Origin of the sequence: Leclercia sp. UBA7405, assembly GCF_037152215.1 — a bacterium.
In the GTDB taxonomy this organism is placed as follows: Bacteria; Pseudomonadota; Gammaproteobacteria; order Enterobacterales; family Enterobacteriaceae; genus Enterobacter; species Enterobacter pneumoniae.
Map to the genome: position 1 here is coordinate 1 of NZ_JBBCMR010000003.1, position 57671 is coordinate 57671.

The 57671-nt window shown below is 56.0% G+C and carries 52 protein-coding genes and 4 tRNA genes (1 of these 56 running past the window's edge); 18 read left to right on the forward strand and 38 right to left on the reverse strand.

Features of this window, described 5'->3' with window-relative positions; all coding sequences use genetic code 11:
- Window positions 1-33 precede the first annotated feature (33 nt).
- From WFN75_RS15270 to mltB, 13 genes are all read right to left on the reverse strand, one after another.
- Window positions 34-110, reverse strand: a tRNA-Arg gene (locus WFN75_RS15270).
- Between the two features lie 64 nt (window positions 111-174).
- Window positions 175-251, reverse strand: a tRNA-Arg gene (locus tag WFN75_RS15275).
- Between the two features lie 197 nt (window positions 252-448).
- A tRNA-Arg gene (locus WFN75_RS15280) sits at window positions 449-525 on the reverse strand.
- A 4-nt stretch (window positions 526-529) separates the two neighbouring features.
- Window positions 530-622, reverse strand: a tRNA-Ser gene (locus WFN75_RS15285).
- A gap of 342 nt (window positions 623-964) precedes the next feature.
- Complete coding sequence (gene csrA, locus WFN75_RS15290) at window positions 965-1150, reverse strand: carbon storage regulator CsrA (protein ID WP_000906486.1); 186 nt, start codon at window positions 1148-1150, stop codon at window positions 965-967.
- Window positions 1151-1391: 241 nt separating this feature from the next.
- Window positions 1392-4019, reverse strand: a complete 2628-nt coding sequence (alaS, locus tag WFN75_RS15295) for an alanine--tRNA ligase (protein WP_336996445.1) — start codon at window positions 4017-4019, stop codon at window positions 1392-1394.
- Window positions 4020-4150: 131 nt separating this feature from the next.
- Complete coding sequence (recX, locus tag WFN75_RS15300; protein WP_336996446.1) at window positions 4151-4651, reverse strand: recombination regulator RecX; 501 nt, start codon at window positions 4649-4651, stop codon at window positions 4151-4153.
- Window positions 4652-4718: 67 nt separating this feature from the next.
- On the reverse strand, window positions 4719-5777 hold the full coding sequence (gene recA / locus WFN75_RS15305) for a recombinase RecA (RefSeq protein WP_040074288.1): 1059 nt from the start codon (window positions 5775-5777) through the stop codon (window positions 4719-4721).
- A gap of 89 nt (window positions 5778-5866) precedes the next feature.
- The gene (gene pncC / locus WFN75_RS15310) at window positions 5867-6364 is read right to left on the reverse strand and encodes a nicotinamide-nucleotide amidase (RefSeq protein ID WP_046886163.1); all 498 of its coding nucleotides are present in this window, start codon (window positions 6362-6364) and stop codon (window positions 5867-5869) included.
- A 128-nt stretch (window positions 6365-6492) separates the two neighbouring features.
- Window positions 6493-7371 (reverse strand): metal ABC transporter substrate-binding protein, encoded by an 879-nt coding sequence (locus WFN75_RS15315; RefSeq protein WP_263617504.1) that lies wholly within the window; start codon window positions 7369-7371, stop codon window positions 6493-6495.
- Window positions 7372-7385: 14 nt separating this feature from the next.
- Entirely contained in the window at window positions 7386-8246 is an 861-nt protein-coding gene (locus tag WFN75_RS15320) for a metal ABC transporter permease (protein ID WP_040074286.1), read from the reverse strand.
- Window positions 8243-8896 (reverse strand): metal ABC transporter ATP-binding protein, encoded by a 654-nt coding sequence (locus WFN75_RS15325; RefSeq protein WP_336996447.1) that lies wholly within the window; start codon window positions 8894-8896, stop codon window positions 8243-8245. The genes WFN75_RS15320 and WFN75_RS15325 overlap by 4 nt, the downstream gene beginning before the upstream one ends.
- 233 nt (window positions 8897-9129) lie before the next feature.
- Window positions 9130-10230 (reverse strand): lytic murein transglycosylase B, encoded by a 1101-nt coding sequence (gene mltB, locus WFN75_RS15330; RefSeq protein WP_046886138.1) that lies wholly within the window; start codon window positions 10228-10230, stop codon window positions 9130-9132.
- 192 nt (window positions 10231-10422) lie between these two features.
- Here mltB and gutQ point away from each other — a divergent pair, with 192 nt between their 5' ends.
- Complete coding sequence (gene gutQ / locus WFN75_RS15335) at window positions 10423-11388, forward strand: arabinose-5-phosphate isomerase GutQ (RefSeq protein WP_040074283.1); 966 nt, start codon at window positions 10423-10425, stop codon at window positions 11386-11388.
- Here the strand turns inward: gutQ and norR are convergent.
- Window positions 11385-12899, reverse strand: a complete 1515-nt coding sequence (gene norR / locus WFN75_RS15340) for a nitric oxide reductase transcriptional regulator NorR (RefSeq protein ID WP_040074282.1) — start codon at window positions 12897-12899, stop codon at window positions 11385-11387. The genes gutQ and norR overlap by 4 nt on opposite strands.
- A gap of 190 nt (window positions 12900-13089) precedes the next feature.
- Between norR and norV the strand changes: the two genes are divergently transcribed.
- The 4 genes from norV to WFN75_RS15360 all read left to right on the forward strand — a co-directional run bounded on the left by norV (window position 13090) and on the right by WFN75_RS15360 (window position 17766).
- A complete protein-coding gene (norV, locus tag WFN75_RS15345) occupies window positions 13090-14535 on the forward strand; it encodes an anaerobic nitric oxide reductase flavorubredoxin (protein ID WP_336996448.1) in 1446 nt (481 codons plus the stop codon).
- Complete coding sequence (gene norW / locus WFN75_RS15350; RefSeq protein WP_040074280.1) at window positions 14532-15665, forward strand: NADH:flavorubredoxin reductase NorW; 1134 nt, start codon at window positions 14532-14534, stop codon at window positions 15663-15665. The genes norV and norW overlap by 4 nt, the downstream gene beginning before the upstream one ends.
- A gap of 163 nt (window positions 15666-15828) precedes the next feature.
- Entirely contained in the window at window positions 15829-15987 is a 159-nt protein-coding gene (locus WFN75_RS15355) for a hypothetical protein (protein WP_336996449.1), read from the forward strand.
- Between the two features lie 129 nt (window positions 15988-16116).
- Window positions 16117-17766, forward strand: coding sequence for an SgrR family transcriptional regulator (locus WFN75_RS15360; protein WP_336996450.1), 1650 nt, complete (start codon window positions 16117-16119; stop codon window positions 17764-17766).
- Here WFN75_RS15360 and WFN75_RS15365 read toward each other — a convergent pair.
- Complete coding sequence (locus tag WFN75_RS15365) at window positions 17763-18776, reverse strand: LacI family DNA-binding transcriptional regulator (protein ID WP_040074278.1); 1014 nt, start codon at window positions 18774-18776, stop codon at window positions 17763-17765. The genes WFN75_RS15360 and WFN75_RS15365 overlap by 4 nt on opposite strands.
- A 242-nt stretch (window positions 18777-19018) precedes the next feature.
- Between WFN75_RS15365 and ascF the strand changes: the two genes are divergently transcribed.
- The 6 genes from ascF to WFN75_RS15395 all read left to right on the forward strand — a co-directional run bounded on the left by ascF (window position 19019) and on the right by WFN75_RS15395 (window position 26153).
- Window positions 19019-20470, forward strand: a complete 1452-nt coding sequence (ascF, locus tag WFN75_RS15370) for a PTS cellobiose/arbutin/salicin transporter subunit IIBC (protein ID WP_263617698.1) — start codon at window positions 19019-19021, stop codon at window positions 20468-20470.
- Between the two features lie 19 nt (window positions 20471-20489).
- Window positions 20490-21914 carry a 6-phospho-beta-glucosidase gene (locus tag WFN75_RS15375; protein WP_040078404.1) on the forward strand — a complete coding sequence of 475 codons (1425 nt, stop codon included), beginning with the start codon at window positions 20490-20492 and terminating at the stop codon, window positions 21912-21914.
- A 207-nt stretch (window positions 21915-22121) separates the two neighbouring features.
- A complete protein-coding gene (locus tag WFN75_RS15380; protein ID WP_040074276.1) occupies window positions 22122-23120 on the forward strand; it encodes an ABC transporter substrate-binding protein in 999 nt (332 codons plus the stop codon).
- Window positions 23120-24157 (forward strand): FecCD family ABC transporter permease, encoded by a 1038-nt coding sequence (locus WFN75_RS15385; RefSeq protein WP_327061485.1) that lies wholly within the window; start codon window positions 23120-23122, stop codon window positions 24155-24157. The genes WFN75_RS15380 and WFN75_RS15385 overlap by 1 nt, the downstream gene beginning before the upstream one ends.
- Window positions 24157-24918, forward strand: coding sequence for an ABC transporter ATP-binding protein (locus tag WFN75_RS15390; RefSeq protein WP_263617475.1), 762 nt, complete (start codon window positions 24157-24159; stop codon window positions 24916-24918). The genes WFN75_RS15385 and WFN75_RS15390 overlap by 1 nt, the downstream gene beginning before the upstream one ends.
- 14 nt (window positions 24919-24932) lie before the next feature.
- Window positions 24933-26153 (forward strand): MDR family MFS transporter, encoded by a 1221-nt coding sequence (locus tag WFN75_RS15395; protein ID WP_233800749.1) that lies wholly within the window; start codon window positions 24933-24935, stop codon window positions 26151-26153.
- Window positions 26154-26156: 3 nt separating this feature from the next.
- Here WFN75_RS15395 and WFN75_RS15400 read toward each other — a convergent pair whose 3' ends face one another.
- Window positions 26157-26501: a nitrous oxide-stimulated promoter family protein gene (locus tag WFN75_RS15400; protein ID WP_040074271.1), complete on the reverse strand. Its 345-nt coding sequence runs from the start codon at window positions 26499-26501 to the stop codon at window positions 26157-26159.
- A gap of 187 nt (window positions 26502-26688) precedes the next feature.
- On the opposite strand from WFN75_RS15400, the gene WFN75_RS15405 reads away from it, so the two are divergent.
- On the forward strand, window positions 26689-26919 hold the full coding sequence (locus WFN75_RS15405) for a type I toxin-antitoxin system SymE family toxin (protein ID WP_263617474.1): 231 nt from the start codon (window positions 26689-26691) through the stop codon (window positions 26917-26919).
- A gap of 113 nt (window positions 26920-27032) precedes the next feature.
- Complete coding sequence (mutS, locus tag WFN75_RS15410) at window positions 27033-29594, forward strand: DNA mismatch repair protein MutS (protein WP_212476379.1); 2562 nt, start codon at window positions 27033-27035, stop codon at window positions 29592-29594.
- A 495-nt stretch (window positions 29595-30089) separates the two neighbouring features.
- Here mutS and WFN75_RS15415 read toward each other — a convergent pair whose 3' ends face one another.
- Window positions 30090-30983, reverse strand: a complete 894-nt coding sequence (locus WFN75_RS15415) for a LysR family transcriptional regulator (RefSeq protein ID WP_207292315.1) — start codon at window positions 30981-30983, stop codon at window positions 30090-30092.
- Window positions 30984-31088: 105 nt separating this feature from the next.
- On the opposite strand from WFN75_RS15415, the gene WFN75_RS15420 reads away from it, so the two are divergent.
- Together WFN75_RS15420 and WFN75_RS15425 are read left to right on the forward strand one after the other, a co-directional pair.
- Window positions 31089-32300, forward strand: coding sequence for an MFS transporter (locus tag WFN75_RS15420; protein WP_336996451.1), 1212 nt, complete (start codon window positions 31089-31091; stop codon window positions 32298-32300).
- Window positions 32297-32674, forward strand: a complete 378-nt coding sequence (locus tag WFN75_RS15425) for a DUF4440 domain-containing protein (protein ID WP_212476386.1) — start codon at window positions 32297-32299, stop codon at window positions 32672-32674. The genes WFN75_RS15420 and WFN75_RS15425 overlap by 4 nt, the downstream gene beginning before the upstream one ends.
- Window positions 32675-32726: 52 nt before the next feature.
- On the opposite strand, the gene rpoS is transcribed toward WFN75_RS15425, so the two are convergent.
- From rpoS to cysG, 13 genes are all read right to left on the reverse strand, one after another.
- Window positions 32727-33719: an RNA polymerase sigma factor RpoS gene (gene rpoS, locus WFN75_RS15430; protein WP_039029959.1), complete on the reverse strand. Its 993-nt coding sequence runs from the start codon at window positions 33717-33719 to the stop codon at window positions 32727-32729.
- Between the two features lie 60 nt (window positions 33720-33779).
- Window positions 33780-34904, reverse strand: coding sequence for a murein hydrolase activator NlpD (gene nlpD / locus WFN75_RS15435; RefSeq protein ID WP_040074263.1), 1125 nt, complete (start codon window positions 34902-34904; stop codon window positions 33780-33782).
- A gap of 116 nt (window positions 34905-35020) precedes the next feature.
- Window positions 35021-35647: a protein-L-isoaspartate(D-aspartate) O-methyltransferase gene (locus tag WFN75_RS15440; RefSeq protein ID WP_040074262.1), complete on the reverse strand. Its 627-nt coding sequence runs from the start codon at window positions 35645-35647 to the stop codon at window positions 35021-35023.
- Entirely contained in the window at window positions 35641-36402 is a 762-nt protein-coding gene (gene surE / locus WFN75_RS15445) for a 5'/3'-nucleotidase SurE (protein ID WP_336996452.1), read from the reverse strand. Before surE ends, WFN75_RS15440 begins: the two co-directional genes overlap by 7 nt.
- Window positions 36383-37432, reverse strand: a complete 1050-nt coding sequence (gene truD, locus WFN75_RS15450; protein WP_040074260.1) for a tRNA pseudouridine(13) synthase TruD — start codon at window positions 37430-37432, stop codon at window positions 36383-36385. The genes surE and truD overlap by 20 nt, the downstream gene beginning before the upstream one ends.
- Window positions 37429-37908: a 2-C-methyl-D-erythritol 2,4-cyclodiphosphate synthase gene (gene ispF, locus WFN75_RS15455; protein ID WP_207292320.1), complete on the reverse strand. Its 480-nt coding sequence runs from the start codon at window positions 37906-37908 to the stop codon at window positions 37429-37431. Before ispF ends, truD begins: the two co-directional genes overlap by 4 nt.
- Window positions 37908-38618 carry a 2-C-methyl-D-erythritol 4-phosphate cytidylyltransferase gene (gene ispD, locus WFN75_RS15460; protein WP_040074258.1) on the reverse strand — a complete coding sequence of 237 codons (711 nt, stop codon included), beginning with the start codon at window positions 38616-38618 and terminating at the stop codon, window positions 37908-37910. Before ispD ends, ispF begins: the two co-directional genes overlap by 1 nt.
- 18 nt (window positions 38619-38636) lie before the next feature.
- On the reverse strand, window positions 38637-38948 hold the full coding sequence (gene ftsB / locus WFN75_RS15465; protein ID WP_040074257.1) for a cell division protein FtsB: 312 nt from the start codon (window positions 38946-38948) through the stop codon (window positions 38637-38639).
- 167 nt (window positions 38949-39115) lie between these two features.
- Window positions 39116-39439, reverse strand: coding sequence for a DUF3561 family protein (locus tag WFN75_RS15470; RefSeq protein ID WP_046886152.1), 324 nt, complete (start codon window positions 39437-39439; stop codon window positions 39116-39118).
- Window positions 39440-39489: 50 nt separating this feature from the next.
- Window positions 39490-40095 carry an adenylyl-sulfate kinase gene (cysC, locus tag WFN75_RS15475; RefSeq protein WP_212476393.1) on the reverse strand — a complete coding sequence of 202 codons (606 nt, stop codon included), beginning with the start codon at window positions 40093-40095 and terminating at the stop codon, window positions 39490-39492.
- Window positions 40095-41519, reverse strand: a complete 1425-nt coding sequence (gene cysN, locus WFN75_RS15480) for a sulfate adenylyltransferase subunit CysN (protein ID WP_263616801.1) — start codon at window positions 41517-41519, stop codon at window positions 40095-40097. Before cysN ends, cysC begins: the two co-directional genes overlap by 1 nt.
- 9 nt (window positions 41520-41528) lie before the next feature.
- Window positions 41529-42437: a sulfate adenylyltransferase subunit CysD gene (gene cysD / locus WFN75_RS15485; RefSeq protein WP_040074253.1), complete on the reverse strand. Its 909-nt coding sequence runs from the start codon at window positions 42435-42437 to the stop codon at window positions 41529-41531.
- Window positions 42438-42446: 9 nt separating this feature from the next.
- On the reverse strand, window positions 42447-43805 hold the full coding sequence (gene cysG / locus WFN75_RS15490) for a siroheme synthase CysG (RefSeq protein WP_336996606.1): 1359 nt from the start codon (window positions 43803-43805) through the stop codon (window positions 42447-42449).
- 240 nt (window positions 43806-44045) lie between these two features.
- Between cysG and WFN75_RS15495 the strand changes: the two genes are divergently transcribed.
- Window positions 44046-45089, forward strand: a complete 1044-nt coding sequence (locus WFN75_RS15495; RefSeq protein WP_046886155.1) for an aminopeptidase — start codon at window positions 44046-44048, stop codon at window positions 45087-45089.
- Window positions 45090-45186: 97 nt separating this feature from the next.
- Here WFN75_RS15495 and cysH read toward each other — a convergent pair whose 3' ends face one another.
- From cysH to cysJ, 3 genes are read right to left on the reverse strand one after another with little or no spacing between them, the layout of a single operon-like run.
- Entirely contained in the window at window positions 45187-45921 is a 735-nt protein-coding gene (gene cysH / locus WFN75_RS15500) for a phosphoadenosine phosphosulfate reductase (protein ID WP_040074250.1), read from the reverse strand.
- Window positions 45922-45936: 15 nt separating this feature from the next.
- The gene (gene cysI, locus WFN75_RS15505) at window positions 45937-47649 is read right to left on the reverse strand and encodes an assimilatory sulfite reductase (NADPH) hemoprotein subunit (protein ID WP_040074249.1); all 1713 of its coding nucleotides are present in this window, start codon (window positions 47647-47649) and stop codon (window positions 45937-45939) included.
- Window positions 47649-49454, reverse strand: coding sequence for an NADPH-dependent assimilatory sulfite reductase flavoprotein subunit (gene cysJ / locus WFN75_RS15510; RefSeq protein WP_212476401.1), 1806 nt, complete (start codon window positions 49452-49454; stop codon window positions 47649-47651). The genes cysI and cysJ overlap by 1 nt, the downstream gene beginning before the upstream one ends.
- Before the next feature lie 305 nt (window positions 49455-49759).
- On the opposite strand from cysJ, the gene queD reads away from it, so the two are divergent.
- Window positions 49760-50122, forward strand: a complete 363-nt coding sequence (gene queD, locus WFN75_RS15515; protein WP_040074247.1) for a 6-carboxytetrahydropterin synthase QueD — start codon at window positions 49760-49762, stop codon at window positions 50120-50122.
- Between the two features lie 30 nt (window positions 50123-50152).
- Here queD and queE read toward each other — a convergent pair whose 3' ends face one another.
- Window positions 50153-50824 carry a 7-carboxy-7-deazaguanine synthase QueE gene (gene queE, locus WFN75_RS15520; RefSeq protein ID WP_207292323.1) on the reverse strand — a complete coding sequence of 224 codons (672 nt, stop codon included), beginning with the start codon at window positions 50822-50824 and terminating at the stop codon, window positions 50153-50155.
- A gap of 254 nt (window positions 50825-51078) precedes the next feature.
- Between queE and WFN75_RS15525 the strand changes: the two genes are divergently transcribed.
- Window positions 51079-52293, forward strand: coding sequence for a glycosyltransferase (locus tag WFN75_RS15525; protein WP_336996453.1), 1215 nt, complete (start codon window positions 51079-51081; stop codon window positions 52291-52293).
- A gap of 52 nt (window positions 52294-52345) precedes the next feature.
- Here WFN75_RS15525 and eno read toward each other — a convergent pair whose 3' ends face one another.
- The 4 genes from eno to relA form a co-directional block, all read right to left on the reverse strand.
- On the reverse strand, window positions 52346-53641 hold the full coding sequence (gene eno / locus WFN75_RS15530; protein WP_032613680.1) for a phosphopyruvate hydratase: 1296 nt from the start codon (window positions 53639-53641) through the stop codon (window positions 52346-52348).
- Window positions 53642-53723: 82 nt separating this feature from the next.
- Window positions 53724-55361, reverse strand: coding sequence for a glutamine hydrolyzing CTP synthase (pyrG, locus tag WFN75_RS15535; protein WP_040074244.1), 1638 nt, complete (start codon window positions 55359-55361; stop codon window positions 53724-53726).
- Window positions 55362-55584: 223 nt separating this feature from the next.
- The gene (gene mazG, locus WFN75_RS15540; RefSeq protein WP_040074243.1) at window positions 55585-56376 is read right to left on the reverse strand and encodes a nucleoside triphosphate pyrophosphohydrolase; all 792 of its coding nucleotides are present in this window, start codon (window positions 56374-56376) and stop codon (window positions 55585-55587) included.
- Between the two features lie 68 nt (window positions 56377-56444).
- A protein-coding gene (gene relA / locus WFN75_RS15545; RefSeq protein ID WP_325947760.1) for a GTP diphosphokinase crosses the window boundary here: on the reverse strand, window positions 56445-57671 show its 3' portion. The gene runs 1008 nt beyond the window's last position; the window shows 1227 of its 2235 coding nt (coding positions 1009-2235); its start codon lies beyond the right edge, outside the window; it ends in the stop codon at window positions 56445-56447.

Below are 57671 nucleotides of genomic sequence, written 5' to 3' on the forward strand. Positions count from 1 at the left end.
GAAACAACAGTATTGCTGCTATCTCAGAGAAGATGGTGCATCCGGGAGGATTCGAACCTCCGACCGCTCGGTTCGTAGCCGAGTACTCTATCCAGCTGAGCTACGGATGCATCGGGATTGACTGCTGTACTGCCTGGTACCACATACCGTTTTGAAACGACATGAAGTAAAAGATGGTGCATCCGGGAGGATTCGAACCTCCGACCGCTCGGTTCGTAGCCGAGTACTCTATCCAGCTGAGCTACGGATGCATCGGGATTTACTGCTGTACTGCCTGGTACCACACACCGTTTCGAAAACGACGTGAAGTAAAAGATGGTGCATCCGGGAGGATTACTCGGCTGCGCCTCACCCTTCGGGCCGTTGCTGAAGCAACGTTATCCTCCCTGGTGCCTGCGATGTTTTCGCAGACCATGAAACAACAGTATTGCTGCTATCTCAGAGAAGATGGTGCATCCGGGAGGATTCGAACCTCCGACCGCTCGGTTCGTAGCCGAGTACTCTATCCAGCTGAGCTACGGATGCAAAATGGCGGTGAGGCGGGGATTCGAACCCCGGATGCAGCTTTTGACCGCATACTCCCTTAGCAGGGGAGCGCCTTCAGCCTCTCGGCCACCTCACCACACAACGCCTCTTTCGAGTGCTTCGAGTAACTCGTTAAGAGCTTCTCGTCGCTGCGTGGCGCATATATTACTTTCTGAGACTTATAAGTCAAACAATTTTCCATGCACTTTTTCTGTTTGCACAAATCGCAGGCAATTCGCATGTAAAAGAGGCAAAGAGGGTGTTTTATAAACGGATTTTGCGGGCATTTACGCAACGAAGTTCCATCAACCAGGCGAATAAAGATGAAGATAAGCAAAGAGAGACGGTGAAAAACAGCGAAAATGAAATAGAAAGGTAACTTTAAGCAGGAAGAATGGCAGGAGGGTTGCGTCTCGCCTGAAAGCGAGACGCGATAATATCAGTAACTGGACTGCTGGGATTTTTCAGCCTGGATACGCTGGTAGATCTCTTCACGGTGTACAGAGACCTCTTTAGGGGCGTTCACACCAATACGAACCTGGTTACCCTTTACCCCTAAAACTGTCACGGTGACCTCATCCCCAATCATGAGGGTCTCACCAACTCGACGAGTCAGAATCAGCATTCTTTGCTCCTTGAAAGATTAAAAGAGTCGGGTCTCTTGTATCCCGGCATTATCCATCATATAACGCCAAAAAGTAAGCGATGACAAACACGTAAAGTGTAAGCAGTCACGGCATCACATTCTGTTAAACGTAAGTTTAGCCGATATACACAAACTCAACCTGACTTTATCATTATCGATAGCGTAGAGCGAAGTACGCCATAACACATAGGTTATGGCGTCTGTTTACGCTTTTTAGTTATTACAGTTTGGAACTCACCCAGCTCTCAACGCTGGTTAACGCTGCAGGAAGTGCCGCCGCATCCGTACCACCGGCTTGCGCCATGTCTGGACGACCGCCCCCTTTACCGCCCACTTGCTGAGCGACCATACCAATCAGTTCCCCTGCTTTAACACGGTCGGTCACGTCCTTAGACACGCCAGCAATCAGAGAAACCTTACCTTCAGCAACGGTCGCCAGCACAATGACTGCCGAACCGAGTTGGTTCTTCAGGTCATCGACCATGGTACGCAGCATCTTAGGCTCAACACCAGCCAGTTCACTGACCAGCAGTTTAATACCTTTAATTTCAACCGCTTTGCTGGAGAGATTTGCACTCTCCTGTACTGCCGCCTGCTCTTTCAGCTGCTGCAGCTCTTTTTCCAGCTGGCGAGTACGTTCGATAACGCTACGCACTTTCTCGCCCAGATTCTGGCTATCGCCTTTCAGCAGCTGTGCGATATCGTGCAGTTGATCGCTCTCAGCGTGCAGGTAAGCCAGCGCGCCTTCACCGGTGACCGCTTCGATACGACGAACGCCCGCCGCCGTTCCGGATTCGGACAGAATACGGAACAGGCCAATATCGCCCGTGCGAGAAGCATGCGTACCGCCACACAGTTCAGTAGAGAAGTCGCCCATGCTCAGCACACGAACACGCTCGTCATACTTCTCACCAAACAGTGCCATCGCCCCTTTTTGCTTCGCCGCATCGAGATCCATGATCTGAGTTTCGATTGGCAGATTGCGACGGATTTGGGCGTTCACCAGATCTTCCACCGCGCGGATTTCAGACGGTTTCATCGCTTCAAAGTGAGAGAAGTCGAAACGCAGCACTTTATCGTTAACCAGCGAGCCTTTCTGCGCAACGTGCGTCCCTAGTACTTCACGCAGGGCTGCGTGCATCAGGTGAGTTGCGGAGTGGTTCAGACGAATACGCGCACGACGCGCTTCATCAACGACAGCTTGTACGCCCTCGCCCACTTTCAGTGAGCCGGAGGTCAGCGAACCTACATGACCAATCGCCTGGCCATATTTTTGCGTGTCGTTTACGGTGAAGCTAAAGCCGTTACCTTTCAGCACGCCCTTATCGCCCACCTGACCGCCGGACTCGGCATAAAATGCGGTTTTATCCAGTACAACAACGGCATCCTGACCCGCGGTAATGCTCTCTACCGCTTTGCCGTCAACAAACAGCGCCGTCACTTTGCCGTTCAGTTCCAGATGGTCATAACCCTGGAATTCAGACGCGCCATCCACACGGATCATCGCGTTGTAGTCAGCACCGAAACCGCTGGATTCACGCGCACGACGGCGCTGCTCTTCCATTGCAGCTTCAAAGCCCGCTTCGTCTACCTTAATGTTACGCTCACGGCAAACGTCAGCCGTCAGGTCAACCGGGAAGCCGTAGGTGTCATACAGACGGAAGGCCGTTTCGCCATCCAGCGTGTCGCCCTGGAGTTTCGCCAGTTCATCATCCAGCAGCGCCAGCCCACGTTCCAGCGTACGGGCAAACTGCTCTTCTTCGGTTTTCAGAACCTGCTCAACCTGCGCCTGCTGGCGTTTCAGCTCATCGCCTGCTGAGCCCATCACGCTAACCAACGGCCCAACCAGCTTGTAGAAGAAGGTATCTTTCGCGCCCAGCATGTTGCCATGACGAATGGCGCGACGAATGATGCGACGCAACACATAACCACGGTTTTCGTTCGACGGAATGACGCCGTCTGCAATCAGGAACGCACAAGAACGAATATGGTCAGCAATGACGCGCAGAGATTTGTTGCTCAGGTCGGTCGCACCAGTGACCTCTGCAACAGACTTAATCAGCGTGCTGAAGAGGTCAATATCGTAGTTGGAGTTAACGTGCTGCAGAACCGCGGCAATACGCTCCAGACCCATCCCCGTATCGACGGACGGTTTCGGCAGCGGCTCCATGGTACCGTCAGCCTGACGGTTGAACTGCATGAAGACGATATTCCAGATCTCAATGTAGCGATCGCCATCTTCTTCCGGGCTGCCCGGAGGGCCACCCCAGATATGGTCGCCGTGATCGTAGAAGATCTCGGTGCACGGACCGCAAGGGCCGGTATCGCCCATCTGCCAGAAGTTGTCAGACGCATAAGGTGCGCCTTTGTTATCACCGATGCGAATGATACGTTCGCGCGGGATACCGACCTCTTTTTCCCAGATTTCGTATGCTTCGTCGTCGGTCTCGTAAACAGTAACCCACAGACGCTCTTTCGGCAGGTTGAACCAGTTTTCACCGGTCAGCAGTTCCCATGCGTACTGAATTGCATCGTGTTTGAAGTAGTCGCCGAAGCTGAAGTTGCCCAGCATTTCAAAGAAGGTGTGGTGACGTGCAGTGTAACCGACGTTTTCCAGGTCGTTGTGTTTACCGCCCGCACGCACGCAGCGCTGCGAGGTGGTTGCGCGGGAATAATTACGCTTGTCGAGACCAAGGAAAACATCCTTGAACTGGTTCATCCCGGCGTTGGTAAACAGTAATGTTGGATCGTTATTTGGTACCAGGGAGCTGCTGGCAACAACCTGGTGTCCCTTACTATGGAAAAAATCGAGAAACGCCTGACGGATCTCAGCGGTGCTCTTGCTCATAATTATCCTGAAATCAAGCTAACGAAATGTCATAACTAGCCTGGACACACACTGTGTTGGACAGACCAGCTACTGGAAAAAGTGGGAATAAGATAAGTTTTCTTTTAAGGGAAGTAAAATCCCGCATGCGCTCAATCGGCAAAATTACGCCATATATCCTGAATATCTTCCATCAGGTAGCCGCGATAGAGCAAGAAGCGCTGGATTTTTACTTTTTCTGAAAACTCTTTTGGCAACGGCTCACCGTACTTACGTACGGCCTGCTCTCGCGCCTGTTCACACCAGTCGATTTCGCACTCGCGCATTGCCCGTTCCGTGGCTTCACGGTAGATCCCTTTTTGATTCAGCTCCTGGCGTATACGCTGAGGGCCGTAACCTTTGCGGCTGCGGCTGGCAATAAAGCGGGCGATAAAGCGGTTGTCGTCCAGATAGTTGTGTTCATAACACCAGGCAATGACGCGGTCGTAATCTTCTGCGCTGGCATCGATCTCTTCCGGGCCCTTTTTGCCCATCACGGGTGCCATTAATTTGCGGCGCAACTCCTGCTCGCTGTGGTCGCGCACGCCGAGTATGCGTACCGCGCGATCCAGCAAGCGGTTGTAGGCCGGTCGTCGTGGGGTTGATTCGCTCATAGAGAACCTGCTGAATAACAAATGCAAAAAAGGGCCGCAATCGCAGCCCTTTTTTTACACGAAGTGATTAGAAGTCTTCTTTGGTTTCTTCAACGTCGGCATCATCGACCGCGAAGTCCGGTTTAGAATCCTGATTGCTGAGCAGCAGTTCACGGATTTTCTTCTCGATCTCTTTCGCTGCAGCCGGGTTCTCTTTCAGCCAGGAGATAGCATTCGCTTTACCCTGACCAATCTTGTCACCGTTGTAGCTGTACCAGGCGCCAGCCTTCTCGATCAGCTTCTCTTTCACGCCCAGGTCAACCAGTTCACCGAAGAAGTTGATACCTTCGCCGTACATGATCTGGAACTCAGCCTGCTTGAACGGCGCGGCGATTTTGTTCTTCACGACCTTCACGCGGGTTTCGCTACCGACGACGTTATCGCCCTCTTTCACGGCACCGATACGGCGAATATCCAGACGCACAGAGGCGTAGAATTTCAGCGCGTTACCACCGGTGGTGGTCTCTGGGTTACCGAACATCACACCGATTTTCATACGGATCTGGTTGATGAAGATCAGCAGCGTGTTGGACTGCTTCAGGTTACCCGCCAGCTTACGCATCGCCTGGCTCATCATACGTGCCGCAAGGCCCATGTGAGAGTCGCCGATTTCGCCTTCGATTTCCGCTTTTGGCGTCAGTGCCGCAACGGAGTCGACGATGATGACGTCAACTGCGCCAGAGCGCGCCAGCGCGTCACAGATTTCCAGAGCCTGTTCACCGGTGTCCGGCTGAGAACAGAGCAGGTTGTCGATATCAACACCCAGCTTGCGGGCATATACCGGATCCAGCGCGTGCTCAGCATCGATAAACGCACAGGTTTTACCTTCGCGCTGCGCCGCAGCCACAACCTGCAGAGTCAGGGTTGTTTTACCGGAAGATTCTGGACCGTAAATTTCTACGATACGCCCCATCGGCAGGCCACCTGCGCCCAGAGCAATATCCAGAGAAAGCGAACCGGTGGAGATAGTTTCAACATCCATGGAACGGTCTTCACCCAGGCGCATGATGGAGCCTTTACCGAATTGCTTTTCGATCTGGCCCAGTGCTGCCGCCAACGCTTTCTGTTTGTTTTCGTCGATAGCCATTATTACTCCTGTCATGCCGGGAGAAGCAACTGCGCTTCACCGTGGATTTCTGTTTCGTTGCCGCAATTATACTGTATAGTCATACAGTATCAAGTCTTTTGTAGAAATTGTTGCCAGAGTGTTTTTAACGCATATTCGGTGGCCTGACGGCGCACATTTTCCCGGTCGCCGGTGAAGCATTCGCGTCGGGTAATCCCCTCGCCCTGCGCCGTCGCAAAGCCAAACCATACGGTGCCGACCGGCTTAAGATCGCTGCCGCCATCCGGCCCGGCAATGCCGCTAATGGAGATCGCGTAATCGGCGCGGGCGGCACGTAATGCACCTATTGCCATCTCTATAACCACCGGTTCGCTCACTGCGCCATGCTCTTCCAGCGTCGGCTCCCGAACGCCAATCATTTGCGCTTTTGCTTCATTACTATAGGTAACAAATCCGCGTTCAAACCAGGCGGAGCTACCGGCGATATCGGTAATCACCTTCGCCACCCAGCCGCCAGTACAAGATTCTGCCGTGGTGAGCGTTGCGCCGCGCTGTTTCAGCGCTCGCCCTACTTCTTCGCTGAGCTGCATGAGTTCATGGTCAGTCATCATCGTTTAGGCTCCAGATAATCGTGCAGCACAAGATAGCACTTTCAGCAGAGATATGGGGACGAGGGGATGTTTTTACGAGGGGGCTTCAGAAAATGCCGATGCAGAGGCATCGGCAGAATAGCGAATCACTTCATGCTGTTGACGAGAGTATCCACGTTGTGGCGAAACGCTTTAACGTAGGTGTCTGCCACGCCCCCTTTTGCAGAGAGCGCTTCGGGATAGAGCTCGCCGCCAGGCTGTGCGCCGGTCGCCGATGCAATCTGTTTCACGAGCCGCGGATCCAGCTGATTCTCCATAAACCAGGTCTTTACGCCGTCCGCTTTAATTTGCGTGATGATAGCGGCAACCTGGGCAGCACTGGCTTCACTCTCCGATGATAATCCCTGCGGAGCGATAAACGTGACGCCATAGGCGCGGCCAAAATAGCCGAAAGCGTCATGGCTGGTCAGCACTTTTCGCTTCGCCGTTGGGATGGGCTGAAAGCGTGCTTTTGCCCAGCTATCGAGCTCTGTTAACTGCGTAATATAGGATTTCCCCGCCGCCTCCAGCGCGACCTTTTCTTCGGGATCCGCCTTTATCAGCCCATTCAACACATTCCGGGCATACAACGCACCGTTGGCGGCGCTATTCCAGGCATGCGGATCGGTAATGGTCTCTCCGTCCTCAACCAGCGTGTGCGTTGGAACCCCCGCCGACGCCACCACCAGCGTGCCTTTAAAGCCAGACGCCTTCACCAGCCGATCGAGCCAGCCCTCCAGCCCGAGTCCATTCACAACCACCACGTCGGCTTTACTCAGCGCTGCGCTGTCTTTCGGTGACGGTTCGAAAGTATGAGGATCGCCATCCGGCCCCACCAGCGTCGTTACCTTGACGTGGTCGCCCCCGACCTGTTGGGTGATATCCCCCAGAATCGAAAAACTGGCAACGACGTTCAGCGTCTTCGCCTGCACCCCCTGAGCCAGCAGGCTCAGTGCGAGCGCCATCATAACCCCTGTACGTTTCATCATTTCTCCTTGCATTAAAAAAGCGCTCGCAGGCTGTGAGCCAGCCTGCTGCGCGTGCCACATAAAATCGAAAAGAAAAAGAGACCACTGGCGGTAAGTACAATCGCCGGCCCCGCCGGTAGGCTGATCGCCCACGAGAGGCTAAGCCCCAGCCAGGCACAGAAAATGCCGCTTACCCCGGCAAAAAGTAGCAATCCGGGCAGCGTCCTCGCCCAGCAGCGGGCCGCCACCGCGGGCAGCATCATCAACCCCACCGCCATCAGCGTACCGAGCACCTGAAAACCGGCGACCAGATTGAGCACTAACAGCGCCAGAAAGAGACCGTGCAGTAGCGCAGGCAGCCAGCGGGCGTTCACCTGCAGCCAGGCCGTATCGAATGCCTCGCTAACCAGCCCGCGATAGAACAGCGCCAGCGTTAATAAGGTGAAGATGCAGACCCCCGCCACGAACAGCGCCGCATCACGGTCTACCGCCAGGATGGAACCAAATAGCAAGTGCAGGAGATCCACATTTGAACCGCGCAGCGACACCAGCGTCACCCCCAGCGCCAGGGAGCCAAGATAAAACCCGGCGAAACTGGCATCCTCTTTTAACGGCGTGCGTCGGCTCACCAGCCCCGCCACCAGCGCCACGGTTATCCCGGCGATAAACCCGCCGACGCTCATTGCCAGTAACGACATTCCGCTCAACAGATAGCCCACCGCCACGCCCGGCAGAATGGCGTGCGAGAGCGCATCCCCCATCAGGCTCATGCGGCGTAGCAGTAAAAAGACCCCCAGCGCCGTGGTACTGACCGACAACGCAAGGCAGACGACCAGCGCCCGGCGCATAAAGCCATATTCAATAAAGGGCTGAAAAAGGAGATGCCACATCATGCCACCCTCATCCCAACGCCGGTCTCTAAAGACGGGGCGGCATCCAGGCGCAGGACCTGCGAAAAGTGGCGCGTGACGCGCTCGCTGTCATGAAGCACCGCCAGCACGGTTCGCCCCTGCTGCGCCATCTCAAGTATCAGCTCCATCAATATGTGACTGGTCGCTTCATCCACGCCGGTGAAGGGTTCATCCAGCATGACCAGCGGCGCATGCTGTAACATGACGCGCGCAAAGAGCATGCGTTGAAATTGCCCCCCGGAGAGTTCGTCAATCACCGTGCTTGCCAGCGCCGCCAGCCCTACCCGCTCCAGCGCATGATCGATACGCGCACGCGCCTGTCGTCCGGTTCCGGCAAACAGCGAGAGGGTTGGCCAGCATCCCATGCTTACGACATCCTTCACCGTCAGGGGGAATTGCGCCTCCAGTTCGTGTCGCTGGGCAAGCCAACCAATAACAGGCCGCTTTTCCTGCCAGCGGAACGTCCCGCTGACCGGAGGGAGGAATCCTGCCAGCGTTTTCAGGAGCGTCGATTTGCCGCAGCCGTTAGCGCCCGTAATGGCGGTCATACTACCGCGCAGGATCACCTCATCCAGCGGACGCGTGATGGGCTGGCGGTGGTAGCCCACCACGAGGCGTTGTAGTTCGATCATGGCAGCGCTACCGCCCAGCGCACCGCAAAGACGATGGCTAAAACCAGCGTCAGCGCATACAACACGCGCGTTAACGAAGAGAGAGAGAAGAGAGAGTGCGTCATCAGTCACCCGATAGAATTATGTTATAACATAACAATAAAGAGGTGTGCCGTGATTGTAAATACCGGGCGGCTAACGGGAGTGTGGATAAATGTTACAGCCCCCTCTCCTGCCGGGGAGGGGGCGAAAGATTACTGACTGAACGGCGACGCCGCAGGCACGCGCGCCAGCGCAACGGCCTGGCCCAGTTGCCACACTGCCATTGCGTAGTGGGTGCTGTGGTTATAGCGGGTAATGGTGTAGAAGTTTGGCAGACCATACCAGTATTGATAACCGGTACCGATATCCAGACGCAGCAAGCTCGCCTGCTGGTGGTCACCCAGCGATTGCATAGGCATTAAACCGGCGGCGGCCAGCTGGGATACGCTGTACTTGGTTTTAAACCCATTTTCCAGCCCTGGAGCCTGCCCGTTAGCCTGAACGGCGACCGGATCGCCCTTCACCCAACCGTGTTCTTTAAAGTAGTTCGCCACGCTGCCGATGGCATCTTCCGGATCCCACAGATTGATATGGCCGTCTCCGTTGAAATCTACCGCGTACTGCTTATACGAAGAGGGCATAAACTGGCCATAGCCCATCGCCCCTGCGAAAGAGCCTTTCAGATCCAGCGGATCGTCCTGCTCGTCGCGAGCCATCAGCAGGAAGGTTTCCAGTTCAGAAGAGAAATACTCGGCGCGACGCGGATAGTTGAAGGAGAGCGTTGCCAGCGCATCAAGAATGCGCGTTTTCCCCATCACACGGCCCCAGCGGGTCTCCACGCCAATAATGCCGACGATAATTTCCGGCGGCACGCCATACACCTGCCAGGCGCGGTTAAGGGTCTCTTCATGTTGATTCCAGAAGGCAACGCCATTTTGCACATTATCTGGGGTGATAAACTGCTTGCGATAACGCAGCCATGCCCCGTTTGGCCCGGTCGGCACCTGCGCTGTCGGTGCCTGTCGGTCCATCAGGCGCAGCACGTAATCCAGACGTTTCGCCTGCGACAGGATCTCCTGCAACTGCTGTTTATTGAAGCCGTGTTTGCTCACCATTTTATCGATGAACTGTTGAGCCGCCGGGTTGTTGGCGAAGTCGCCACCCATTTGCATCACATTGTGTTGCGGCTCAAGTAAGAAGCCGCCGGAAGGGGCGCCAGCCGTCTGCTGAACTTCCTCTGTTTTTGGTTTGCTGCTGCAGGCAGCCAGCATAATCAGCGCAGGTAACAGCGCTGCATAACGACGCTTAAACATGGCACATCCATTGAACGAATTCGATAAGTGGCAAGTATGGTAAAGCATCCCCGACACCACAAGGAAGCGGTTCTGTGGTCGCCAGCAAAATCTTTCATTTTTATCCATGAATGCCCCAGGGTGAATGCTTTATGATAGGCCGCCCCTTCTGCTGTGGCAGGGGCGCGGGAAGGATCGTAAACGGAGAGAAACATGAGTGATTTTCTGTTAAATGCAGGCCGTCAAACCCTGATGCTGGAGCTACAGGAGGCCAGTCGCCTGCCTGAAAGGCTGGGGGAGGAGTTTGTCTGTGCGGCAAATACGCTTATCCACTGCGAAGGCAAAGTGATTGTCTCGGGTATCGGTAAATCAGGCCATATCGGCAAGAAGATTGCGGCCACCCTCGCCAGCACCGGCACGCCAGCCTTTTTCGTCCACGCAGCAGAGGCGCTGCACGGAGATTTAGGCATGATTGAAAGCCGTGACGTGCTGCTGTTCATCTCTTACTCTGGCTCGGCCAAAGAGCTGGATCTGATCATCCCACGCCTGCAGGAAAAATCGGTCGACCTGCTGGCGATGACCGGCAAAACCCGTTCCCCGCTGGCGCTGGCCGCCAAAGCGGTGCTGGATATCTCAGTCGAGCGCGAAGCCTGCCCAATGCACCTGGCCCCCACCTCCAGCACCGTGAATACGCTGATGATGGGCGATGCGCTGGCCATGGCAGTGATGCAGGCGCGCGGCTTTAATGAGGAAGACTTTGCGCGCTCCCATCCGGCGGGTGCCCTGGGCGCGCGTCTGCTTAATAAAGTGCACCATCTGATGCGCACCGGCGATGCCATCCCGCAGGTGAAACTCACCACCAGCGTGATGGATGCGATGCTTGAACTGAGCCGTACCGGGCTGGGTCTGGTTGCAGTATGTGATGAGCGCGAGCAGGTGAAAGGCGTCTTTACCGACGGCGATCTGCGCCGCTGGCTGGTAGGCGGCGGCACGCTGCAGGCCATCGTCAGCGAGGCAATGACGCCCGGCGGCCAGACGTTGAACGCCGACAGCCGGGCCATTGAGGCCAAAGAGGTACTACTGAAGCGTAAGATCGCCGCCGCCCCGGTGGTGGATGAGCACGGCAAGCTCTGCGGTGCCATCAACCTTCAGGACTTCTATCAGGCCGGAATTATCTAGCCCTTCAGCCCCAGACGTTTTGCCAGCCGGTGCAGGTTGGCCACGTCGGTTTCCAGCGCCCGCGCGCTTGCCGCCCAACTGCGGTTGTTCTGTTCCAGCGCGCGGGTAATCATCTGCCGTTGAAAATCTTCTGTCGCTTCACGAAGGTTTTCTTTCCCCGGTGCCGGGGCATCCGCTGTCACCGCCAGGGGGGTGTCATCCTGCAGGGCAAAATGGCCGGGCTGAATCACCACCTCATCGCCATGGCGCGCAGCCCGCGCCAGCACTACCGCCCGGTGAATGGCATGTTCCAGTTCGCGCACGTTGCCGGGCCAACCGTAACTCAGCAGATGTGAACGGGCGGCAGGGCTTAGCACGACGCGAGCAAGACCCATTTTCAGGCGACACTGCTCGCAGAAAAAGCCCGCCAGCAGCACCACATCTTCGCCACGCTCACGTAACGGCGGCACGGAGAGTGGAAATACGCTCAGGCGATGGAAAAGATCGGCGCGGAAATTACCGGCCAGCACCTCCTCGCGCAGATCGCGGTTGGTGGCCGCCAGAACGCGCACATTGACGCGCAGGCTGCGGTCATCCCCCACCCGCTGGATATCGCCATACTGCAACACGCGCAGCAGCTTGGCCTGCAACGATAACGATAGCTCACCAATTTCATCAAGAAACAGCGTGCCGTTGTCGGCCATTTCAAACTTACCGCTACGGTTGCTGATAGCCCCGGTAAATGCCCCTTTCACATGCCCAAAGAGTTCACTCTCCGCCACGCTTTCTGGCAGTGCGGCGCAATTGAGATAGACCAGCGGGTTGACCGCGCGCGGCGAAGCCTCGTGGATCCCCTTCGCGACCAGCTCTTTGCCAGTACCGGTCTCGCCAAAGATCAATACGTTCAGGTCAGACGCCGCCACGATGTCGATCTCTTTTTTGAGTTGTATCATCCCCGGCGAGAGGCCAATCATCTCGGTATGCGCCACGGGCTCAAATGCCGCCGGGCTACCGGGCAACATATTCTGACTCTCCAGTTGTTCAATCAGCAGCGCATTGTTCAGCGCCCCGGCGGCCAGCGCGGCAATCAACCGCAACTCCTCATCACTGAAGGTATCGAACTGATCCGGCGACATACCGTCGAGGGTGAGCGCCCCTATCAGATTTTGCCCGGCAAACAGCGGCAGGCCGATGCAGGCATGCACCTTAAGGCTCTCCTGCCCCGGGATGAGGCCATCGTAGGGGTCGGGCAGATCGCTGTCTGCGGGAAAGCGCACCACATCCCCGGCACGGGCGATGGTTTCAAGCCGCGGGTGGCCTTCAAGCGAGAAGCGCCGCCCCAAAACATCCTGCGCCAGTCCATCGATAGCCAACGGTATAAACTGCCGCCCTTCATAGCGCAGCAGCGCCGAAGCATCACAGGCCAGTACGTGACGCAGGGTCGAAATTAAGCGTTGAAAACGGTCCTGATGACCGATACCGGTTTGCAACTCGATAGCGATTTTCGCCAGCACGTCTACGGAAAAGCTCATATCTGCCTCGTTGTCATTTTGACAATTCATAATGTCATATTGACAATATTTATGATAGTCATTATGACTACCCACTATGAGTTATTATTTAATAAATTCATTTAAATCAATTAGTTAAAAAACTGGCACGCATCTTGATATAGGCAATACATCTTTCTTAAACATGCCGCATTTAATTATCGAGGTTGCTATGTCTATTCTGGTTAAAAATAACATTCATTGGGTTGGTCAACGTGACTGGGAAGTGCGTGATTTTCACGGAACGGAATACAAAACGCTGCGCGGCAGCAGCTATAACAGCTATCTCATTCGTGAAGGTAAAAACGTCCTGATTGATACCGTCGATCATAAATTCAGCCGCGAGTTCGTGCAGAACCTGCGTAGCGAAATTGATCTGGAGGCTATCGACTACATCATCATTAACCACGCGGAAGAGGACCACGCCGGGGCGCTGACCGAGCTGATGTCCCATATTCCGAACACGCCAATCTACTGCACCACCAATGCCATCGACTCGATTAACGGTCATCACCACCATCCGGAGTGGAATTTCCACACCGTGAAAACCGGCGATACCCTGGATATCGGTAACGGCAAACAGCTGATTTTTGTGGAAACGCCAATGCTGCACTGGCCGGACAGCATGATGACCTACATGACCGGCGACGCGGTACTGTTCAGTAACGACGCCTTCGGCCAGCACTACTGCGATGAACGTCTGTTCAATGACGAAGTGGACCAGACCGAGCTGTTCGAACAGTGCCAGCGCTACTACGCCAACATTCTTACGCCATTCAGCCGTCTGGTGACGCCAAAAATTACCGAGATCCTCGGCTTTAACCTGCCGGTGGATATGATTGCCACTTCCCACGGCGTGGTATGGCGTGAAAATCCCACCCAGATTGTCGAGCTGTACCTGAAATGGGCGGCGGATTACCAGGAAGACCGCATCACTATCTTCTACGACACCATGTCCAACAACACCCGCATGATGGCGGACGCCATTGCCCAGGGGATCAACGAAGTGGATCCGAACGTGGCGGTGAAAATTTTCAACGTGGCTCGCAGCGATAAAAACGAAATCCTGACCAATACCTTCCGCTCCAAAGGCGTGCTGGTGGGCACCTCCACCATGAACAACGTGATGATGCCAAAAATCGCGGGCCTCGTGGAGGAGATGACCGGCCTGCGTTTCCGTAATAAACGCGCCAGCGCCTTTGGCTCCCACGGCTGGAGCGGCGGCGCGGTTGACCGTCTCTCTACCCGCCTGCAGGATGCCGGTTTCGAAATGTCTATGAGCCTGAAAGCCAAATGGCGCCCGGACATCGACGCACTGGAAATCTGCCGCCAGCACGGTCGCGATATCGCCCGTCAGTGGGCGCTCGCTCCGCTGCCGGACGCCACAGCAAAACCGGCCGAACCACAGCCTGCCAGCAGCTGTGCCGCCGCTTCTGCCGATCTCGGCCCGCGCATGCAGTGCAGCGTCTGCCAGTGGATTTATGACCCGGAACTGGGCGAGCCGCTGCAGGATGTTGCGCCGGGCACGCCGTGGAGTGACGTACCAGACAACTTCCTCTGCCCGGAATGTTCCCTTGGTAAAGACGTCTTTGACGAACTGGCATCGGAGGCAAAATGAATAACGGAATCGTGATCATCGGCTCGGGCTTTGCCGCCCGCCAGCTGGTGAAAAATATCCGCAAACAGGATCCCAGCGTTCCGCTGACGGTGATTGCCGCCGACAGCATGGACGAGTACAACAAACCTGATTTAAGCCACGTCATTAGCCAGAATCAGCGTGCCGAAGATCTCACCCGCCAGACGGCGGGGGAGTTCGCGGAACAGTACAACCTGCGCCTGTTCCCCTATACCTGGGTCACCGATATCGACGCCGCTGCGCACGTCGTGAAAGCGAAAGATCATACCTGGCAGTACGACAAACTGGTGCTGGCCACGGGCGCATCCGCTTTTGTGCCGCCGGTTGAAGGCCGCGAGCTGATGATTACGCTGAACAGCCAGCAGGAGTACCAGGCCAGCGAAACGTGGCTTCGCGACGCGCAGCGCGTAATGATTGTCGGCGGTGGTCTGATTGGCACCGAGCTGGCGATGGACTTTTGTCGGGCGGGTAAAGCCGTCACGCTGGTCGATCACGCGGCCAGCATTCTGTCAGCGCTGATACCCGCCGAAGTAAGCAGTCGCTTACAGCACCGTTTAACCGATATGGGCGTACACCTGCTGCTGAAATCTCAGCTGCAAAGCCTGACCCGTACCGAAACCGGCATTCGCGCCACCCTCGATCGCAACCGCAACGTAGACATTGATGTGGTGATTGCCGCGACCGGGCTGCGTCCGGAAACGGCGCTGGCGCACCGCGCGGGAGCGGAGACAAACCGTGGCGTGAAGGTCGACAGTTACCTGCAAACCACGCAGCCCGACATCTATGCGCTGGGCGACTGCGCTGAGATCAACGGCCAGCTTCTGCCCTTCCTGCAGCCGATACAGCTTAGCGCGATGTATCTGGCGAAAAACCTGCTCGGGGGCAGCGCGCCCCTGAAATTACCCGCGATGCTGGTGAAGGTGAAAACGCCTGAACTGCCCCTGCACCTTGCAGGCGAAACCCAGCGTCAGGATCTGAACTGGCAAATCACCATCGAACCACAGGGCATGGTGGCCAAAGGCGCTGACAGCGAGGGACAGCTACGCGCCTTCGTGGTTAGCGAAGATCGCATGAAGGAGGCCTTTGCCCTGCTGAAATCTCTGCCCGCTTAACCCTCTCTGCCACTCTTACTTAACCTTTGGATCTTTTATCCGCAGCCCCGATGTCCCGGGGCTTTTTTCTGTCTAAATGCGGAACAACCGTCAAACCTCACCCTGTTTTATGCCGCCTATCCTGCTTAACCTGAAGCGGTATTCAACGGCGGGAGAGCGTGACATGACAAACCTCAAACAGGATCTGGCTTATCTGGAGCGGTGGTTCAGGAAGGTTCAGCCCGCCGAACCCGTGCCGTGGCGCTGGCTCTATCTTACCCCGTCGCAGCGCATGGAACGGCTACGCGAGCTTATGCTGCCGCTCGGCGAGAAAAAATCCTGACCCGAACCGGGTTGTGACGCTTTCAAAGGCTTTATTGCAAAAAGCGGAACAGGTTGATCAACTCCACCCTATTTCTCCCTGAAAAGCCCTTACACTCTCAACACACCTCATTAGATGCCGATCAAAGCCATGCGCCTGTTACAAAAAATTCGTCAGTATCAGCGGCTCTCTCTGCACTACGGCTCTTCGCCCAGGCAAACGACCCTTGCCGAAGTCGCGGAGGTGGCGGTCTGCAGTGAACGACATGCGCGCACCCTGTTACGCCAGCTGGCGGAAAACGGCTGGCTACGCTGGGAGGCGCAGCCCGGACGCGGCCACCGCGCCACGCTGCACTGCCTGCGCACCACCAGCGAACTGAGCGCTCCGCTGATGCGCGCCTGCCTGGAAAAGGGTGACTACCAAAGCGCCCTGCAGCTGGCCGATGGCGATCCCGCCAGCCTGCATCACATCATTACCCCCTTTCTGGGCGGTAAATGGCTGAAGCACCAGCCGACGCTGCGTATTCCCTGGTACCGTCCCCTCACCTCCCTGCATCCGGCACTGCAACGCCGTCGCGCAGAACAACATATTATCTGTGCGATACATGCAGGCTTAACCCGCAATGAACCCGGTCAACCGCACCCTATAGGCGATCTGGCACACCACTATGCTTCTCTTGATGGGGGACGGCGCTGGCATTTCTATCTGCGTAGCGGCGCGCACTGGCATAACGGCCAGCCCATTACTGACGACGATATCCTGACGGCGATGCGGCAGCTGCTAGCCGACCCGACGCGTAATGTCGGGTTGCAGCATATCGCCTCGCTTACGCGGGTGGCCCCCTGGTGTCTGGAAATCGAGCTCACTCGCGCCGATGCGCTGTTACCACAGCGGCTGGCGCATCCGGTCTGCCGGTTACCCCATCCACGCCAGCCCGAGATCGGCGCGGGCCCCTTTGCCATTGCCCGCCATCATTCACATTATTTGCGGCTGGAACGTCAGCCCTGGTACTTTGGCCATCACCCGCTACTGCATGCGATAGAGTTCTGGCGCACCGGCTCAATGCTGGAGAAACCGGCGTGGATTACCGTAGGCAAGGGCAATACAACCCAGGAAGCGGTGACCTCCACCAGCAGCGGCTTTGCCTGGCTGATGGTCAATAGCGCACTGCCCAAAGCACTTGCCGCCGCCTTACGTCACCAGGCGATAAGCCTTAACCAGCGCTGCTTTGCCTCCCGCAGCGACCTGCAGATCCGCAGCGACATTCTGCCCGGCCTGCACGTGAAAGAACCGCCGGAACCGGCAGCCTGCCCGCTGCCAGCCCGTCTGAAACTGGTGTGTTATCACACGCCCGAACTGCGGGAGCTGGCAGAAAAATGGCGACAACACTTGATGCGGCACGGTTGCCTGTTGCAGATCGAATGGCGAGACCGTGATGGCTGGCATCAGCCGGATGTGCTGGCCGACGCCGACCTGCTATTGGGGGATTATCTGGCGAGGGAAAACGCCGGGTTCGCGCTGGGAGAGTGGTTGATTTACGAGCCCGCCTGGCAGACCGCGTTAGGCGTGGCGCGCTGGCAGAAAAAGAAGCAGCAGCTTATGCAAATGTGCGACAGCGAAGCCCACTTTAACGCTCAACTGACGCCCCTCTTTCAACAGATTTTTGACGAGGGAACCTGTACGCCGCTGTTCCACTATCGCTATCAAATCAACGCCCTGGAAAATGTGCAGGATATGGTCTTAACCGCAGGGGGCTGGCTCGATTTCACCCGCGCCTGGCTTCCCCCGCCTGCAGGCTAGCGATGCGGCCCGGCCACCACCGAGTCACGCAATATCAGCTCGCCGGCAAAGTTTTGCTGTGAGGTGAAATCGCCGCCATCGAGCATAAAGATCAGCCTGCTGATGGTCTCTTTAATCATTTCAGTGACAGGCACCCGGACGCTGGAGAGCGACGGAACAATATAAGGGGCGATGGCAACGTCATCGAAACCAATGACCGAGACCGCGGCCGGGGTGGCGATCCCACTCTCGTGCAGCTGCTTGATGGCACCAATCGCCATATCATCATTACTGGCTACCAGTGCGCTGAAGGTCTCACCGCGAGCCAGCAACGTTGAAACCCCCGCCGCGCCGCTCGCCGGGTTCCATTTCCCCTCTACAATCAACGACTCACGCAGCGGGATCTGATGCTGGGCCAGCGCCGCTTTGTAGCCACTCAGACGTTCGATCCCGGTTGGGGAGTCCAGCGAGCCGGTGATAAAAGCGATATCGCGATGACCCAGCTTGATAAGCTGCGTCACCGCGGCCTCGCTGGAGGCAATGTGATCGGACCAAACGCAATGGCTGCTGTTTTTACGCAGGCGACGGTTAAGCACCATCACCGGCTGGCTGTGATCCTGGATAATGGCATCCATCTCATCGACGCTGAGAAAACGCGGATAAATAATGATCGCGTCGCAGCGCATATCCAGCAGATACTGAATCGCCTCACGCTCCTCTTCCGCGCTGTGTTTGCCATCGGCCAAGATGAGCTGCCGCCCGCGCTCCTCGGTCATTCGCGCGGCATGGAACAACAGCTCGCTGAAGTAGACACCATGATAGAGGGTGTTAGTTACCACCAGCCCCAGGGTTTGCGTGCGTTTGGTCGCGAGGTTTCGCGCCAGTAAATTGGGGCGATAGCCACTCTCGTCAATGGCCTGAAACACGCGGTCTTTTGTCTCCTGGCTTACGTAACCGTTGCCCGAAAGCACCCGGGAAACCGTCGCCTTCGAAACCCCTGCCCGCTTCGCCACTTCCAGCATCGTGGTCATCACTTTTCCCTCTCAATCTAATGAGCGGCAGTGTACTTCACGGCGATTAAATTGTCGCAGCGGGAATATTACACTTGTCACCCTGATTGGTGATCATCATCACGAATATAAAAAATGGGCAAAATGCGATCTTGTTTGATCATGTGAAACTCTTCATGATTTTGTGGAACCGGTTTCCTATCTAAGTCTCATCCCGCTGTTCGATGAAGACGTACCTTACAGTTAAAACAGGATATAACCCGATGGCCAAAAACTATGCTGCGCTGGCGAATGCCGTAGTCAGCGCGCTCGGCGGCAAAGATAACATCACCGCCGTCACCCACTGCATGACGCGTTTGCGCTTCGTTGTGAAAGACGAGAGTGCCATTGATAGCGCAACGCTGAAGACAATCAGCGGTGTTCTGGGTGTGGTACGTAACGATAATCAGTGCCAGGTGATCATCGGCAATACCGTTTCGCAGGCCTACCGCGAGGTGGTGAGCCTGCTGCCGACCGATTTACAGCCGGCTGCGCCGCAGGGCCCGCAAAAATTGACCTTACGCCGCATTGGCGCCGGGATCCTCGACGCGCTGATCGGCACGATGTCACCGCTGATCCCGGCGATCATCGGTGGTTCAATGGTTAAGCTGCTGGCAATGATCCTGGAGATGACCGGCGCGCTACCGAAGGGCGCTCCAACCCTCACCATCCTGACGGTGATTGGTGACGGCGCGTTCTTCTTCCTGCCGCTAATGGTGGCAGCCTCGGCGGCCGTGAAGTTCAAAACCAACATGTCGCTGGCGATAGCCATCGCGGGCGTGCTGGTACACCCGAGCTTTATTGAGCTGATGGCCAAAGCCGCCCAGGGTGAGCATGTCGAGTTCGCCTTTATTCCGGTGACGTCGGTGAAATATACCTATACGGTGATCCCGGCGCTGGTCATGACCTGGTGTCTCTCGTACATCGAACGGTGGGTAGATCGCATTACCCCGGCGGTAACGAAAAACTTCCTGAAACCGATGCTGATCGTGCTGATTGCCGCCCCGCTCGCCATTGTGCTGATTGGGCCGCTGGGGATCTGGATCGGTACCGCCATCTCTGCGCTGGTGTACACCATCCATGACTATCTGGGCTGGCTGTCCGTGGCCATCATGGGTACGCTGTGGCCTCTGTTGGTTATGACCGGTATGCACCGCGTCTTTACGCCAACTATCATTCAAACCATTGCCGAAACCGGGAAAGAGGGGATGGTAATGCCGTCTGAAATTGGCGCCAACCTGTCGCTGGGCGGATCGTCGCTGGCGGTGGCCTGGAAGACCAAAAACCCGGAATTGCGCCAGACGGCGCTGGCGGCCGCGGCCTCTGCCATCATGGCCGGTATTTCTGAGCCGGCGCTCTATGGCGTGGCGGTGCGACTGAAACGTCCGCTAATCGCCAGTCTGATAAGCGGCTTTATCTGTGGCGCCGTGGCCGGTATCGCAGGTCTTGCCAGCCACTCCATGGCCGCTCCGGGGCTGTTTACCAGCGTTCAGTTCTTTGATCCGGCCAACCCAATGACTATCGTCTGGGTCTTTGGCGTGATGGCGCTGGCCGTCGTACTCTCCTTTGTGCTGACGTTGCTCCTCGGCTTTGAGGATATTCCGGTAGAAGACGAAGCCGAAAAAGCACGCGCCCTGCAGACTGCGCCGGTGCAGGCAACAGAAGCACGAGCATAATGTGAATAGCGAGGTAAAAATGTCAGTTTTTCCAAAAGGATTTTTATGGGGCGGCGCACTGGCCGCCAACCAGAGTGAAGGGGCTTACCGTGAAGGCGGAAAGGGGCTGACCACCGTTGACATGATCCCCCACGGCGCCAACCGACTGGCGGTGAAAGTCGGCAAGGAAAAACGCTTCGCGCTACGTGAGGATGAATTTTACCCAAGCCACAACGCGATCGATTTTTACCATCGCTATAAAGAAGATATCGCTCTGATGGCGGAGATGGGCTTTACGGTGTTCCGCACCTCGATTGCCTGGAGCCGCCTTTATCCTAATGGCGATGAACCTTTACCCAATCAGGAAGGGATTGCCTTCTACCGTGCGGTATTTGAAGAGTGCAAAAAGCACAACATCGAGCCGCTGGTTACCCTGTGTCATTTTGATGTACCGATGCACCTGGTGACGGAATATGGCTCCTGGCGTAACCGTAAAATGGTCGAGTTCTTCGCCCGCTACGCCCGAACCTGTTTCGAAGAGTTTAACGGTCTGGTGAAATACTGGCTCACCTTCAATGAAATTAACATCATGCTGCACAGCCCGTTCTCCGGCGCAGGACTGGTGTTTGAAGAGGGCGAAAACGAAGATCAGGTGAAGTACCAGGCTGCCCACCACGAGCTGGTGGCGAGCGCGCTGGCAACCAAAATTGCGCATGAGGTAAACCCGGAAAACCAGGTTGGCTGCATGCTGGCAGGCGGTAACTTCTACCCCTACTCGTGCAAGCCAGAAGACGTGTGGATGGCGCTGGAAAAGGATCGTGAAAATCTCTTTTTCATCGACGTACAGGCGCGCGGCAGCTACCCGGCCTACTCCGCCCGCGTGTTCCGCGAAAAGGGGGTGGTCATTGTTAAAGACCCCGGTGACGACGAACTGCTGAAAAACACCGTGGATTTCGTCTCGTTCAGCTATTACGCGTCACGTTGTGCTTCCGCTGACATGAATGCCAATAACACCAGCGCGGCCAATATCGTTAAATCTCTGCGAAATCCGCACATCGAAGTCAGCGAATGGGGCTGGGGCATCGACCCGCTGGGTCTGCGTATTACCATGAACATGATGTATGACCGCTACCAGAAGCCACTTTTCCTGGTGGAAAACGGCCTCGGTGCGAAGGATGAAGTTGACGCCAACGGCGAGATTAACGATGACTATCGCATCAGCTATCTGCGCGAGCATATCCGCGCGATGGGCGATGCCATTGAAGACGGCATTCCGCTGATGGGCTACACCAGCTGGGGCTGTATCGATCTGGTGGCGGCCTCTACCGGTGAGATGAGCAAACGCTACGGCTTTATCTATGTCGATCGTGACGACGCCGGCAACGGCACGCTCGATCGTAAACGCAAGAAATCGTTCTGGTGGTATAAAAAAGTCATCGCCAGCAACGGTGCCGATTTAGACTAACCTCCCCGACCGGGCGACCTGTGCGCCCGGCTGTTTCGCCTCGCCCCCTTCCGCCCTTACAATACCCAATGATTTCATAGCGTTATTGTCATTCATTGACACCAAATATATTACATTGTATAAAGCTTCGCCATAATAATGAGTTTCATTTACATCTTGCTCACCACCAGGGCAGCGCAACATAAAATTAATGAAGGATAGCGTTCCATGAAAAACATCATCAGCGCAGTAGGATTGTTCCTCGCCACTGCGGGCTCCGCCTTTGCGACCACTTATCCGCTGACGATTGAGAACTGCGGCTATAAAGAGACGTTTACAAAAGCACCGGAACGCGTCGTCGCCCTGGGCCAGAATACCGTTGAAATTTTGCTGTTGTTGGGATTAGAGGATCACGTCGTAGCCAGCGCTTTCTGGCCAACCAAAGTCCTGCCGGAACTGGCGGCGAAAAACGAAAAAATCAAAACGCTGACGGTCGAAATCCCGGGTCTCGAATCTATCCTCGCCCAGAATCCGGACTTCGTACCGGCACAGCTTCCGCTGCTGCTGGGGCCAGAGAGTAAAGTTGCCAAACGTGAAGACCTGCAGACAGTAGGCGTTAACAGCTATATGTCACCCGGCATGTGCGCTACCAAAAAAGACATTGGTGATATGTACGGCAGCCGTCAGAAACTCTGGGACATGACCTTCCTTTATAAAGAGATCGAAGACTTCGCAAAAATCTTCAACGTAGAAGATCGGGGCCAGGCGCTGATTGCCGACTTCAAAAAACGCGAAGCCGATCTGCGCACTGAGTTCAGCAAAAATAAAAAAGACCTGTCGTTCGTCTTCTGGTTCTCAAGCTCCTCCCCCTCCTCTGATGCCTATGTCGGCGGTAAAAATAGCGCGTCCGGCTTTATCGCCAATGTGCTGGGTGGCCATAATGCCATCACCTCTGAAACGGAATGGCCGACCGTGGGCTGGGAAAGCATTATTGCTGCCAACCCGGACGTGATTGTTGTTTCTAGCCTTGATCGCAACCGTTGGGCGCTGGATAGCGCGCAAGAGAAGATTAAATTCCTGAAAAGCGATCCGGCCGTCAGCCAGCTCGACGCCGTGAAAAAAGGGCATATTGTCGTTATGGACGGCCAGGCGATGAACCCTACCATCCGTACGATTTACGGTGCTGAGCAGGTGGGTGAGCAGCTCAGAAAGCTGGGGCTGAATTGATGACAGCAGTGGTGCAACAACGTCGACAAGGCCTGCTGCTTACCACCTCGTCCGTGCTGGCTGTTGTGCTTTTATTGCTGGTGATTGCGCTGGGCGTAAGCGTGGGGGAGCTCTCTATCCCCCTGCAAACCGTCTACTACGCGATTGCTAACAAAGCCGGGCTGACCAACGTTCCCCTGAACCGTATCTACGAGAGCGTGATCTGGGATTTCCGTCTTAGCCGCGCTCTGGTGGCGGCGTGCTGCGGTGCCGGGCTGGCTATCTGCGGTGCCGTGCTGCAAAGCTTGCTGAAAAACGCCCTCGCTGAGCCCTACGTGCTTGGCGTCTCTGCCGGGGCTTCTACCGGGGCGGTATCGGTCGTGGTTCTCGGCATTGGCTCCGGGGCCGTCACCCTCTCGGCGGGCGCCTTTGCCGGCGCCTTTTCAGCCTTTGCCTTTGTCGCCTTTCTGACCAACGGCGCGCGTGGCGGCAATGAGCGCACGATACTGGCCGGGGTCGCGGCCTCTCAGTTGTTTAACGCCATCACGGCATACACCATCAGCACCTCCGCCAGCGCTCAGCAGGCTCGCGACGTTATGTTCTGGCTGTTAGGCAGTTTTAGTGGCGTGCGCTGGCCGGAATTCCAGCTGGTATTAGTCGTGGTATTGCTGGGGCTGGCGATTTGTCTCTATTACTCCCGCGCGCTGGATGCCTTTACCTTTGGCGACGATGCCGCCGCATCGCTGGGGATCGCCGTACCGCAAGTCCGTTTGCTCTTGTTTACCGTCACCGCGCTGATTACCGCCACCATCGTTAGTATGGCAGGCTCGATCGGTTTCGTTGGGCTGGTGGTGCCCCATATGATGCGCTACTTCTTTGGGCCTCTGCACCGTACGCTTCTGATTGCCAGTGCGCTGGCCGGGGCGATTCTGATGGTGCTGGCCGATATCGCCTCCCGCATGCTGATTGCGCCGCAAAGCCTGCCGGTGGGTGTCGTCACGGCCCTGGTGGGAGTACCCTTCTTCGCCGTCATTATCTACCGTTCAAGGAATAAGTGATGAGTATCACCGCCGATAACATTACCTGGAAGGTAGGCAAAAAGGTCATCGTCAATAACGTCTCGCTCCGGGTCACGCCGGGGCAGACGGTCGGCCTGCTGGGGCCAAATGGCTCGGGCAAATCCTCTCTGCTGCGCGTGCTTGCCGGGCTTCGCCGCCCTCACGCGGGCACCGTCGCTCTGGATGGCAATAACATTGCACGTATCAATAAAAAGCAGCTGGCGCGGCGCGTCGCCTTTGTTGAACAGCACGGCATGACCGACGCCAACATGCAGGTACGTGACGTCGTTAAGCTCGGACGTATTCCGCACCATACGGCGTTTTCCGGCTGGAACAGCCACGATGATGCCACCGTGAACGCGGCGCTGGAGCGGGTGGATATGCTGGAAAAAAGCACCCAGGGCTGGTTAAGCCTCTCCGGTGGTGAACGGCAGCGTGTGCACATTGCCCGGGCGCTGGCGCAAACCCCCAGCGAGATCCTGCTTGATGAACCCACCAATCACCTGGATATTCACCATCAAATGCAGCTGATGCAGTTGATCAGTGAACTGCCGGTCACCAGCATTGTGGCGATCCACGATCTTAATCATGCCTCGATGTTTTGCGATGCGCTGATTGTTATGCAGAAAGGGCAGATTGTTGCCACCGGCTCACCCCAGGCGATCCTCACCGAAGATCTGCTGTGGGACGTGTTCCGCGTGAAGACGAAAATTGAAATATCGCCATTTCATGGCAAGAAACATATCCATTTCCTCGTCTGATGCCAGGTAAGCCCATGCTCTCTTTGCGCCCGGCAACACAACTCTGGCCGCCGGTCTTACTGGGCAGCCAGTTTGTGTTCAACATCGGCTTTTACGCCGTTGTCCCCTTTCTGGCGATCTTCCTGCGCGATGACATGCAGCTCTCCGGCGGGCTGATTGGTCTTGTCCTGGGGTTACGCACCTTCTCCCAGCAGGGGATGTTTATTGTAGGCGGTGCCCTCTCTGACCGCTTTGGCGCGCGTAGCGTTATCCTTTGCGGCTGCCTGGTGCGGGTGGCGGGTTACTTGCTGCTGGCGCTGGGTGACTCCCTCGGGGCGATAATCCTCGGTGCCTGTCTGACGGGCATTGGCGGTGCACTCTTCTCCCCTTCCATTGAAGCCCTGCTGGCCAAAGCGGGCACGCGTAGCGAAGCGGAAGGCAAACGCAGCCGTGCGGAGTGGTTCGCACTGTTTGCGGTTTGCGGTGAGTTGGGTGCTGTGCTCGGACCCGTAGCAGGCGCACTGCTGGCGGGGATCGGCTTTCGCCAGATAGCGCTGGCGGGCGCAGGAGTCTTTGTGGTGGCACTGATGGTGCTGCACTTTTGCCTGCCCACCTCCGCGCAGAAAAAACCATTACACATCACACCCTGGTGGACCACCTTCCGGCAGCCACGCTTTGTGGCTTTTATCATCGCTTACAGCGCCTGGCTATTGAGCTATAACCAGCTCTACCTGGCGCTCCCGGTGGAGATTCAGCGAGCCGGCGGCAGCGAGAAAGATCTTGGCCCGCTGTTTATGCTGGCCTCCGTGCTCATTATCGTTTTCCAGCTACCCCTGGCACGCGTTGCCCGCCGGGCCGGTGCGGTGCGCATTCTGCCCGTCGGCTTTGCCGTGCTGGCCGCTTCTTTCGTGAGCGTGGCTCTGTTTGCCAGCCATCCCCCGGCCGATGGCTGGCTGCGTCTTCTGCCGGCGGCCTGTTTCGTTACCCTACTGACTTTCGGGCAGATGCTGCTGGTGCCTGCTGCTAAAGATATCATTCCGTGGTTTGCCAGCGAGTCGACGCTGGGGGCACACTATGGCGCACTCGCCACCGCAGGGGGATGCGCCGTGCTGGCAGGGAACTTGTTGCTGGGCAGCCAGCTCGATTACGCCCTTACCCCGTCGCCCCAGGCGGTCTATCCCTGGCTGCAACTGGCCTGTTTCCCACTCTGCAGCGCCGTGGCGATGATATTTATCTGCCGGCCGGTTCGACGCTAAGCGCTACTTTTTGGGGCGGTACTTTTCGGGCAGCGGCGGGACAGGACGGCGGTCATCGATGAGGTGGCGTACGGTCAAAATCGGGTGACGCCAGAGCATGCGCGGCCCGGCCCAGCGCATGACCTGTTTCATCTCTTCCCGTTTCGCCGGCTGATAGCAGTGCACAGGGCACTGTTTACAGGCCGGTTTTTCTTCACCGAAAATACATTTATCCAGACGCTTGTCCGCATAGGCATTCAGCGCCTGATAATGCCCCTCTTCGCTTACAGCCTGAGGGCATTGCGCCTCATAGAGCGCAATCATTTTGCGGATGGTCTCCTTTTCGCGCGTAATGCGTTTTCCGGACATGTCAGCATACCTGTTTATAAGTTGCATCCATGATACCTCTTCATGCCGCACGTTTCAGCCTGATTTCATTTTTTGCATCCCGTTTTTGGAAGCAGTCTCGCAGCTCTGCGTTTGTCATCGGGTGATTTTACTGGCATTTTATACAGGTGTTTTTTTTTCTTCTTCAGGGCCAGGAAAGGAGTCCGCAATGACTGAACTGAATACTGTAAAACCGTCTCGTCATTTAACCGTAAGTTCTTATCGCAGACGTCACGAAGTTCGTCGGACCAAAGTGCCGAAAGGATACAGTCTGCACGCCGCGCTGAACCTGAAAGGCGACTGGCTGGAAGCGGCGGGTTTCAAAACCCACTCCCGGGTGCAGCTTAGCGTTGAGCAGGGCAAAATTGTGATTGAGCTGATGAACGAAAACTCGGCCTAAAGGGGCCACATTTTGCTGCGCGAGGTCATTTTTTCATGCGACAATAGCCTTAATTCATGACCATTGCGTCGCTTAAATCGTACTATTTTCAAAGAAATGGACATCATCACTCCATGACCACTACCGACAACTTAGACGCTCACACCCCGATGATGCAGCAGTATCTGAAGCTGAAAGCCCAGCATCCAGAGATCCTGCTGTTCTATCGGATGGGCGACTTTTACGAGCTTTTTTATGATGATGCGAAACGCGCATCGCAGCTGCTCGATATCTCGCTGACCAAACGCGGCGCCTCTGCAGGCGAGCCGATCCCGATGGCGGGCATTCCCCACCACGCGGTGGAAAACTATCTGGCGAAGCTGGTTAATCAGGGTGAGTCGGTAGCCATTTGCGAACAGATTGGCGATCCGGCGACCTCAAAGGGGCCGGTTGAGCGCAAAGTGGTGCGCATCGTCACCCCAGGCACCATCAGTGATGAAGCCCTGCTGCAGGAGCGGCAAGATAATTTGCTGGCCGCTATCTGGCAGGACGGCAAAGGTTACGGCTACGCCACGCTGGATATTAGCTCCGGGCGTTTTCGTCTGAGTGAACCGGCCGACCGTGAAACCATGGCGGCAGAGCTGCAGCGCACCAACCCTGCGGAACTGTTGTATGCCGAAGACTTTGCCGAGCTGGCATTGATTGAAGGTCGTCGCGGCCTGCGTCGTCGCCCCCTGTGGGAGTTTGAGATCGATACCGCCCGTCAGCAGCTCAACCTGCAGTTTGGCACCCGCGATCTCATTGGTTTTGGTGTCGAAAATGCGCCACGTGGCCTTTGCGCGGCGGGATGTCTGCTGCAATACGTGAAAGACACCCAGCGCACGGCTCTGCCGCACATCCGCTCTATTACCATGGAGCGCCAGCAGGACAGCATCATTATGGATGCCGCCACCCGTCGCAATCTCGAGATCACCCAGAACCTGGCCGGGGGCGTTGAAAACACCCTGGCCTCGGTGCTCGACAGTACTGTCACCCCTATGGGGAGCCGTATGCTTAAGCGCTGGCTGCACATGCCGGTGCGTGATACCGCAACGCTGGTCGGTCGTCAGCAGACTATTGCCGCCTTGCAGGATCGTTTTACCGAACTGCAGCCGGTTTTGCGCCAGGTAGGCGACCTCGAACGTATCCTTGCCCGTCTTGCGCTGCGCACCGCTCGCCCACGTGACTTAGCCCGTATGCGCCATGCCTTTCAGCAGTTGCCCACCCTGCGGGCGCAGTTGGCTGAGGTTGAGAGTGCGCCAGTACAAAAGCTGCGTGAAACCATGGGTGAATTTAGCGAGCTGCGCGAGTTACTGGAGCGTGCTGTGGTTGAAACCCCGCCGGTGCTGGTGCGCGACGGTGGCGTTATCGCACCTGGCTATAACGAAGAGCTGGATGAGTGGCGCGCGCTGGCAGACGGTGCAACGGATTATCTCGATAAACTGGAGATCCGCGAACGCGAACGCCTGGGCCTGGATACCCTGAAAGTCGGCTATAACGCCGTTCATGGTTACTATATCCAGATTAGCCGTGGGCAGAGCCACCTGGCGCCTATCCACTATGTCCGCCGCCAGACGCTCAAAAATGCCGAACGCTATATTATTCCTGAGCTAAAAGAGTACGAAGACAAAGTGCTGACCTCCAAAGGGAAAGCGCTGGCGCTGGAAAAACAGCTTTATGACGAGCTGTTCGATACGCTGATGCCGCATCTGGGCGATCTGCAGCTCAGCGCAAGCGCGCTGGCAGAGCTGGACGTGCTGGTTAACCTGGCGGAGCGTGCCGATACGCTGAACTACAGCTGCCCCACCTTTAGCGATAAGCCTGGCATTCGTATCACCGAAGGTCGCCACCCGGTGGTGGAACAAGTGCTCAATGAGCCCTTTATTGCCAACCCGCTTAACCTGTCGCCTCAGCGTCGTATGCTGATCATTACCGGCCCGAACATGGGCGGTAAAAGTACCTATATGCGCCAGACCGCGTTGATTGCGCTTCTGGCCTATATCGGCAGCTACGTGCCCGCGCAAAAAGTTGAGATCGGCCCCATCGATCGCATTTTCACCCGCGTGGGTGCGGCAGATGACCTGGCCAGCGGCCGCTCCACCTTTATGGTGGAGATGACCGAAACCGCCAATATTCTGCACAATGCGACGGAAAACAGCCTGGTGCTGATGGATGAAATTGGCCGCGGAACCTCAACCTACGACGGCCTGTCGCTGGCGTGGGCCTGCGCTGAAAGCCTGGCAAACAAAATCAAGGCGCTGACGCTCTTTGCAACCCACTATTTCGAGCTAACCCAGTTGCCCGAAAAGATGGAAGGGGTGGCGAACGTGCATCTGGATGCGCTGGAGCATGGGGATACTATCGCCTTTATGCACACGGTGCAGGATGGCGCGGCCAGCAAGAGCTACGGCCTTGCGGTAGCGGCGCTGGCAGGGGTGCCTAAAGAGGTGATTAAACGGGCACGGCAGAAACTGCGCGAGCTGGAAAGCCTGTCGCCAAACGCGGCGGCAACCCAGATAGATGGTACGCAGATGTCGTTGCTTGCGCCGGCAGAAGAGACGTCGCCTGCCGTTGAGGCGCTGGAGAATCTCGACCCGGATACACTGACACCGCGTCAGGCGCTGGAGTGGATCTACCGGTTGAAGAGCCTGGTTTAGGGCTCAGCGGTCTCCGGGCCGATTGACTCAGATCTGTAACCTATGTGACCGGTTCATACACGGCCGGTCCTCCTTGTCACGTTCACGGGTGGTGTAATGCCACACTCCGCTGAACATGAGGTGAACGGAACGATCCCACCGTGCTGACTAATCGGCATGACACCGAAGTTGCCGTTGTGCTTTGTCCATCTGTCACGACCGTTTTTCAGCGGCAGTTGTAGCGACGCGCCCAACGGCAACTCACCCGCAGTAACACATATCACTCTCTGGCAGCCAGAAGTGGAACCGCTGGCTCTCACCGTCATGACCATAAGCACAAGGCGATGCCGGCGAACCGGCGGAGCCGCAGAGAACCTGCCGCCTGGAAAATGGCGAGCATAATCATACCGACCATCATCGCTGCTTTCTCTTTTTATCCGCGCTTGGTGAGGGCGCTGGAAGGGTACCTTCACAGAGAAGAACCTGAGCGGTACCCGGCAAGCATCAAAATCAGGATCATAATGCGTTAACCCGGGTACGCATAAAATCAATAAACGTGCGCACCTTTGCTGAAACATGCTGGGCATCAGGATAGACCGCATAGATGCCCTGTTGGGCAAAAGTGTATTCCGGTAAAACGGGGAGCAGTTGCCCCTCCTCCAGCGCGCTTTGTGCCAGCCACGCAGGCAACAGCGCCACACCGCTACCGGCCAGGGCAAAGGCCATTAATGCCTGCGCGCTGTCCGCATATAATCGCGGGGCTTTTTTTATCTCCAGCATGACGCTCTCACCGGCAGCGTTACGTAGCTGCCAGCGCAGCGGTGAAGCGACGCGTTCATGAATGATCCAGTCAGCCTGAGCCAGCGCCTCTGGTGATCCCACAGGATGGGCCTGCAGCCACGCCGGGGATGCTACGGGCAAGATGGCAAACTGCGAAATCAGCGCGGCGTGGTAGCGCGAATCTGCAAGCGTCCCAAGCCGAATGGCGACATCAAAACGTTCAGAAATAAGATCCCTGTGCAGCGAAGATGATACCAGCCGCACGCGCAGCTCCGGGTGCTGAAGGCTAAATTCGGCCAGCAGGGGCACCACCACCTTCGCCCCATATTCGGGAGTGCTGGTAATACGCAGTTCCCCCGTCAGCCCGGCATGGTTGGCGCGCACATCATCCGCGAGTTTCTCCGCGTTCTGAAGCAGCGCCACGCTACGTTGGTAAAACAGCTCCCCGGCTTCGGTTAAGCGCAGCCGACGAGTGGATCGTAGCAGCAGCGTAACGCCCAGCTCATCTTCGAGCTGGCGAATATTGAAACTGAGAACCGCTTTTGTTAACCCCATAACATCTGCGGCAGCGGTAAAACTCCCGCTCTCCACCACCGCCACAAACATCCCTGTACGCTGCAAATTCAACATCGTCAGCCTTTTATTGTCAAAATTTTTTTGACAGTATATCGCGCTTTGTCGCGTTTATCTGTTCTCTTCCGCCCGCTACGATACGGCCTCACTGGAGGAGTTCCCATGACCTATCGCACCAGGGTTGCCGTTGTATTTTTGCTCGGTTTTTTTCTCGACCTGATTAACATGTTCATCGCCAGCGTGGCCTTTCCAGCAATGGGCCGGGCGTTTGACGCCACGCCTTCCGCACTTGCCTGGGTGAGTAATGGCTATATTGCCGGGCTAACGCTGGTCATTCCCTTCAGCGCCATGCTGGCGCGCCTGCTCGGCCCCAAACGCCTGATCCTGCTATCGCTTTTACTGTTTAGTACCGCTTCTACCGCCGCGGGGCTGGCGTCCACACTCGACAGCCTCATCGCCTGGCGCGTCGTGCAGGGGCTTGGCGGCGGACTGCTGATACCGGTTGGGCAGGCGCTGGCGTGGCAGCAGTTTAAGCCGCACGAACGTGCCAGGCTCTCTTCGGCGGTTATGCTGGTGGCGCTGTTGGCACCGGCATGCTCACCCGCACTGGGTGGCGTGCTGGTGCAGACGCTCGGCTGGCGATGGATATTTTTTGCTACTCTGCCCGTCGCTGCCCTCGCAATTACGCTGGCCTGGCTATGGCTTCGTGACGAGAAACCACAGCAGATCGTGACGCGACGACTGCTTCATCTCCCGCTGCTGAAAGATCCGCTGCTGCGGTTTTCTATGCTGGTCTACCTGTGCATTCCCGGCACGTTCATTGGCGTGAACGTGATAGGCATGTTTTACCTGCAAAGCGTCGCCAGACTGACGCCTGCCGAAACGGGGGCGCTGATGCTGCCCTGGTCACTGGCCTCTTTTGTGGCGATCGCATCAACCGGACGCTACTTCAACCGTCTGGGTCCCCGACCGCTGATTATCCTCGGCTCTCTTTTGCAGGCCACGGGAATGGCGCTTCTTGTCCCTGTCGGCCCGGAGAGCCCGCTCGCACTGCCGGTGCTGGCATTTACGCTTATGGGTGCGGGCGGTAGCCTGTGCAGCAGCACGGCGCAAAGCAGCGCGTTTTTGACCATCCCGCATGATGCGATGCCGGATGCCAGCGCGCTGTGGAACCTGAACCGTCAACTGAGTTTTTTTCTGGGGGCGTTAGTGCTGGCCGCGCTACTTAGCCTGGCGCAGCACTACCTGCCGCCGATTACGGCGTGGCACAGTACTTTTATTTTTGCCGCTGGCGTAACCTTACTGCCCCTGCTGACCGTTATTCGTCTTAACAATGCGAAGGTGCTGATGCAGCTTCAACAGGAGAAATCATGACCCCGTACGAAAAAGAAATTATTGATCTTCACGTTGCGCTCGAGCAGTGGCTTGGAGAAGGCGAAGGCGACATCACCGCCCTGCTCGCCCGCTTCCGGCCGGATTTTATGATGATTCCACCGGGCGGCACTCATCTGGACCATGCGGCACTGGCCGGCTTCCTGCAAAACCAGCGCGGCAGTCGCCACGGCCTGAAAATAGCTATCGATGAACTCGCTACGGTGCAGGAATGGGAAGGTGGCGCGGTGCTGCACTACCGGGAGACGCAAACCCGTCCGGACCAGCCTGTCAACGTACGTTGGTCAACCGCGGTGCTTAATCAGGAAGGCGCTGGAGTCACCTGGCGTCTGTTGCACGAAACGACGCAGGGGTAGCACAAAAGAAAAAGGCCCGTCTCACGACGGGCCTTTTTTGACGAAAGGGTAATTATTCGCGGAACAGCGCTTCGATATTCAGACCCTGCCCCTGCAGAATTTCACGCAGGCGACGCAGACCTTCTACCTGAATCTGACGAACACGTTCACGGGTCAGGCCAATTTCGCGGCCGACGTCTTCCAGTGTCGCAGCTTCATACCCCAGTAAACCGAAACGACGTGCCAGCACTTCACGCTGTTTGGCGTTCAGTTCGAACAGCCATTTAACGATGCTCTGTTTCATGTCATCGTCTTGCGTAGTGTCTTCCGGGCCGTTGTCTTTTTCATCGGCCAGGATGTCCAGCAGCGCTTTTTCGGAATCGCCACCCAGTGGGGTGTCAACCGAGGTAATACGCTCATTGAGACGCAGCATACGGCTTACGTCATCAACCGGTTTATCAAGCTGCTCGGCAATCTCTTCTGCACTTGGCTCGTGGTCCAGCTTATGGGACAACTCGCGTGCAGTACGCAGATAGACGTTCAGCTCTTTCACGATGTGAATCGGCAGGCGAATCGTACGGGTTTGGTTCATGATTGCCCGTTCGATGGTCTGTCGAATCCACCAGGTTGCGTAGGTTGAGAAACGGAACCCACGTTCTGGGTCAAACTTCTCAACAGCACGGATAAGCCCCAGGTTACCCTCTTCAATCAGATCCAGCAGAGCCAGACCACGATTGCTATAACGACGGGCAATCTTCACAACCAGACGCAAGTTACTCTCAATCATGCGACGGCGTGAGGCTACGTCACCACGCAATGCACGGCGCGCGAAATAAACTTCTTCTTCGGCTGTTAACAGTGGGGAGTAACCAATCTCCCCAAGGTAAAGCTGAGTCGCGTCAAGCACACGTTGTGTGGCGCCCTGCGATAACAGCTCTTCTTCAGCTAAATCGTTATCACTGGGTTCCTCTTCTACTAAGGCTTTTTCATCAAAAGCCTCTGCTCCGTTCTCATCAAATTCCGCGTCTTCATTTAAATCATGAACTTTCAGCGTATTCTGACTCATAAAGGTGGCTCCTACCCGTGATCCCTGAACGAAACATCCTGACTGGCATGTCTCGTCAAATTATCGCTGCGGCAAATACTGCAGCGGGTTTACGGATTTCCCCTTGTAACGAATTTCAAAATGCAAGCGTGTAGAACTGGTTCCGGTGCTACCCATGGTAGCGATTTTTTGCCCCGCCTTAACTTCTTGTTGTTCCCGGACCAGCATCGTATCGTTATGGGCGTAGGCACTCAGGTAATCATCGTTGTGTTTGATGATAATAAGATTACCGTAACCGCGAAGTGCATTACCGGCATACACAACACGTCCGTCTCCGGTCGCGATGATAGCCTGTCCTTTACTCCCCGCGATATCGATCCCTTTATTTCCCCCCTCGGAGGAAGAGAAGTTCTCGATAACCTTGCCGTCAGTCGGCCAGCGCCATGAAGAGATCGGCGAGCTGGACGTTACACTGCTGGCAGTGGGCTCGGTAGAGCTAACCACAGGTGCCGTAACCGGTGCTGTGACAACGGTCGCAGTACCCTTATTATTCGGCAACATCTTGTTAGCACTCTGTTCACCTGAGTCCTCAGAATACGTAATTACAGGTTGTGAAGCAACCACTGTGCTTGATTTTTGTGCAGGGGTCACACTGTTATTTTGCGCGGTGACGTCGGCCGCAGAAACGCTGTTACCCGGCGTCAGAGGTTTACCGGTGGCATTGCCCACCTGCAGCGTTTGGCCTACTTCCAGTCCATACGGGGCTTGTACGTTGTTTCGCTGGGCGAGATCGCGGAAATCGTTCCCGGTGATCCACGCGATATAGAACAGGGTATCGCCGCGCTTAACGGTATAGGTGCTGCCACCGGTATAGCTGCCTTTCGGAATGTTCCCATACTTGCGGTTATATACTATGCGGCCATTTTCGGTCTGAACAGCTTGTTCCACTGGCTGAATCTGCGTCGGCTGGACAACAGGACGTTGAACAGGCTGGATCTGCGGAGTTTGCTGCGCTGTAGAGTTACCCATCTTTGGTGGAGGAGTAATCAGCATTCCACTGGATGTGTTACCTGAACCGCTATTGCCGCCAACTGAGCTCACCGGCGCAGGGGGATTGTTTGAATTAGAACAACCAGCCAGCCAGAGTGAAACCAGTGATAATGCCGCGACACGGCTGATGGTGAATTTTGGGCTTCCCGCGCTCATTTATCCCCCAGGAATGTGTTAACTACCAGTGACTTAATATTATCCGTGTTGGCACGAATCTTTTGCGCCCCACGATACGCTGAATTGGCCTGAATAACCCTGGAAAAATCTGAGTCTCAGGCCAGCTCCCCCTTTACGAGAGGGACAAAGCGCACGGCTTCCACGGTATCGATGATAAATTCGTCGCCGCGCCGACGAACACGCTTTAATAGCTGCTGTTCATCGCCCACCGGCAAAACGAGAATACCGCCCTCATCCAGCTGCGATAGCAGTGCTGTCGGGATTTCGGGCGGTGCCGCCGTGACAATGATGGCGTCGAACGGGGCGCGTGCCTGCCAACCCTGCCAGCCATCGCCATGACGTGTTGAAACATTATGTAAATCAAGTTGTTTGAGGCGACGACGCGCCTGCCACTGCAACCCTTTAATGCGCTCCACTGAACAGACATGGTGCACCAGGTGCGCCAGGATCGCGGTCTGGTAGCCAGAACCGGTGCCAATCTCCAGCACCCGGGACTCCGGTGTCAGTTCCAGCAGTTCGGTCATGCGGGCAACCATATAGGGCTGCGAAATTGTCTGCCCCTGCCCGATGGGCAACGCGACGTTTTCCCAGGCTTTGTGCTCAAACGCCTCATCGACAAACTTCTCGCGCGGTACCTGAGCCAGGGCATCAAGCACCTTCTCATCGGTAATGCCCTGAGCACGTAATTGATTCAGAAGGCTTTGTACACGTTGACTTACCATTGCTCGTTCACCCCGGCACGATCCAGCCAGCCTGACACCACATCCTGCGCGCTGTAAGCGGTTAAATCTACGTGCAGTGGTGTAATCGAGACATAGCCTTCATCAATGGCAGCAAAATCGGTATCGGGCCCGGCGTCGCACTTCTCGCCCGGCGGCCCGATCCAGTAGAGCGTATTACCACGCGGATCCTGCTGTGGGATGACCTGGTCCGCCGGATGGCGGCTACCACAGCGGGTAACGCGTATGCCTTTAATCTGGTCGAGCGGTAAATCGGGCACGTTGATATTCAGGATCCGCCCGGTGCGCAGTGGTTCACGGCTCAGGGCACGTAAAATCGTGCAGGTGATGGCAGCGGCCGTATCATAATGCTGGTGACCATTGAGTGAGACCGCCAGGGCCGGAAAACCGAGATGACGGCCTTCCATTGCGGCGGCAACGGTACCCGAGTAGATGACATCATCGCCCAGGTTTGGCCCGGCGTTGATGCCGGAGACCACCACATCCGGTCGCGGACGCATCAGGGAATTCACCCCAAGGAAGACGCAATCAGTCGGTGTGCCCATCTGCACGGCAATGTCGCCGTTATCGAAAGCAAAGGTGCGAAGCGATGACTCCAGCGTTAATGAGTTAGAGGCACCGCTGCGGTTACGATCGGGAGCAACAACCTGAACCTCTGCGAACTCGCGCAGATGCCTGGCCAGTGTCTGTATGCCTGGGGCGTGGATCCCGTCATCGTTACTCAGCAATATTCGCATAGTCACCCGAAGTGTTGATAAGTTCCCTGACAACACTGGTGGCAAAGCTACCTGCCGGCAGCCAGAATCGTAACTCAAGCGTTACGTCATCCCACCAGTTCCAGTTCAACTGTTGCGGATAGAGCAGCATCGCCCGGCGTGCCGCTTCCACTTTTTCCCGCACCAGCAAAGATTGTAATTCCTGCGCATCTGCCACAGCAGATTGCTCCGCGCTCAGCGCGTCGCCCACACTTCCCCACTCTCCGGAGCCCGGAAGCGGTGCGGTAATCATCAGCGTTTTGTTTCCGACGCGCGTCTGCAGGTCGGCCATCTCTTCAGCCGTGGCCACGAACCAGCTGCCGCGCCCCGCTAATTGTAGCGCATCGCCGACAACAACTTGATTCGCGTCTGGTTTTTTCAGCCTTTCACTCACAATCTGATTAAACAACGCACTGCGGGCCGCAGACAACCAAAAACTGCGTTTATTCCTGTCGCGAACCGGCGCGTTACTCTGCGCCCAGCGTAGCGCCCCCTGCAGATTACTGCCGCCAATGCCGAAACGCTGCGCACCAAAGTAGTTAGGCACGCCCTGGGCGCTGATGGCTGCCAGACGTTTTTCGACATCGGCGCGATCGCTGACTTCACGCAGCACCAGCGTAAACGCATTTCCTTGCAGGGCACCGAGGCGCAGTTTGCGTTTATGGCGGGCGTACTCCAGTACCTTACAACCTTCAAGCTCAAACTTACTGAGATCCGGCATCGAATTGCCCGGAACGCGCGCGCAGAGCCACTGCTCTGTGACGGCATGTTTATCTTTTTGCCCGGCAAAGCTCACTTCACGGGCATGAATCTTCAGGAACTTTGCCAGTGCGTCGGCCACGAAACGGGTGTTACAACCATTTTTCAGGATCCGCACCAGGATATGCTCGCCTTCCCCATCCGGCTCAAAGCCGAGATCTTCCACCACCACGAAATCTTCCGGGCTGGCTTTTAGTAAACCCGTGCTTTGCGGCTTACCGTGCAGATAAGTGAGGTTGTCGAATTCGATCATTTTGCCGCCTTCACCAGCAGGGCTACTGCTTCGCAGGCAATGCCTTCACCACGGCCAGTGAAGCCCAGCTTCTCGGTGGTGGTGGCCTTGACGTTGACATCATCCATGTGACAGCCGAGATCTTCAGCGATAAACACGCGCATCTGTGGGATATGCGGCAACATTTTGGGTGCCTGCGCGATGATGGTGACATCGACGTTGCCAAGGGTAAAACCTTTGGCCTGAATACGGCGCCAGGCTTCACGCAGTAGCGCGCGGCTGTCGGCCCCCTTGAATGCCGGGTCGGTGTCCGGGAAGAGTTTGCCGATATCACCCAGCGCCGCCGCGCCCAGCAGCGCGTCGGTTAAGGCATGGAGCGCCACGTCGCCATCAGAATGGGCCAACAGTCCTTTTTCGTAGGGGATGCGTACGCCGCCAATGATAATTGGGCCTTCACCGCCAAAGGCGTGTACGTCAAAACCATGTCCAATTCGCATTATGCCTTCTCCTGAGGGGTCGAACGGGTAAGATAAAATTCCGCCAGCTGTAAATCTTCCGGTCGCGTCACTTTGATATTATCAGCGCGTCCTTCAACCAGAGTGGGATGGAAACCACAATACTCCAGCGCCGATGCCTCATCGGTAATGGTTGCACCCTCATTCAGGGCGCGCGTCAGGCAGGCGTGGAGCAGCTCGCGAGGGAAAAATTGCGGGGTCAGCGCGTGCCACAAATCAACGCGCTCTACGGTATGGGCAATGGATGCAAGGCCTGGTTCAGCGCGCTTCATGGTGTCACGCACCGGCGCGGCCAGAATGCCCCCGACCTTGCTGGTCTCGCTAAGCGCCAGCAGTCGCGCCAGATCGTCCTGATGCAGACAAGGGCGCGCCGCATCGTGCACCAGCACCCATGCGGCCTCACCGGCGGCCTGAATACCGGCCAGCACCGAGTCGGCGCGTTCTGCGCCGCCATCAACGACCGTAATTTGCGGGTGGTTTGCCAGCGGGAGCGCGGCAAAGCGCGCATCGCCTGGGCTGATGGCGATCACCACCCGGGACACCCGCGGGTGCGCCAGCAGCGCCGCCACGGAGTGTTCAAGAATGGTTTTATCGCCAATTGAGAGATACTGCTTAGGACACTCTGTCTGCATGCGTCGGCCGAACCCGGCGGCCGGTACAACGGCGCATACGTCCGTAAAAGTTACTGCCATGTCGTCATCCCGGGCTAATTATCGATTGTTTTGTACAGAGCCCTGGTTGCGTTTAGACGCATCCGGAACCAGACGATAGAAGGTTTCGCCCGGCTTAGTCATACTGAGTTCATTGCGTGCACGTTCTTCAATCGCCTCTTGCCCGCCATTGAGGTCATCAATTTCGGCAAAAAGTTGATCGTTGCGCGCTTTAAGTTTAGCGTTTGTCGCCTGCTGTGCCGTCACGTCATCGCTGACGCGACTATAGTCGTGAAGGCCGTTCTTACCGAACCACAGCGAATACTGAAGCCAGACCAGCAAAGCCAGCAACAGCAGCGTAAGTTTACCCATCCTGCCCCCTGAAAAACGGCATCATCATCCCATAACTTTCCCCACGACTCTACTCTGGGGCTACAGAGATGCCGCAACATCGCGGGCAAATGTACCACATTTTTTCCGCAGATTCGCGCCAGCACACCATTGCACATAGTTGGTTACGGTTTGAATTATGGCTGAACTTATCCCATGAGCCACAAAAATAACAGCCCGAACAGGACGACGACCGTCACAATGGTGATGATGGCGCTATAAAGCAGTCTGCCATCCAGCAGCGAGTGCAGCGCAATGCCGACCACAACCGCGACGGGCATCAGCGCCAGGAAGAAAGGCCAGGTATAGAGGAAGAAAAACAGCGTGTTACTGCCGTAAATCAGAAACGGAATGCCCAGCGCCATAAGCCACGAGATAAAGCCGACGATCGCCCCAGGGAAAGACCAGGTCGTCTCGTCGTTAGTCGCTACTGTTTCCGACCTGGTGATAATGTAATTTTCGCTGTTACGCATCGCTAATCCTGTACCATGACACATCGGGGAAGCCTAAGCCCGATACCGTCTCAGGATCTGATAATATCGCCCTGTCTGAGCAGGTCTAATAATTGGCCTACTAAATTTGTTACCAATTGTTGACCTTGCAGGTGAATTTCAGGCGTTTCAGGCGCTTCGTAAACGGCATCAATTCCGGTGAAGTTTTTCAGCTCGCCCGCGCGCGCTTTCTTATACAGGCCCTTCGGATCGCGCTGCTCACATACGGCCAGCGGCGTATCGACAAAGACCTCCAGAAAACGGTCGTTACCCACGCGCTCGCGTACCATCTGCCGCTCGGCGCGGTGCGGAGAGATAAAGGCCGTCAGGACCACCAGCCCGGCGTCGGCCATCAGGCTGGCCATCTCACCGACCCGGCGAATATTCTCTTTGCGATCATCATCGCTAAAGCCCAGATCGCGACACAGGCCGTGGCGTACATTGTCGCCATCAAGCAGATAGGTGCTGACCCCCGCCTGGTGAAGCGCCTCCTCCAGCGCCCCGGCAACGGTCGATTTACCCGAGCCCGAAAGCCCGGTAAACCACAACACAACCCCACGGTGACCGTGGAGTTGTTCGCGTTGCGCGACGGTAACCGGATGAGGATGCCAGACGACGTTCTCATCATGTTGCGCCATTACTTGCCTCCCAGCAGATCGCGTGCGCCCCAGTGTGGGAAGTGCTTGCGCACCAGCGCGTTCAGCTCCAGTTCAAAGGCACTGAGTTCAGAGACGACGGCAGCCTCTTCATTAGGCTGGCGTACCATACCCGCGCCTACCGTGACGTTCGTCAGACGATCAATGAAGATCAGACCGCCCGTGACCGGATTCTGCTGATAAGCGTCCAGCACCAGCGGTTCGTCGAAGGTGAGATCGACCAGACCAATACCGTTCAGCGGCAGTTCAGTGACATCGCGCTGAGTAAGATTATTGATATCCACCTGGAACTGAATACCGTCCACGCGGGCACGGGTCTTCTTGCCCGCGATTTTAATGTCGTAGCTCTGGCCTGCGGTCAACGGCTGTTCAGCCATCCACACCACATCCACGGCAGCGCCCTGCACCGCTTTTACCCTTTCCTGGGCATCCACCAGCAGGTCGCCACGGCTGATATCAATTTCGTCTTTTAGTACCAGAGTTACGGCTTCACCCGCCCCCGCTTCCTGGAGATCGCCATCGAAGGTCACAATGCGGGCGATGGCCGATTCCACGCCGGACGGCAGCGCTTTAACGCGCTGGCCTACCTGCACAGAGCCGGACGCCAGCGTGCCAGAGAAGCCGCGGAAGTCGAGGTTCGGCCGGTTGACATACTGCACCGGGAAGCGCATTGGCTGGGTATCGACCACACGCTGGATCTCTACGGTCTCGAGTACTTCCAGCAGCGTCGGGCCGCTATACCAGGGCATATTTGCGCTCTGGGAGGCGACGTTATCCCCTTCCAGCGCCGAGAGCGGCACGAAACGGATATCAAGGCTGCCCGGCAACTGCTCGGCAAAGGTCAGATACTCTTCACGAATACGGTTGAACGTCTCTTCGCTGAAGTTCACCAGATCCATTTTATTGACCGCCACCACCAGGTGTTTGATCCCCAGCAGCGTGGAGATAAAGCTATGACGGCGAGTCTGGTCCAGCACCCCTTTACGTGCATCCATCAGCAGAATGGCCAGGTCGCAGGTGGAGGCACCAGTCGCCATGTTGCGGGTGTACTGCTCGTGCCCCGGGGTATCGGCAATAATAAATTTGCGCTTTTCGGTGGAGAAGTAGCGATAGGCCACGTCAATGGTGATGCCCTGCTCACGCTCCGCCTGCAGGCCGTCCACCAGCAGCGCCAGGTCGAGCTTTTCGCCCTGAGTCCCATGACGCTTGCTATCGTTATGCAGCGACGAGAGCTGATCTTCATAAATCTGGCGTGTGTCGTGCAGCAGGCGGCCAATCAGGGTGCTTTTCCCGTCATCGACGCTGCCGCAGGTCAAAAAGCGCAGCAGGCTTTTATGCTGCTGAGCATGCAGGTAGGCTTCAACCCCGCCTTCGTCGGCAATTTGTTGTGCAATTGTGCTGTTCATGGCGGCTCCTTAGAAATAACCCTGACGTTTCTTCAGCTCCATGGAGCCTGCCTGGTCGCGGTCAATGACGCGGCCTTGTCGCTCGCTGGTGGTGGAGACCAGCATCTCTTCGATGATCTCCGGCAGCGTTTGCGCGTGAGATTCCACCGCGCCGGTCAGCGGCCAGCAGCCGAGGGTACGGAAACGCACCATCTGTTTTTTGATCACCTCACCCGGTTGCAGGTCGATACGGTCATCATCAATCATCATCAGCATGCCATCGCGCTCCAGTACCGGACGCTCTGCGGCCAGGTACAGCGGAACGATTTCAATATTTTCCAGATAGATGTACTGCCAGATATCCAGCTCGGTCCAGTTGGAGAGCGGGAAGACGCGAATGCTTTCGCCCTTGTTAATCTGGCCGTTGTAGTTGTGCCACAGCTCCGGACGCTGGTTTTTCGGGTCCCAGCGGTGGAAACGATCGCGGAAGGAGTAGATACGCTCTTTCGCGCGGGATTTCTCTTCGTCACGGCGCGCGCCGCCGAAGGCCGCGTCAAAACCGTATTTATTCAGCGCCTGCTTCAGCCCTTCGGTTTTCATGATGTCGGTATGTTTGGCGCTGCCGTGCACGAACGGGTTAATCCCCATCGCCACCCCTTCCGGGTTTTTATGCACCAGCAGCTCACAGCCGTAGGCTTTGGCGGTGCGGTCACGGAATTCATACATCTCACGGAATTTCCAGCCAGTGTCCACGTGCAGCAGCGGGAACGGCAGCGTGCCTGGATAGAACGCTTTACGCGCCAGGTGCAGCATCACGCTGGAATCTTTGCCGATGGAGTACATCATCACCGGATTGGAGAACTCGGCGGCCACTTCGCGGATGATATGAATACTTTCCGCTTCGAGCTGCCGCAGGTGAGTAAGTCGTTTTTGGTCCATAACCGTTCCTTAAGCCAAATTTACAACAGAAGAACCAAAGCCTTCCGTCTCGGTTGTGTGCTGGAACCAGGCGAGCGTGCTATGCAGCTGCACCACTTCACCCACCACAATCAGGGCGGGCATAGGGGCGTCTTTCGCCAGGGTTGCAAGGTTGTGTAATGTGCCGATGGCGACATGCTGATCGGCGCGCGTGCCGCGAGAGATCACGGCAACGGGCGTTGCTGCATCGCGACCGTGTTGAATCAGTTGTTCGCTGATATCCGCCGCTTTCATGGTGCCCATGTAGATAGCGAGGGTCTGACGACTTTGCGCCAGCTGCGACCAGTCGAAGGGGGTGCTGTCGGCTTTGTAGTGCCCGGTGACAAAGGTGACGCTTTGGGCGAAATCACGATGCGTAAGGGGGATACCGGCATAGGCCGTTACCGCCGAGGCGGCCGTGATGCCCGGCACCACCTGGAACGGGACGCCCGCTTCCGCCGAGGCCTGCAGCTCTTCACCGCCGCGACCAAAGATAAAGGGATCGCCCCCTTTCAGGCGCACCACGGTTTTACCCGCTTTGGCTGCCGCAATAAGCATCTGGTTGGTTTCATGTTGCGGAATAGAGTGCTCTCCCGCCCGTTTACCCACGCAGATCTGCTCGGCGTCGCGACGAATAAGCTCGCGCACACCGTCGGTAACCAGGTGATCGTAAAACACCACGTCAGCCTGCTGGATCACCTGTAAACCGCGCAAGGTCAGCAACCCGGCATCTCCCGGCCCGGCGCCGACCAGAATAATTTCGCCATTTGCCCCCTGCCCGGAGGCGAGTGAGCGTTCCAGGTGTTGTTCCGCTTCGGCCTGATTACCCGCCGCCATCAGACTGGCGAAGCGGCCGCGGAAAGCGCGATCCCAGAAGCGACGGCGACCGTCGGTGGTGGTAATCACCGTTTTCAGACGCTCACGAAACTGGCCCGCTACCGCGGCCATGCGGCCAAGGTTCGCTGGCAGCAGGGCCTCTATTTTTTCACGCAGCAGACGCGCCAGCACCGGTGCATTGCCACCGGAAGAGATGGCAACCAGCAGGGGCGAGCGGTCAACGATAGAGGGGAAAATAAACGAGCACAGCGGCTGGTCATCCACCACGTTCACCAGACGGTGACGGGCATTCGCGGCATTAAAGACCTGGCGGTTCAGCTCGCGATCGTCCGTTGCGGCGATGACCAGTACCACGTGATCGAGCATGCTGGGCTCGAATTCGGCACCGGTAATGACCTGCACGCGCGCACCTGCCTTATGTAAAAAGGCAATTTTACGATCGGCGACCTCGCCCGTACCAACAACCAGCACGGGTCGATCTTTAATGGCAGCAAATAACGGCAGGTAGTCCACAGTGCTACAACTCACTAACAATCAGGAATAGTGGGACTATAGGGGGCGGCTAAGATCGAATGAAATTACGAATTGGAATGAGTAGTTACTCAATGGAATAACGCCCTGAAAAAGCTAATATCAAAAAGTGCTTAACGCGCGATTTTTCGGGTATTTAAGAGCAAATCAAATTGTGTAAGGCCGATCACAGTTTCATACTAGGCGCGTCAAATTTTTTGCTCTGTTTTTAAGGACTCCCCTATGTTTTCCGCAATGCGCCACCGTATCGCTGCCCTGGCGTTCGGCGTTTGCTGTATCTTCCCCGTTCAGGCAAAAACCCACCCTTTTGGTGAAATGGCCGCCGAACAGGCACGACACATTGCCACCGTGTTTCCAGGACGCATGACCGGAACGCCCGCCGAAATGCTTACCGCCGATTATGTGCGTCAGCAGTTCGCCGGAATGGGGTATCAGAGTGATATCCGTACCTTCCACAGCCGCTATATCTATACCTCCCGCAATCGTACGCAAAACTGGCATAACGTCATCGGCAGCACGGTGATTGCAGCGCACGAGGGCGAAACGGCACAGCAGATTATTATTCTCGCCCATCTCGATACTTTCGCGCCGATGAGCGATAACGATGTGGATAACAACCTGGGCGGCTTAACGCTACAGGGGATTGATGACAACGCAGCCGGCGTCGGGGTGATGCTGGAGCTGGCAGAACGCCTGAAAGATATTCCGACCCAGTATAGCGTGCGCTTTATTGCCACCAGCGGCGAAGAAGAAGGACGACTTGGGGCCGAAAATGTACTGAATCGCATGAGCGAGAAAGAGAAAAAAAATACGCTGCTGGTGATCAATCTCGATAACTTAATCGTGGGCGATAAACTCTATTTTAATAGCGGCAAAACCACCCCGGCCCCGGTGCGTAAGATCACCCGGGACCGCGCGCTGACGTTAGCCCGTGCGCACGGCATTTTCGCCACCACCAACCCCGGTGGCAATGCGGCCTACCCGAAAGGAACAGGTTGCTGCAACGATGGTGAGGTGTTTGATAAGGCCGGGATCCCGGTGCTGTATGTTGAAGCAACCAACTGGTCGTTGGGTAAAAAAGATGGCTACCAGCAACGGGCGAAGTCGAAAGCGTTCCCGGATGGCACCAGCTGGCATGACGTGAGACTGGATAATCAGCAGTACATTGATAAAACCCTGCCGCAGCGCATAGAACACCGCAGTCGCGATGTGGTGCGTATTATGCTGCCGCTGGTGAAAGAGCTGGCGAAAGCGGGGAAAGCGTAGCGCGGGGTTTTCCCCTCACCCTAACCCTCTCCCACAGGGAGAGGGGATCTTAGAGAGCACGCTTTTTCCCCAGCCCTTCAGAGAGAGGGGAAATCAGTCAACCTTCGTGCAATCCGCATTCGCGCTTAAGCCCAAAGAAGCGGGTCTCTTCTTCCGCCATGCCGGGCTCCCATTTACGCGTGGTATGGGTATCGCCCACCGACAGATAGCCCTGATCCCACAGCGGATGGTATTTCAGCCCATGCTGTTGCAGATACTGATACACGGTACGGTTGTCCCAGTCGATGATCGGCAGCACTTTGAACACGCCGCGCTGGACAGCCAGCACCGGCAGGCTGGCACGGCTGCCAGACTGATCCCGGCGCAGCCCGGCAAACCAGGTTTGCGCATTCAGCTCTTTCAGCGCCCGGTTCATCGGCTCGACTTTGTTGATCTCATTGTATTTCTCAATGCCCTCAACGCCCTGCTCCCACAGCTTGCCGTAACGCGCCTCCTGCCAGGCCGCGCTCTGCGCTGCGCGATACACTTTCAGGTTCAGCTTCAGCTTATCCGTTAACTCATCAATAAACTGATAGGTCTCCGGGAACAGATAGCCGGTATCGGTGAGGATCACCGGAATGTCCGGGCGGATCTGATTCACCAGATGCAAACTGACCGCTGCCTGGATACCAAAGCTCGATGAGAGCACAAACTCTCCCGGCAGATTTTCCAGCGCCCATGCTACACGCCCTTCGGCGTCCAGCTTCTCCAACTGGGCATTGGTTTCTGCAAGCTGAAGAACACGTTCCACTTTGGGCAGTGCATTCAGGGCATTTAAATCGAGTACGGACATAATTACCTCTCGTGTTTACTCCCAGAAATCCCTTGCGGGATCGAGCACCGGGCGAATGATGCCCGCACGCACCGTAAAGTCGCCGAAGCCTTCACCCGCTTCGCGCTCTTTCGCCCAGCGCCCGACAAGCTGGTCAATGGAATCGAGAATTTCCGGCTCCGTGATGTTTTCGCGATACATTCGCGGAATACGTGTCCCCATCCGGTTACCGCCCAGATGCACGTTGTAACGGCCCGGCGCTTTACCCACCAGCCCCAGCTCGGCCAGCATCGCGCGGCCACAGCCGTTCGGGCAGCCGGTCACGCGCATTACGATATGCTCGTCCGGGATACCGTATTTTTGCAGGATCGCTTCCACTTTGTCGGTGAACGACGGCAGGAAGCGTTCGGCTTCAGCCATCGCCAGCGGACAGGTGGGGAATGAGACGCAGGCCATTGAATTTTCACGCTGCGGTTTTACCGCATCCATTAGCCCGTGGCTGCGCGCCAGCTCTTCGATCTTCGCTTTCTGATTTTCTGGCACGCCCGCAATGATCAGATTCTGATTAGCGGTGATCCTGAACTCGCCCTGATGGATCTTCGCAATTTCCAGCAGGCCGGTTTTCAGCGGACGCCCCGGATAATCGAGAATACGGCCGTTTTCGATGAACAGCGTCAGGTGCCAGTTATTATCGATACCTTTCACCCAGCCGATACGATCGCCGCGCCCGGTAAATTCGTAAGGACGGATCGGTTCGAACTTAATGCCTGCACGACGCTCCACTTCCGCTTTGAACGTCTCAACGCCCACGCGCTCCAGCGTGTATTTGGTTTTCGCGTTTTTACGATCGGTACGGTTACCCCAGTCGCGCTGGGTGGTAACGACCGCTTCCGCCACTGCCAGGGTGTGCTCCAGCGGCAGATAACCAAACTCACTCGCAGTGCGGGCATAGGTATTCTTGTTGCCGTGCTCGATAGAAAGCCCCCCGCCCACCAGCAGGTTAAAGCCCACCAGCTTGCCGTTTTCCGCAATGGCGACAAAGTTCATGTCGTTAGCGTGCAGATCGATATCATTCTGCGGTGGGATCACCACGGTCGTTTTGAACTTACGCGGCAGATAGGTCTGCCCGAGGATCGGCTCTTCGTCGGTGGTTGCCACTTTTTCCTGATCGAGCCAGATCTCCGCGTAGGCGCGGGTGCGCGGCAGCAGATGTTCAGAGATCTTTTTCGCCCACTCGTAGGCTTCTGCGTGCAGTTCGGACTCGTATGGGTTCGAAGTGCAAAGCACGTTACGGTTCATGTCGTTGGCGGTCGCCAGCGCGTCCAGCCCGACGGAGTGCAGCATCTGATGTACCGGCTTCACGTTCTTCTTCAGAATGCCGTGGAACTGGAAGGTCTGACGGTTGGTCAGACGGATGCTGCCGTAAATCGTGTTTTCACCGGCAAACTTGTCGATCGCCTGCCACTGTTTCGTGGTGATGATCCCACCCGGCAGGCGGCAGCGCAGCAGCATCGCATGACGCGGCTCCAGCTTCTGCTCGGCACGCTCGGCGCGAATATCACGGTCGTCCTGCTGATACATACCGTGGAAACGGATCAGCAGGAAGTTATCGCCTTTAAAACCGCCGGTAAGACCGTCATTCAAATCTTCGGCAATGGTGCCACGCAGGTAGTTGCTCTCTACCTTCATGCGCTCGGCATCAGACAGTTTGCCTTCGACCACCAGTGGGCCAGGATGTTTTTCGCTCATTAGTAGACATCTCGCTGATAACGGCGCTCTACGCGCAGCTCACTTAAAAATTCATCCGCCGCTTCGGCATCCATACCGCCGAATTCGGCAATCACTTCCAGCAGTGCCTGCTCAACGTCTTTCGCCATACGATTGGCATCGCCGCAGACATAAATATGGGCACCATCATTAATCCAGCGCCACAGCTCTGCGCCCTGTTCGCGCAGTTTGTCTTGTACGTATACTTTTTCTTTTTGGTCGCGAGACCAGGCCAGATCGATGCGCGACAGCACGCCCTCTTTGACGTAGCGCTGCCACTCAACCTGATAAAGGAAATCTTCGGTAAAGTGTGGGTTGCCGAAGAAGAGCCAGTTTTTACCCGGCGCCTCGTCTGCCGCACGCTGCTGCATAAAGGCGCGGAATGGCGCAATACCGGTTCCCGGGCCAATCATAATCACCGGAGTTTCCGGGTTAGCCGGCAGGCGGAAGTTGTCGTTATGTTCGATGAACACCCGGACTTCGCCATCCTCTTCTACGCGATCAGCCAGGAAGCTGGAAGCGCCGCCCGCCCGGGCACGACCTTCGATGTCGTAGCGCACTGCACCCACGGTAATGTGCACTTCGCTTTCCACTTCCGCCTGCGACGAGGCGATGGAGTAAAGTCGCGGCGTGAGGGGGCGCAGCAGGCCAACCAGCGCCTCAGCATCCAGCTGTGCCGGCGAGAAACGCACCATATCGACAATCGGCGTGGTGGCGGCGTAATGCTGCAACTGTGCCTTATCCCCTACTAACGGCAACAGCGTTTCGCTGCGCGTTAAGGTGGCATAGTTTTCAACGATATTGGCGGTGTTAACGGTCAACTCAAAATGCCACTGCAGGGCCTCGGCCAGCGGCAGGGTTTTGCCATCCACGGTAACGGGCTCATCGCCCTTCAACCACAGCAACTCAACCAGCTCTTTCACTAAGGCAGGGTCATTCTGATACCAGACGCCCAGCGCATCGCCTGGCTGGTAGCGCAGGCCGGAATCAGCGAGATCGATTTCGATATGACGCACATCTTTTTCAGAGTCACGGCCGGTGATTTTTTGGTTAACAGAGAGCGCAGCCGTCAGCGGCGCCTCTTTAGTATAAGGGCTAGAGAAGACTTCATTTACCGCGCCGGACGCGGTAACGGCGGCCTGAGCCGGCGTCTCTTTTGGCACACGCGCTTTCAGCACATCCACAATGCGCTCGCGCCACTGGGCCGCTGCTGCCTGATACTCTACGTCGGTATCAACGCGGTCCAGCAGACGCTCGCCGCCGAGCTCCGCCAGTTTGCTATCAAAATCTTTACCCGACTGGCAGAAGAATTCATAGGAAGAGTCCCCGAGACCAAAGACGGCAAACGCCGTGCCGTCGAGCTTCGGCGCTTTCTTAGAAAACAGGAATTTATGCAGCGCTACCGCCTCTTCTGGCGGCTCACCTTCGCCCTGCGTTGAGGTCACCACCAACAGCAATTTCTCTGACGCGATTTGCTTAAATTTGTAATCTCCGGCGTTGACCAGATTCACGTTCAGTTTGGCGGTCAGCAGGTCATCGCGAAGTTGCTCTGCCACACGACGAGCGTTACCGGTCTGGGACGCGGAGATCAGCGTAATCGACGGAACCTCGACCGCTGCCGCAGGTGCAGCGGCCGCAGCGCCAGGCTGCTGGTTAAGGACACCCCAGAAATAGCCAGAAACCCAGGCAAGCTGGTGAGGAGAGAGATCGGTGGTGGCTGCCTGGAGGCGCGCCAGTTGCTCCGGATTTAGCGGTAGCAAATTTGAAGGTGGGGCCTGTGTTGTCATGCGTCGTTATGTTCCAGTAGCAAAGCGGACTTTAAGCGAATAAATCCAAACTGAAGATAAGGTTAACGGCGGCGATAATAACAATTAAAGAAGGGATGGAAATATTAAATAACCAAATGAACTAACCTGTTTTAGTTATCGTTCTTAACAATAAAAACGATTATTTAACCTAATGAAATTTATAGATAAAAAAGCAAATTACCCCATAACCTAGGCCCACCGGCAAGTTTGGCCGTTTTAGCTAATGATAAAAAAAGTCCTTTCCGGTACTATGCGGCGGTTTTTTCCGCATTTGAGAGTCCACGATGTCCACCACACTGTTTAAAGATTTCATCTTCGAAGCCGCACACCGCCTGCCTCACGTACCGGAAGGACACAAATGTGGCCGTCTGCACGGGCACTCCTTTATGGTGCGCCTTGAAATTACGGGTGAGGTCGATCCGCATACGGGCTGGATTATGGATTTTTCCGAGCTGAAAGCGGCCTTCAAACCCACTTATGATCGCCTCGATCACTATTATCTGAACGACATTCCGGGTCTGGAAAACCCCACCAGCGAAGTGCTGGCGAAATGGATTTGGGATGTGATGAAACCGCAGGTTCCGCTGCTGAGCGCGGTGATGATCAAAGAGACCTGCACCGCCGGATGTGTCTATCGCGGCGAGTAAAAAAAAGCCCGGTTAAACCGGGCTTTTTTTTTAAGCGATGTTCAGGTACTTGTGCGTCTGCATCGACAACCGCCAGTTGCGGGCGATGCAGGTTTCGATGCACAGGCGCGTGGCATCCTCTTTCTGACTGATGGGTTGCAGCGCAATCACGCGCTGTTTTTCATCCGTCAGCGTTGTCAGCAGCTCATCCAGCGCTTCGATATCCCGCACGCGGCCAACCGGATGCTTGATTTCATCAGCACGCTCCAGCGCCTGGGATAAGATATCGTAGCCGCCGCGCATGTTTACCTTAGGTGAGACCGTCACCCAGGTGGTGTGAGAGCAGCGGACTTCGTGGGTACCGCTGGTCTCAATCTGGCAGCTATAACCATTTTTTTCCAGCAACTGGGTGAGCGGCATCAGATCGTGAATGCAGGGCTCGCCCCCGGTGATGACCACGTGACGCGCCGTCCAGCCCTGGCGGCTAATAATCGCCAGCAGATCTTCCGAACTGGCCGCGCCCCACTTATCGCTCTCTTTGGTTTTGGCCAGGATGCTAAACAGCGACACTTCTCGATCCGCGAGCTTATCCCAGGTATGTTTGGTGTCGCACCAGGCACAGCCTACCGGGCATCCCTGCAAACGAATAAAAATAGCGGGAACGCCGGTAAAGTAACCCTCGCCTTGCAGGGTCTGGAACATCTCGTTAATCGGGTACTGCATAGTTATCTCTGGTCTGATTTGCGGGGGGGCATTATTGCAGATCGCACATAATCAGGCAAAACAACCCCGGCCACGATTTTATACCTGTCAGTTTAAGGATAGCCAGGCTAACAGTCCTAAGGTAGAAAGCCGTTTTCAGAAGGCAATGTTAAAAACATTAAAACTTACGCTACGCTTTAAAGATATCGCCCATCCGGCACGCGTCGACGTTAACCCCCTTGACTGAGTAGCCATCACAATACTGGACAAGCAGAATGAGCCATTTTGCGGTAATAACGCTACCGTTATACAGCCATATGCACGCTATGGAAGCACTGGCAAAACACCTTATCATGCGCGGCCATCGGGTCACTTTTTTTCAGCAGGAAGAGGCTCGCACCTTGCTCAGGGAACCGCAGGCGCACTTTGTCGCTGTGGGTAACCCGACGCAGTCTGCGCTGCGCGAGCCGGGGTTTTTTCGCCTGATATCAGATATGGCAAGCGTTACCGATATGCTGTGCCGTGAACTGCCCCTCGCCTTCCGACAGCACAATATTGACGCCGTGATTGTCGATCAGATGGAGCCGGCTGGAGGGTTGGTTGCACAAGCTCTCAACCTGCCTTTTATCTCCATCTGCTGCGCCCTGCCGGTAAACCGGGATAACAACATCCCCCTACCAGTGATGCCTTTTCGCTATGGCACCAGCGATCGCTGCCGGAAATTATACGCCTCCAGCGCGGATGTTTATGACTGGCTGATGTCGAGACAAGGCCGGGTAATTGCCCGTCATGCCCGGGCATTTGGTCTGCCTTCGCGCAGCAGACCAGATCAATGCCTGTCGCCGTTGGCCCAAATCAGCCAGACCATTCCAGGCTTTGATTTTCCGCGCTCCTTGCCCGCCTGCTTCCATGCGGTAGGCCCGCTACGCTACGATCCGCTAACGGTTTCATCTGGCAAAAAGAAGCCGTTTGTTTTTGCGTCATTAGGCACGATCCAGGGCTACCGCTTTGGACTGTTCCGCACGATTGCCCGCGCCTGCCGACAGGCTGGTGTGCCCCTGCTTATTGCCCACTGCGACAGACTCAATGCAAGTCAAACTGCCCGGCTGGCGCGTGCGGGGACGCAAATTGTAGGATTTACCGATCAGCTGGCGGTATTACGTGATGCCAGCGCCGTCATCACCCACGCCGGACTGAATACGGTTATGGATGCCATCGCCACCGCCACGCCTATCCTCGCCGTGCCGCTAGCATTTGATCAGCCAGGCGTCGCCGCCCGCGTGGTCTTCAGCGGCATTGGTCTTAAGGCCTGCCGTTTTTCGCCGAGCCGCACGCTCAGCCAGCATCTTCTCGACCTGCTGGAAAATAAGCAGTACACGCAGCGCATCACCGCCCTCCAGACTCAGCTGATAAACGCCGGAGGGGCAGCACGGGCTGCAGAAATTATTGAACAGGCGGTATGTACACGTCATAGCGTACCTACGGTGTGATGATAAAAAAAAACCCGCCGAAGCGGGTTTTTCTAAAGATTAAGGTTCAGGATTACTGACCTTTGATCTCTTTACGGCCGTTGTATGGTGCTTTTTCGCCCAGCGCTTCTTCGATACGAATCAGCTGGTTGTATTTAGCAACACGGTCAGAACGGCTCATAGAACCGGTTTTGATCTGGCCTGCAGCGGTACCCACTGCCAGGTCAGCAATGGTCGCATCTTCAGTTTCGCCAGAACGGTGAGAGATAACCGCAGTGTAGCCAGCGTCTTTCGCCATTTTGATCGCAGCCAGAGTTTCGGTCAGAGAACCGATCTGGTTGAATTTGATCAGGATGGAGTTAACGATGCCTTTCTCGATACCTTCTTTCAGGATCTTGGTGTTGGTTACGAACAGATCGTCACCAACCAGCTGGATTTTGTCGCCCAGTACTTTGGTCTGGTATGCGAAACCATCCCAGTCAGACTCGTCCAGACCGTCTTCGATAGAGACGATTGGGTACTGTTTGGTCAGGTCTTCCAGGAAGTGAGTGAACTCTTCGGAGGTGAAGGCTTTGTTGCCTTCGCCAGCCAGGACGTATTTACCGTCTTTGTAGAATTCAGATGCTGCACAGTCCATCGCCAGGGTGATGTCGGTGCCCAGCTCGTAGCCCGCTGCTTTAACCGCTTCTGCGATTACAGCCAGTGCTTCGGCGTTGGAGCCCAGGTTAGGTGCATAACCACCTTCGTCACCAACTGCAGTGTTCATACCTTTAGCTTTCAGAACTTTAGCCAGGTTGTGGAACACTTCAGAACCCATACGTACCGCTTCTTTCAGGGTTTTCGCGCCAACTGGCTGAATCATGAATTCCTGAATATCAACGTTGTTGTCTGCGTGCTCACCACCGTTGATGATGTTCATCATTGGTACAGGCATGGAGTATTTGCCTGGGGTGCCGTTCAGTTCAGCAATGTGCTCGAACAGTGGCTGACCTTTGGACGCAGCGGCAGCTTTGGCGTTTGCCAGAGACACGGCCAGGATTGCGTTCGCACCGAAGTTAGATTTGTTTTCAGTACCGTCCAGATCGATCATGATCTTGTCGATGCCAGCCTGGTCTTTCGCGTCTTTGCCCAGGATAGCCTGTGCAATTGGGCCGTTAACCGCGCCAACCGCTTTGGTTACGCCTTTGCCCAGGAAACGGGATTTGTCGCCATCGCGCAGTTCCAGCGCTTCGCGGGAACCAGTAGAAGCACCTGACGGCGCAGCTGCCATACCGACGAAACCACCTTCCAGGTGTACTTCGGCTTCAACAGTCGGGTTACCACGGGAGTCGATGATTTCACGACCGATGACTTTAACGATTTTGGACATTAGATTTTCCTCAGTACAAGTTAAACTAAAACTCCAGACAAACAACGCGTACCAAAGGTACGCGTTGCCGTTCTAACTTTTTTTACTTCGCCTGACGCTTCTGGTAATCGCTGGCGGCTTTCACGAAGCCGGCAAACAGCGGATGTCCATCGCGCGGGGTTGAAGTAAATTCCGGGTGGAACTGACAGGCAACAAACCATGGATGGTTCGGCACTTCGATGATCTCGACTAACTGATCATCCCCGGAGCGGCCCGCAACACGCAGGCCCGCGGCTTCAATCTGTTTCAACAACATGTTGTTGACTTCATAGCGGTGACGATGGCGCTCGGTGATGGTCGGCTCGCCATACAGCTTGCGAACCACGCTATCATCGGTCAACTGGCAGGCCTGTGCGCCAAGACGCATAGTGCCACCCAGATCGCTCTTCTCGGTACGGACTTCGACGTTACCTTCTTCGTCGCGCCATTCGGTAATAAGCGCCACAACAGGGTACTTACAGTCTGGCACAAATTCCGTAGAGTTCGCGTTTTCCATCCCCGCTACGTTGCGCGCAAATTCGATCAGCGCAACCTGCATACCCAGGCAGATGCCGAGGTAAGGAATATTGTTTTCACGCGCATAGCGTGCGGTGGCGATCTTGCCTTCAACACCACGGTAGCCGAAGCCGCCTGGGATCAAAATCGCATCCAGATCTTTCAGAATTTCAACGCCGCGTGTTTCAACATCCTGCGAATCAATCAGCTTGATGTTTACAGAGACGCGGTTCTTCAGACCACCGTGTTTCAGCGCTTCGATAACGGACTTATAGGCATCTGGCAGTTCGATGTACTTGCCAACCATACCGATAGTCACTTCGCCTGCCGGGTTCGCTTCTTCATAGATAACCTGTTCCCATTCAGACAGGTTAGCTTCCGGACAGTTCAAGCTGAATCGTTTACAAATATAATCGTCCAGCCCCTGAGATTTCAACAGGCCTGGAATTTTATAAATGGAATCGACATCTTTCATTGAAATAACGGCTTTTTCTGGCACGTTACAGAACAATGCAATTTTCGCACGTTCGTTCGCTGGCACCGCACGATCGGAGCGGCAAACGAGGATGTCTGGCTGAATACCGATAGAGAGCAGCTCTTTAACAGAGTGCTGGGTCGGCTTGGTTTTCACTTCACCGGCAGCCGCCATGTACGGCACCAGCGTCAGGTGCATGAACAGCGCGTGTTCACGACCGATATCCACCGCCAACTGACGAATTGCTTCCAGGAATGGCAGGGACTCGATATCCCCTACGGTACCGCCGATTTCCACCAGCACCACGTCGTGGCCTTCGCCACCCGCGATAATGCGCTCTTTAATGGCATTGGTGATGTGCGGGATAACCTGAACGGTTGCGCCCAGATAGTCGCCACGGCGCTCTTTACGCAGAACGTCAGAATAGATACGGCCAGTGGTGAAGTTGTTGCGGCGGCTCATTTTGGTGCGAATGAAGCGCTCATAGTGACCCAGGTCCAGATCGGTTTCGGCGCCGTCTTCAGTAACGAACACTTCCCCGTGTTGGATCGGGCTCATGGTGCCAGGATCGACGTTGATGTACGGATCCAGTTTCATCATGGTCACATTGAGGCCACGGGCTTCAAGAATGGCTGCGAGGGAGGCTGCGGCAATGCCTTTACCCAGAGAGGATACGACCCCGCCGGTCACAAAAATATAGTTCGTTGTCATGCTGAACCTGAGAAGTTAGGGTGAAACGATGGAATAACCAGGACGGGAAAGTAGTATACCCGAACACGGCGAGCGCCACAAACTTTCATTCTCCGTCTCCATTCCAGGCCATGACAAACATAAGGAGTGAGAAAATAGCCCCTTTTGGGTAAATGTTTTTGACGCAAATCAAGCGCTTGTCATTTAAAAAATCACACAAATTGCGCTTGATCGCAAAAAGCCGTTAGAGATCAGATTCCTGGCGTTTTACTTCCTGCCAGACTTCTTCCATCGCATTGAGGTCAACCCCGGTCATTTCCAGGCCGCGCGCCGCAATAATGCGTTCCACTTCGCGGAAACGACGCTCAAACTTCAGGTTCGCTTTTTGCAGTGCCGTCTCGGCCTTTACCCCTAAATGGCGCGATAAATTTACCGTGGCGAAGAGCAGATCGCCAACTTCCTCTTCCAGCTTCGCCTGGTCTACGACCGCCTGGTTAGCTTCGTGCATAACTTCATCGATCTCTTCATGCACTTTGTCGAGCACCGGGCCAAGCGTGGTCCAGTCAAACCCTACCGTGGAGCAACGCTTCTGGATTTTATGGGCGCGCATCAGCGCGGGCAGGCTTAAGGGGATGTCATCAAGTGCAGAATGCTGTGATTTTTCAGCGCGTTCCGCACTTTTGATCTGTTCCCAACGGGCAAGAACCTCGCTGCTGTTTTCGGCCGTCGCGTCGCCAAAAATATGCGGATGACGGCGTTCGAGCTTGTCGCTGATGGCCGCACAGATGTCGTTAAAATCAAAACGCCCCTCTTCCTGCGCCATCTGGGCGTAAAAGACCACCTGAAACAGCAGGTCGCCCAGCTCACCGCGCAGATCGTCGAAATCTTCGCGGGAGATAGCATCCAGCACTTCGTAAGTCTCTTCCAGGGTATAAGGTGCGATGGTGGCAAAGGTCTGCTCTTTGTCCCACGGGCAGCCATTTTCCGGGTCGCGCAGGCGCTGCATGATGCCAAGCAGGCGGTCGATTTGAGTCATAATTCTGTCCTGATAAAAAAAGAGCCGGGTGAGCGAGCGCGCCCTACCCGGCTTACAAAAAAGAAGGATTAGCCGCCGTGCAGACGACGCGCGTCAATCACATCCGGCACCTGGTTCAGCTTACCGAGCACGCGGCCCAGCACCTGCAGGTTATAAATTTCGATGGTCATATCAATGGTGGCCAGCTGCTGACGCGTATCGCTGCGGCTGGCAACCCCGAGAACGTTGACCTTTTCATTCGCCAGAATGGTAGTGATATCGCGCAGCAGACCGCTGCGGTCATTGGCGGAGACCCGCACCACCAGCGAATAACCCGCAGAGTAGCTTTCACCCCAGACGGCATCGACGATGCGTTCCGGCGCATGGGATTGCAGCTCTGCCAGCTGATCGCAGTCCGCGCGATGAATGGAGATCCCGCGCCCCTGGGTGATAAAGCCCACAATTTCGTCGCCGGGAATGGGCTGACAGCAGCGGGCAATGTGGTGCATCAGATTCCCCACGCCCTCAACCACCACCCGGCCATTATCCTTGCTATGGCTCTGCGGCGGCACGTAGGTTTTCTGCTGCAGTTGTTTCAGTGCTGCCGCATCCTGCTCTTCCGCGCTCGGCTTATTAAACTGTGCCTGCAGGAAGTTGACCATCTGGTTAAGACGGATGTCGCCCCCACCGATGGCGGCCAGCAGCTCATCCAGCTCGTTGAAGTTGTAGCGTGGCAGGAGGTGTTTTTCCGCCTCTTTCAGGTGAATACCTAAATGCTCCAGCTCATCGTCCAGAATCTGGCGGCCGGCGAGGATGTTTTTGTCACGATCCTGTTTACGGAACCAGGCGTGGATTTTCGACCGTCCCCGGCTGGTGGTGACATAGCCCAGGTTCGGGTTGAGCCAGTCACGGCTGGGGTTCGGCTGTTTCTGGGTGATGATTTCAATCTGATCGCCCATCTGCAACTGATAGGTAAACGGCACGATACGGCCACCAATTTTGGCACCGATGCAGCGATGGCCTACATCGCTGTGAATATGGTAGGCAAAATCGAGCGGGGTCGATCCTGCGGGAAGATCCACCACGTCGCCCTTCGGCGTAAAGACATAGACCCGGTCATCAAAGACCTGGCTGCGCACCTCATCCAGCATTTCGCCGGAGTCGGCCATCTCCTCCTGCCACGCAATCAGCTTACGCAGCCAGGCGATGCGATCTTCATGGCCGGAACGCGCCCCGCCTGAGGTGCCCTCTTTATATTTCCAGTGCGCGGCGACGCCCAATTCGGACTCTTCGTGCATCTGTTTGGTACGGATCTG

Bases quoted from the DNA above. Each gene is read 5' to 3' on its own strand.
- mutS (WP_212476379.1), top strand. From the start codon at position 27,033: ATGACCACTACCGACAACTTAGACGCTCACACCCCGATGATGCAGCAG.
- mazG (WP_040074243.1), bottom strand. From the start codon at position 56,376: ATGACTCAAATCGACCGCCTGCTTGGCATCATGCAGCGCCTGCGCGAC.
- nlpD (WP_040074263.1), bottom strand. From the start codon at position 34,904: ATGAGCGCGGGAAGCCCAAAATTCACCATCAGCCGTGTCGCGGCATTA.
- csrA (WP_000906486.1), bottom strand. From the start codon at position 1,150: ATGCTGATTCTGACTCGTCGAGTTGGTGAGACCCTCATGATTGGGGAT.
- WFN75_RS15425 (WP_212476386.1), top strand. From the start codon at position 32,297: ATGACCCCGTACGAAAAAGAAATTATTGATCTTCACGTTGCGCTCGAG.
- WFN75_RS15355 (WP_336996449.1), top strand. From the start codon at position 15,829: ATGACAAACCTCAAACAGGATCTGGCTTATCTGGAGCGGTGGTTCAGG.
- WFN75_RS15360 (WP_336996450.1), top strand. From the start codon at position 16,117: ATGCGCCTGTTACAAAAAATTCGTCAGTATCAGCGGCTCTCTCTGCAC.
- norW (WP_040074280.1), top strand. From the start codon at position 14,532: ATGAATAACGGAATCGTGATCATCGGCTCGGGCTTTGCCGCCCGCCAG.
- WFN75_RS15405 (WP_263617474.1), top strand. From the start codon at position 26,689: ATGACTGAACTGAATACTGTAAAACCGTCTCGTCATTTAACCGTAAGT.
- WFN75_RS15495 (WP_046886155.1), top strand. From the start codon at position 44,046: ATGTTTTCCGCAATGCGCCACCGTATCGCTGCCCTGGCGTTCGGCGTT.
- cysJ (WP_212476401.1), bottom strand. From the start codon at position 49,454: ATGACAACACAGGCCCCACCTTCAAATTTGCTACCGCTAAATCCGGAG.
- WFN75_RS15390 (WP_263617475.1), top strand. From the start codon at position 24,157: ATGAGTATCACCGCCGATAACATTACCTGGAAGGTAGGCAAAAAGGTC.
- norR (WP_040074282.1), bottom strand. From the start codon at position 12,899: ATGAGCTTTTCCGTAGACGTGCTGGCGAAAATCGCTATCGAGTTGCAA.
- norV (WP_336996448.1), top strand. From the start codon at position 13,090: ATGTCTATTCTGGTTAAAAATAACATTCATTGGGTTGGTCAACGTGAC.
- WFN75_RS15380 (WP_040074276.1), top strand. From the start codon at position 22,122: ATGAAAAACATCATCAGCGCAGTAGGATTGTTCCTCGCCACTGCGGGC.
- WFN75_RS15365 (WP_040074278.1), bottom strand. From the start codon at position 18,776: ATGACCACGATGCTGGAAGTGGCGAAGCGGGCAGGGGTTTCGAAGGCG.
- alaS (WP_336996445.1), bottom strand. From the start codon at position 4,019: ATGAGCAAGAGCACCGCTGAGATCCGTCAGGCGTTTCTCGATTTTTTC.
- WFN75_RS15440 (WP_040074262.1), bottom strand. From the start codon at position 35,647: ATGGTAAGTCAACGTGTACAAAGCCTTCTGAATCAATTACGTGCTCAG.
- recX (WP_336996446.1), bottom strand. From the start codon at position 4,651: ATGAGCGAATCAACCCCACGACGACCGGCCTACAACCGCTTGCTGGAT.
- queD (WP_040074247.1), top strand. From the start codon at position 49,760: ATGTCCACCACACTGTTTAAAGATTTCATCTTCGAAGCCGCACACCGC.
- WFN75_RS15385 (WP_327061485.1), top strand. From the start codon at position 23,120: ATGACAGCAGTGGTGCAACAACGTCGACAAGGCCTGCTGCTTACCACC.
- WFN75_RS15315 (WP_263617504.1), bottom strand. From the start codon at position 7,371: ATGAAACGTACAGGGGTTATGATGGCGCTCGCACTGAGCCTGCTGGCT.
- pyrG (WP_040074244.1), bottom strand. From the start codon at position 55,361: ATGACAACGAACTATATTTTTGTGACCGGCGGGGTCGTATCCTCTCTG.
- WFN75_RS15395 (WP_233800749.1), top strand. From the start codon at position 24,933: ATGCTCTCTTTGCGCCCGGCAACACAACTCTGGCCGCCGGTCTTACTG.
- recA (WP_040074288.1), bottom strand. From the start codon at position 5,777: ATGGCTATCGACGAAAACAAACAGAAAGCGTTGGCGGCAGCACTGGGC.
- ascF (WP_263617698.1), top strand. From the start codon at position 19,019: ATGGCCAAAAACTATGCTGCGCTGGCGAATGCCGTAGTCAGCGCGCTC.
- cysC (WP_212476393.1), bottom strand. From the start codon at position 40,095: ATGGCGCAACATGATGAGAACGTCGTCTGGCATCCTCATCCGGTTACC.
- eno (WP_032613680.1), bottom strand. From the start codon at position 53,641: ATGTCCAAAATCGTTAAAGTCATCGGTCGTGAAATCATCGACTCCCGT.
- cysD (WP_040074253.1), bottom strand. From the start codon at position 42,437: ATGGACCAAAAACGACTTACTCACCTGCGGCAGCTCGAAGCGGAAAGT.
- WFN75_RS15325 (WP_336996447.1), bottom strand. From the start codon at position 8,896: ATGATCGAACTACAACGCCTCGTGGTGGGCTACCACCGCCAGCCCATC.
- mltB (WP_046886138.1), bottom strand. From the start codon at position 10,230: ATGTTTAAGCGTCGTTATGCAGCGCTGTTACCTGCGCTGATTATGCTG.
- cysN (WP_263616801.1), bottom strand. From the start codon at position 41,519: ATGAACAGCACAATTGCACAACAAATTGCCGACGAAGGCGGGGTTGAA.
- WFN75_RS15320 (WP_040074286.1), bottom strand. From the start codon at position 8,246: ATGATGTGGCATCTCCTTTTTCAGCCCTTTATTGAATATGGCTTTATG.
- rpoS (WP_039029959.1), bottom strand. From the start codon at position 33,719: ATGAGTCAGAATACGCTGAAAGTTCATGATTTAAATGAAGACGCGGAA.
- ispF (WP_207292320.1), bottom strand. From the start codon at position 37,908: ATGCGAATTGGACATGGTTTTGACGTACACGCCTTTGGCGGTGAAGGC.
- gutQ (WP_040074283.1), top strand. From the start codon at position 10,423: ATGAGTGATTTTCTGTTAAATGCAGGCCGTCAAACCCTGATGCTGGAG.
- WFN75_RS15470 (WP_046886152.1), bottom strand. From the start codon at position 39,439: ATGCGTAACAGCGAAAATTACATTATCACCAGGTCGGAAACAGTAGCG.
- cysI (WP_040074249.1), bottom strand. From the start codon at position 47,649: ATGAGCGAAAAACATCCTGGCCCACTGGTGGTCGAAGGCAAACTGTCT.
- WFN75_RS15375 (WP_040078404.1), top strand. From the start codon at position 20,490: ATGTCAGTTTTTCCAAAAGGATTTTTATGGGGCGGCGCACTGGCCGCC.
- WFN75_RS15420 (WP_336996451.1), top strand. From the start codon at position 31,089: ATGACCTATCGCACCAGGGTTGCCGTTGTATTTTTGCTCGGTTTTTTT.
- WFN75_RS15400 (WP_040074271.1), bottom strand. From the start codon at position 26,501: ATGTCCGGAAAACGCATTACGCGCGAAAAGGAGACCATCCGCAAAATG.
- cysH (WP_040074250.1), bottom strand. From the start codon at position 45,921: ATGTCCGTACTCGATTTAAATGCCCTGAATGCACTGCCCAAAGTGGAA.
- ftsB (WP_040074257.1), bottom strand. From the start codon at position 38,948: ATGGGTAAACTTACGCTGCTGTTGCTGGCTTTGCTGGTCTGGCTTCAG.
- surE (WP_336996452.1), bottom strand. From the start codon at position 36,402: ATGCGAATATTGCTGAGTAACGATGACGGGATCCACGCCCCAGGCATA.
- WFN75_RS15415 (WP_207292315.1), bottom strand. From the start codon at position 30,983: ATGTTGAATTTGCAGCGTACAGGGATGTTTGTGGCGGTGGTGGAGAGC.
- WFN75_RS15525 (WP_336996453.1), top strand. From the start codon at position 51,079: ATGAGCCATTTTGCGGTAATAACGCTACCGTTATACAGCCATATGCAC.
- queE (WP_207292323.1), bottom strand. From the start codon at position 50,824: ATGCAGTACCCGATTAACGAGATGTTCCAGACCCTGCAAGGCGAGGGT.
- truD (WP_040074260.1), bottom strand. From the start codon at position 37,432: ATGATCGAATTCGACAACCTCACTTATCTGCACGGTAAGCCGCAAAGC.
- pncC (WP_046886163.1), bottom strand. From the start codon at position 6,364: ATGACTGACCATGAACTCATGCAGCTCAGCGAAGAAGTAGGGCGAGCG.
- ispD (WP_040074258.1), bottom strand. From the start codon at position 38,618: ATGGCAGTAACTTTTACGGACGTATGCGCCGTTGTACCGGCCGCCGGG.